General features: G+C 65.9%; 38 protein-coding genes (2 of these 38 cut by a window edge). 15 read left to right on the forward strand and 23 right to left on the reverse strand.

Features of this window, described 5'->3' with window-relative positions; genetic code table 11:
- Together ACODS4_RS19960 and ACODS4_RS19965 are read right to left on the reverse strand one after the other, a co-directional pair.
- Positions 1 to 756, reverse strand: the 5' end (the start) of a protein-coding gene (locus tag ACODS4_RS19960) for an amino acid adenylation domain-containing protein (protein ID WP_488866763.1). 16,251 nt of this gene lie to the left of the window's left edge; the window shows 756 of its 17,007 coding nt (coding positions 1-756); its start codon is at positions 754 to 756; its stop codon lies beyond the left edge, outside the window.
- Positions 753 to 5,624, reverse strand: coding sequence for an amino acid adenylation domain-containing protein (locus ACODS4_RS19965; RefSeq protein WP_488866765.1), 4,872 nt, complete (start codon positions 5,622 to 5,624; stop codon positions 753 to 755). Before ACODS4_RS19965 ends, ACODS4_RS19960 begins: the two co-directional genes overlap by 4 nt.
- A 468-nt stretch (positions 5,625 to 6,092) precedes the next feature.
- On the opposite strand from ACODS4_RS19965, the gene ACODS4_RS19970 reads away from it, so the two are divergent.
- Positions 6,093 to 8,336 carry a SulP family inorganic anion transporter gene (locus ACODS4_RS19970; protein ID WP_488866767.1) on the forward strand — a complete coding sequence of 748 codons (2,244 nt, stop codon included), beginning with the start codon at positions 6,093 to 6,095 and terminating at the stop codon, positions 8,334 to 8,336.
- 12 nt (positions 8,337 to 8,348) lie between these two features.
- Here the strand turns inward: ACODS4_RS19970 and ACODS4_RS19975 are convergent, their stop codons facing one another.
- The 5 genes from ACODS4_RS19975 to ACODS4_RS19995 form a co-directional block, all read right to left on the reverse strand.
- Positions 8,349 to 9,950 (reverse strand): hypothetical protein, encoded by a 1,602-nt coding sequence (locus ACODS4_RS19975; protein WP_488866769.1) that lies wholly within the window; start codon positions 9,948 to 9,950, stop codon positions 8,349 to 8,351.
- A gap of 41 nt (positions 9,951 to 9,991) precedes the next feature.
- Positions 9,992 to 12,142 carry a methyl-accepting chemotaxis protein gene (locus ACODS4_RS19980; protein ID WP_488866771.1) on the reverse strand — a complete coding sequence of 717 codons (2,151 nt, stop codon included), beginning with the start codon at positions 12,140 to 12,142 and terminating at the stop codon, positions 9,992 to 9,994.
- A 47-nt stretch (positions 12,143 to 12,189) separates the two neighbouring features.
- The gene (gene dctP, locus ACODS4_RS19985; RefSeq protein ID WP_488866773.1) at positions 12,190 to 13,131 is read right to left on the reverse strand and encodes a TRAP transporter substrate-binding protein DctP; all 942 of its coding nucleotides are present in this window, start codon (positions 13,129 to 13,131) and stop codon (positions 12,190 to 12,192) included.
- Between the two features lie 453 nt (positions 13,132 to 13,584).
- Positions 13,585 to 15,870 (reverse strand): tetratricopeptide repeat protein, encoded by a 2,286-nt coding sequence (locus ACODS4_RS19990; RefSeq protein ID WP_488866775.1) that lies wholly within the window; start codon positions 15,868 to 15,870, stop codon positions 13,585 to 13,587.
- Between the two features lie 88 nt (positions 15,871 to 15,958).
- Positions 15,959 to 16,363 (reverse strand): tautomerase family protein, encoded by a 405-nt coding sequence (locus ACODS4_RS19995; RefSeq protein ID WP_488866777.1) that lies wholly within the window; start codon positions 16,361 to 16,363, stop codon positions 15,959 to 15,961.
- 104 nt (positions 16,364 to 16,467) lie between these two features.
- Between ACODS4_RS19995 and ACODS4_RS20000 the strand changes: the two genes are divergently transcribed.
- Both ACODS4_RS20000 and ACODS4_RS20005 read left to right on the forward strand, forming a co-directional pair.
- A complete protein-coding gene (locus ACODS4_RS20000; RefSeq protein ID WP_488866779.1) occupies positions 16,468 to 17,331 on the forward strand; it encodes a LysR substrate-binding domain-containing protein in 864 nt (287 codons plus the stop codon).
- A 64-nt stretch (positions 17,332 to 17,395) separates the two neighbouring features.
- Positions 17,396 to 18,322, forward strand: coding sequence for a LysR family transcriptional regulator (locus tag ACODS4_RS20005; RefSeq protein ID WP_488866781.1), 927 nt, complete (start codon positions 17,396 to 17,398; stop codon positions 18,320 to 18,322).
- On the opposite strand, the gene ACODS4_RS20010 is transcribed toward ACODS4_RS20005, so the two are convergent.
- On the reverse strand, positions 18,319 to 18,465 hold the full coding sequence (locus tag ACODS4_RS20010; RefSeq protein WP_488866783.1) for a hypothetical protein: 147 nt from the start codon (positions 18,463 to 18,465) through the stop codon (positions 18,319 to 18,321). The genes ACODS4_RS20005 and ACODS4_RS20010 overlap by 4 nt on opposite strands.
- Positions 18,466 to 18,654: 189 nt before the next feature.
- Between ACODS4_RS20010 and ACODS4_RS20015 the strand changes: the two genes are divergently transcribed.
- Together ACODS4_RS20015 and ACODS4_RS20020 are read left to right on the forward strand one after the other, a co-directional pair.
- A complete protein-coding gene (locus ACODS4_RS20015; protein WP_488866785.1) occupies positions 18,655 to 22,638 on the forward strand; it encodes a response regulator in 3,984 nt (1,327 codons plus the stop codon).
- Between the two features lie 142 nt (positions 22,639 to 22,780).
- The gene (locus ACODS4_RS20020; RefSeq protein ID WP_488866787.1) at positions 22,781 to 25,348 is read left to right on the forward strand and encodes a response regulator; all 2,568 of its coding nucleotides are present in this window, start codon (positions 22,781 to 22,783) and stop codon (positions 25,346 to 25,348) included.
- A 1-nt stretch (position 25,349) separates the two neighbouring features.
- Here ACODS4_RS20020 and ACODS4_RS20025 read toward each other — a convergent pair whose 3' ends face one another.
- From ACODS4_RS20025 to ACODS4_RS20035, 3 genes are all read right to left on the reverse strand, one after another.
- Entirely contained in the window at positions 25,350 to 25,625 is a 276-nt protein-coding gene (locus ACODS4_RS20025; RefSeq protein ID WP_488866789.1) for a hypothetical protein, read from the reverse strand.
- 110 nt (positions 25,626 to 25,735) lie between these two features.
- Positions 25,736 to 26,749, reverse strand: coding sequence for an inorganic phosphate transporter (locus ACODS4_RS20030; RefSeq protein ID WP_488866791.1), 1,014 nt, complete (start codon positions 26,747 to 26,749; stop codon positions 25,736 to 25,738).
- Between the two features lie 10 nt (positions 26,750 to 26,759).
- Positions 26,760 to 27,404, reverse strand: a complete 645-nt coding sequence (locus ACODS4_RS20035) for a DUF47 domain-containing protein (protein ID WP_488866793.1) — start codon at positions 27,402 to 27,404, stop codon at positions 26,760 to 26,762.
- Positions 27,405 to 27,603: 199 nt separating this feature from the next.
- On the opposite strand from ACODS4_RS20035, the gene ACODS4_RS20040 reads away from it, so the two are divergent.
- The 3 genes from ACODS4_RS20040 (at position 27,604) to ACODS4_RS20050 (ending at position 28,997) form a co-directional block, all read left to right on the forward strand.
- Positions 27,604 to 28,155: a hypothetical protein gene (locus tag ACODS4_RS20040; RefSeq protein ID WP_488866795.1), complete on the forward strand. Its 552-nt coding sequence runs from the start codon at positions 27,604 to 27,606 to the stop codon at positions 28,153 to 28,155.
- 261 nt (positions 28,156 to 28,416) lie between these two features.
- Entirely contained in the window at positions 28,417 to 28,644 is a 228-nt protein-coding gene (locus tag ACODS4_RS20045; protein ID WP_488866797.1) for a hypothetical protein, read from the forward strand.
- Positions 28,645 to 28,721: 77 nt separating this feature from the next.
- Positions 28,722 to 28,997 (forward strand): hypothetical protein, encoded by a 276-nt coding sequence (locus ACODS4_RS20050; protein WP_488866799.1) that lies wholly within the window; start codon positions 28,722 to 28,724, stop codon positions 28,995 to 28,997.
- Between the two features lie 87 nt (positions 28,998 to 29,084).
- Here the strand turns inward: ACODS4_RS20050 and ACODS4_RS20055 are convergent, their stop codons facing one another.
- The 4 genes from ACODS4_RS20055 to ACODS4_RS20070 form a co-directional block, all read right to left on the reverse strand.
- Complete coding sequence (locus ACODS4_RS20055) at positions 29,085 to 31,421, reverse strand: Orn/Lys/Arg family decarboxylase (protein ID WP_488866801.1); 2,337 nt, start codon at positions 31,419 to 31,421, stop codon at positions 29,085 to 29,087.
- 62 nt (positions 31,422 to 31,483) lie between these two features.
- Positions 31,484 to 32,053, reverse strand: a complete 570-nt coding sequence (locus ACODS4_RS20060; RefSeq protein WP_488866803.1) for a GNAT family N-acetyltransferase — start codon at positions 32,051 to 32,053, stop codon at positions 31,484 to 31,486.
- Between the two features lie 124 nt (positions 32,054 to 32,177).
- On the reverse strand, positions 32,178 to 32,567 hold the full coding sequence (locus tag ACODS4_RS20065; protein ID WP_488866805.1) for a hypothetical protein: 390 nt from the start codon (positions 32,565 to 32,567) through the stop codon (positions 32,178 to 32,180).
- A gap of 210 nt (positions 32,568 to 32,777) precedes the next feature.
- On the reverse strand, positions 32,778 to 33,656 hold the full coding sequence (locus tag ACODS4_RS20070; RefSeq protein WP_488866807.1) for a 3-hydroxybutyryl-CoA dehydrogenase: 879 nt from the start codon (positions 33,654 to 33,656) through the stop codon (positions 32,778 to 32,780).
- Positions 33,657 to 33,949: 293 nt separating this feature from the next.
- Here ACODS4_RS20070 and ACODS4_RS20075 point away from each other — a divergent pair, with 293 nt between their 5' ends.
- From ACODS4_RS20075 to ACODS4_RS20085, 3 genes are read left to right on the forward strand one after another with little or no spacing between them, the layout of a single operon-like run.
- Positions 33,950 to 34,927: an ABC transporter substrate-binding protein gene (locus ACODS4_RS20075; protein WP_488866809.1), complete on the forward strand. Its 978-nt coding sequence runs from the start codon at positions 33,950 to 33,952 to the stop codon at positions 34,925 to 34,927.
- Between the two features lie 30 nt (positions 34,928 to 34,957).
- The gene (locus tag ACODS4_RS20080; protein ID WP_488866811.1) at positions 34,958 to 35,791 is read left to right on the forward strand and encodes an ABC transporter permease; all 834 of its coding nucleotides are present in this window, start codon (positions 34,958 to 34,960) and stop codon (positions 35,789 to 35,791) included.
- A gap of 20 nt (positions 35,792 to 35,811) precedes the next feature.
- On the forward strand, positions 35,812 to 36,690 hold the full coding sequence (locus ACODS4_RS20085; protein WP_488866813.1) for an ABC transporter ATP-binding protein: 879 nt from the start codon (positions 35,812 to 35,814) through the stop codon (positions 36,688 to 36,690).
- Between the two features lie 155 nt (positions 36,691 to 36,845).
- Here the strand turns inward: ACODS4_RS20085 and ACODS4_RS20090 are convergent, their stop codons facing one another.
- Positions 36,846 to 38,399 carry a sigma 54-interacting transcriptional regulator gene (locus ACODS4_RS20090; RefSeq protein WP_488866815.1) on the reverse strand — a complete coding sequence of 518 codons (1,554 nt, stop codon included), beginning with the start codon at positions 38,397 to 38,399 and terminating at the stop codon, positions 36,846 to 36,848.
- 377 nt (positions 38,400 to 38,776) lie between these two features.
- On the opposite strand from ACODS4_RS20090, the gene ACODS4_RS20095 reads away from it, so the two are divergent.
- Positions 38,777 to 40,084, forward strand: a complete 1,308-nt coding sequence (locus tag ACODS4_RS20095; RefSeq protein WP_488866817.1) for a D-amino acid dehydrogenase — start codon at positions 38,777 to 38,779, stop codon at positions 40,082 to 40,084.
- 74 nt (positions 40,085 to 40,158) lie between these two features.
- On the opposite strand, the gene ACODS4_RS20100 is transcribed toward ACODS4_RS20095, so the two are convergent.
- From ACODS4_RS20100 to lldP, 7 genes are all read right to left on the reverse strand, one after another.
- On the reverse strand, positions 40,159 to 40,368 hold the full coding sequence (locus tag ACODS4_RS20100; RefSeq protein ID WP_488866819.1) for a hypothetical protein: 210 nt from the start codon (positions 40,366 to 40,368) through the stop codon (positions 40,159 to 40,161).
- 14 nt (positions 40,369 to 40,382) lie between these two features.
- A complete protein-coding gene (locus ACODS4_RS20105) occupies positions 40,383 to 43,829 on the reverse strand; it encodes a pyruvate carboxylase (protein WP_488866821.1) in 3,447 nt (1,148 codons plus the stop codon).
- Positions 43,830 to 43,950: 121 nt separating this feature from the next.
- Positions 43,951 to 44,757: a LutC/YkgG family protein gene (locus ACODS4_RS20110; protein WP_488866823.1), complete on the reverse strand. Its 807-nt coding sequence runs from the start codon at positions 44,755 to 44,757 to the stop codon at positions 43,951 to 43,953.
- Positions 44,750 to 46,177: a LutB/LldF family L-lactate oxidation iron-sulfur protein gene (locus tag ACODS4_RS20115; protein WP_488866825.1), complete on the reverse strand. Its 1,428-nt coding sequence runs from the start codon at positions 46,175 to 46,177 to the stop codon at positions 44,750 to 44,752. The genes ACODS4_RS20110 and ACODS4_RS20115 overlap by 8 nt, the downstream gene beginning before the upstream one ends.
- Positions 46,170 to 46,925, reverse strand: coding sequence for a (Fe-S)-binding protein (locus tag ACODS4_RS20120; RefSeq protein WP_488866827.1), 756 nt, complete (start codon positions 46,923 to 46,925; stop codon positions 46,170 to 46,172). The genes ACODS4_RS20115 and ACODS4_RS20120 overlap by 8 nt, the downstream gene beginning before the upstream one ends.
- A gap of 158 nt (positions 46,926 to 47,083) precedes the next feature.
- The gene (locus ACODS4_RS20125; protein ID WP_488866829.1) at positions 47,084 to 49,939 is read right to left on the reverse strand and encodes an FAD-binding and (Fe-S)-binding domain-containing protein; all 2,856 of its coding nucleotides are present in this window, start codon (positions 49,937 to 49,939) and stop codon (positions 47,084 to 47,086) included.
- A 98-nt stretch (positions 49,940 to 50,037) separates the two neighbouring features.
- A complete protein-coding gene (gene lldP, locus ACODS4_RS20130) occupies positions 50,038 to 51,687 on the reverse strand; it encodes an L-lactate permease (protein WP_488866831.1) in 1,650 nt (549 codons plus the stop codon).
- 504 nt (positions 51,688 to 52,191) lie between these two features.
- Here lldP and ACODS4_RS20135 point away from each other — a divergent pair.
- The 3 genes from ACODS4_RS20135 to ACODS4_RS20145 all read left to right on the forward strand — a co-directional run.
- Positions 52,192 to 52,962, forward strand: a complete 771-nt coding sequence (locus ACODS4_RS20135; protein ID WP_488866833.1) for an FCD domain-containing protein — start codon at positions 52,192 to 52,194, stop codon at positions 52,960 to 52,962.
- Between the two features lie 83 nt (positions 52,963 to 53,045).
- A complete protein-coding gene (locus ACODS4_RS20140) occupies positions 53,046 to 54,446 on the forward strand; it encodes a sigma-54-dependent transcriptional regulator (protein WP_488866835.1) in 1,401 nt (466 codons plus the stop codon).
- Positions 54,443 to 57,671, forward strand: partial view of a response regulator gene (locus ACODS4_RS20145; protein ID WP_488866837.1) — the 5' portion only. The gene runs 518 nt beyond the window's last position; the window shows 3,229 of its 3,747 coding nt (coding positions 1-3,229); it begins with the start codon at positions 54,443 to 54,445; its stop codon lies off the right edge, out of view. The genes ACODS4_RS20140 and ACODS4_RS20145 overlap by 4 nt, the downstream gene beginning before the upstream one ends.

Raw genomic sequence — 57,671 nt, forward strand, 5'->3', positions numbered from 1 at the left:
CAGATTGGCCATGTCGCGGGCCAGCGGCGGCAGGGCGGCGGGGCGTCCGGCGCGGGCGTTGTTGTAGGCGGCGGCGAGGTCGGCGCTGAACAGGCCGTTGGACCAGCCGTCCCACGCCGCGTGGTGGGCCGACACCGACAGAACATGATGGTCGTCGGCCACAATGAACAGGGTGACGAGGACGTGCGGATCGACCGCCAGATCGACGGGCCGATGGGCGGCCTTCTCAAGCTCACGGTCCAGCCGTTCGGGCGCGGCGCGCAAATCGACGACGCGCGCGCTCAGCGAATCGTCCGTCGGCGGGGCGATGCTTTGCGCCGGGCCGTCGGGGCCGTCGTGAAAGCGCGTGCGGAACGCGCCGTGGCGGGCGGCGACCGCCGACAGGGCGCGGTCCAACGCGGCGCGGTCCAGCGGGCCGGTCAGCGCGAAGGCCAGATGCTCGGTGTAGCCGCCGTTCGGCCCGCCGGGCTGCCCGATCTCCAGCCGGTTGAGGAACCACATGCGCTCTTGGCCCGAAGACAGAGGCGCGGTGACGGGAGCCGCAGCGCTGGATTGTTGCGCGAGGTGGGCGAGCAGGGTCGGGCGCAGCGCCCGCACGCGCTCTTTCAGCGCGTCGTCGAAAGCGCCGGGCGGGGCGTCGTAGCCCAGCTTGCCGTCCTGGGTCTTCAACCGGATGTCGCGCGCCGCCAGATCGGCGAGCAAGGCGTCAAGGCTGTCCATGCTCACGTCGCCGTTCGTCTTGATGTCGCCCGTCACAACCAACTCTCCTCACGACCCGAGTTTTCGTCGGCGCTCTGTTTTTTGGAATCCGGTTCCGGCGGCGTTTCCACCGCCAGCAGTCGGGCCAGCCCGGCCACGGTGCCAGCCCGGAACAGCGCGCTGGCCGCCACTTCGCAGCCCAGCCGGGTCCGCAGCCGGGTGGCGATGCGCACGGCGATCAGGGAATCGCCGCCCAGCGCCAGAAAATCATCGTCCGGCCCAACCTGCGGCACGCCCAAAACATCGCGCCACAGGGCGGCGATCACCGCCTCCGTCGCGCTGACCCCGACCACGGGCGCGTCTGGCCTGGTCGACAGGGCGGCGTCCGTCGCAAGGGACGTTCCGGCCCCCGGCTCGATCCACAGCCGCACCGGTGCGAAGGGGTAGCCCGGCAGGGTCGCCCGCCGTTGCGAGCCGCCCGCCGCCGCCCGCCGGTCGATGCTTCCGCCCGCCACCCAGACGCGGCCCACGGCGGTCAGCAAGGCGGCGTGGCCGTCGCCGCCGTCCAACGGTTGGACGGGGATGGCGCGGCTTTCCGGCGCGCCCGCGCCGCGCGCCAAGCGGCTCAGCGTCACGCCGGGACCTGCTTCGATCAGCAGGCGGGACGGGTCGGCGTCGATCAACCGGCGCAGTCCGTCGGCGAAGCGCACGGTCCCGCGCAGATGGCGCGCCCAATAGGCCGGGTCGGTCGCCTCGTCCGCCCGCAGCCAATCGCCGCTGACGTTCGACAGGATCGGAATGGTCGGGGCCGACAGCGGCGCGCGCGCCAACTCCTCGGCGAAGGCGTCGAGGATCGGCTCCATCAGCGCGGAATGGAAGGCGTGCGACACGGCCAGCCGCCGCGCCGGTTTGCCGAGCGCCGCGACCATCTGGGCCAAGGCCGTGATTTGCGCCTCACTGCCCGCCGCGACGCATTGACGGGGGGCGTTGACCGCCGCCAGATCGGCCCCGCATTGGGCGAGCAGCGGCAGAACCTCGGCCTCCGGCAGCGAAATCGCCAGCATCGCCCCGCGCGGGGCCGACGCCATCAGCCGCGCGCGCGCCGCCACCAGCCGCAGCGCGTCCTCAAACCCCATCACCCCGCTCAAACACGCGGCGACATACTCGCCCACGCTGTGGCCGATCAGGGCGCTTGGCCGGATTCCGAGGGATTCCAGCGCCTTGGCCGTCGCGTATTCGGTCACGAACAGGGCCGGTTGGGTCAGCAGCGTTTCCGACAGCGCCGCCGTGGCCCGCCCGTCGGCGGGATCGGCCAGCAGCAGGGCGCGCAAGCCCTCCGCCGGGCCGCCGCGCAAAATCCGGTCGGCCTCGTCGATCACGGCGCGGAAGGCGGGAAGGGCGCGGTGAAGGTCGCGGGCCATCCCCGCCTGTTGCGCCCCTTGGCCGGGGAAGAGAAAGGCGGCGGCGACGCCGCCAGCGGCTTCGCCGCTCAGCAGCCCATCCGCTTCGCCGCCCGCGCGCAGCGCCTCGGCGGCTTCGGCGGGGTTGGACGCGACGACGGCGCGGCGGCGGCGCAGCGGACGGCGGCGGGCCAGCGTGGCGGCGGCGTCGGCCAGCGGGACGTCGTGCGCGGTCAGGTGATCGGCCAGACGGTCGGCCAACTGGTCGCGGGCCTCGGGCGTGGCGGCGGACAGGGTCAACAGCACAGGGCCGGGGGCGGGAACCTCCGCTGGCGGTTGGACCGGCGGCGCGGCGGCGAGGATGGCGTGGATGTTGGTGCCGCCCATGCCAAAGCCGCTGACCCCCGCCAGACGCGGGCGATCCGCCGGGCCGGGGAAGGGTTCCGCGTGCGCGTTGACGCGGAACGGCCCCTCGGCGAAGGGGATGCGCGGGTTGGCCGTCTGGAAGCGCGCGGTGGGCGGGACCACGCCATGCTCCAGCGCCAGTGCCGCCTTAATCAACCCGGCCATGCCGGATGCTGCGTCGAGATGGCCTATGTTGCCTTTGACCGACCCCAGCAGCGCGCTGCCCGGCGCGCCGCCGCGATAGACGAGATTCAAGGCGGCGACCTCGATGGGATCGCCCAGCAGGGTGGCGGTGCCATGCCCCTCGACAAAGCCGATCTGGTCGGGCGTGACGCCCGCATCCTCCAGCGCCGCCGCGATGGCGCTCGCCTGCCCATCGACGGAGGGGGCGGAGAAGGCGGCCTTGCCCGCGCCATCGTTGGCGACGCCGATTCCCTTGATGACGGCGTGGATGTGGTCGCCGTCCTCCAGGGCGTCGTCCAGCCGCTTCAGGACCAGAACGGCGGCCCCGGCCCCGGCCACCACGCCGTCGGCCCCGGCGTCGAAGGGACGGCACTCCCCAACGCGGGACGCGATGCCGCCGTCGGCGTGGATGTGACCAAGGGGGGAGAACATGCCCAGCGACGCCGCCCCGGCCAGCGCCACCCGGCAGCGCCCGGCGCGCAGGGAATCCACCGCCGTCACCGTCGCCGACAAGGCGGTGGAGCACGCGCTGTTCACCGTCATCGCCGGGCCGGTCAGCCCCAGCTTGTAGGCGATGCGGGTCGCCGCGAAATCCTTGTCGGCCCCAACCACGGTGGAAAAGCGGTCGGTTCCACCGGCGAAGCCGATGCGGTCGCGCAGATTGTCCACCAGATAGCTGTTGAACCCGACCCCGGCGAAGACCCCGACCGGCCCGTCGCTGTCCGGTTCGCAGGCGGCGTCTTCCAGCGCGCGCCATGCCAATTCCAACAGGATGCGTTGCTGCGGGTCGATCTCCGCCGCCTCGCCATGGCTGTAGCCGAAGGGTTGCGGGTCGAAACAGTCGGTTCCGTCGATGGCGGCGTGGGCCGGAACGAAATCCGGGTGATCGACCAGGGCGGCGGGCGCGCCGGTCTGGCGCAAGGTCGCGGGATCGAAGCGGCGGACGCAGTCGGTTCCCGCCATCAGCAGGTCCCAAAAGGCGGCGCGGTCGGACGCGCCGGGGAAGCGGAAGGCCATGCCGACGATGGCGATGGAGCCGTTCTCGGCGGCGGCCCGGCGGCGGGGCTTGCGGCGCGGCGCGGTCGTCGTGGCGTCATCGCCCGACAGATGGCGGGCCAGCGCGGCGACGCTGGGAAAGCGGAACAGATCGACGGCGCCCAGCCGATGCCCGGTGGCGTCCTCGATGGCGATCAAGGCGCGGGGGACGTGCAGGGAATGCGCGCCCATCTCGAACAGATTGGCTCCGACATCCACCGTCGGGCGGCCCAGCAGATCGGCCCAGACGGCGGCGATGCGACGCTCCAGCGCGGCGGCGTCCAAAGCGTGAGGCGGTGGAGCCGTTGGCGGGATGGTTGCCGAAAGGGCGGGCATGGGCAGCGATTTGCGGTCAATCTTGCCCGAGGGCAAAGTCGGCAGGCTGTCCAGGGTCAGAATGTGGGCGGGGACGGCGGCGGCGGGCAAACGTGTGTCCAGCCAGCGGCGCAAGCCTTCGACATCCGGCGCGCCGGTGATGTGGGCGACCAGCGCCGCGCCGCCCGGCGCGTCCTCCCATTTGCCGACGCTGGCGGCGGTGACGCTGGGGAAGGCGCGCAGGGCGGTTTCGACCTCGCCCAACTCGATCCGCTGGCCGCGAATCTTCACTTGATCGTCCTGTCGGCCTAGGAAAGCGATCTGGCCGTCGGGCAGCCAGCGCGCCTGATCGCCGGTGCGGTAGAGCCGTTCGCCGGGCGCGCCGAAGGGATCGGCGACGAAGGCCTTGGCCGTGGCCTCCTCCATCCCAAGATAGCCGAGCGCCAGACCAGCGCCGCCGATGCACAGTTCTCCCGCCTCGCCAACCGGGACGCGGCGCAACCGCTCGTCCAAAATGCGGACGCGGCAGCCGGGCAGCGGCGCGCCGATGGGAATGTCGCGGTCGGTCACAGTCGGATCGGCGCGCCAGCCGGTGGCGTCCACCGTCGCCTCCGTCGGGCCGTACATGTTGAAGACGGCGACCGGCCCCAGCGCCGCGTTGATGCGGGCGGGCAGATCGGGGGGCATCCGCTCGCCACCCAAAACGACTCGGCGTAGGCTGGGAAGACCACCTGACGGTGGACGGCGCAACAGCGCCTCGATCTGCGAAGGCACAAGATTCAGGTGAGTGACGCCAAAGCGCGCCGCCTGTTCCCAAAAAGCGGTTGGGTCGAGCTGGGTGTGACGGTCGGGCAGCCACAGGGTTCCACCGGCGCAGAGTGGAAAGAACATCTGTTGCAGGAAGGGGTCGAAGGCCAGCGTCGATCCCGCGCACGCCACCTCGTCGCCGCTGACGCCGAACCACGCCATCATCGACAGGATGCGGGCGGACAAGGCGCGGTGCGGCAACGCCACCGGCTTTGGACGTCCGGTCGAGCCAGAGGTGTGGTAGAGCACAGCCGCCCGATCCGGGTCGGCAACCCCGTCAGCCACGAGCGGCGGGTGGTCGCCCGGATCATCGTCCAGGTTCAGAACCGGAATCGCGTCGCCGAACAGGGCGCGGGTGTGGTTGGTGACGAGGATCAGGCGGCAACCAACCCCCTGCGCCATTGCGCTCAGCCGTTCGGCGGGCAGGGTCGGGTCCAGCGGCGTCACCACCCCGCCCCATTCAAGAATCGCCAGAAACCCCACAGGAATCGCCAGATCGGCCACCGCGCACAGGCCGATGGGCGCGCCGGATGGCAGCCCTGACGACGCCAGACGGGCGGCCCAGCGTCCGATCCGTTCATCAAGCGCGCGATGGCTCAGCCGTCGGGTTCCATCACGCTCCAGCACGGCGAGGGCGTCGCCCCGCGCGGCGGCGGCGCTGATGCAGACGGCGCTCAGCGGGCGTTCGCCAATTCCCGGCGGCAGGCTCGCGCCCTCTTCCCACGCCATGGGGGGGAGAGCGACGGCGGGGGGCTGTTCTGGCGATGTCGTGTCGTGCACGGAGCCGCTCTCTGATCGATTTGGCCGTCTCGACTCTCGGAATAAGGGAATTTGTCCCAAACATAAAGCGCGAAATAGTTACAAAATCCATACAATACGGATATTATCGACCCAGAAAATAAAAATGAAATTCATATTTCTTATGTAAAATATGCCTAAGAGCCGCTACGGATACAGCCAAAAACCATAGATGGACGCCTATCGATCATGCCTGTTGGGCCAATAACCTACGAGTGAATGCCAGAACGGCTGGGGTACTGACCGCTATAATCATATTCAGGCAATTGAAATTTACCGGCAACCATGCGGAGTGAATTTCATTTCACTGATATCATATCGAGTAAAAAGCGATGAACGAATTCGTTTTAAGTGTGCCGTTGTCGGCGCTGCGGTATGATCGTTCGCTCCCTGCCCGGCGCCAAAATCCGATGGGGGCGCTGGCAAGACGTTGGGAAACGAAAGCGAATCATGAGAAAACCCAGGGATGCGGCGTTGTCCACCGGGCGGGATCGCTGGCGTGACGAGCTGTTTGGCGGTCTGGTCGGCGCGCTGTTCGTCATGCCGGCGGTGTTGGGTTGCGGCATCGTCGTGTTCCAGCCATTGGGCGGGGGCTTTCAGTCGCTGGGCATCGAAGCGGCCTTTGGGGCCACCATCGTCGCCGCGCTGCTGCGTGGTTTGATCGGTGGGCGTGGCTTGCAAATCAACGCGCCCCGCGCCACCCAGGCGGCCTTGTTGGGCGGATTGCTGGTCCAGGCCGGTCAGGCGGCGGCGGCTGGCGGCTACAGCGTTCCGCCAGCCCCGATGATCGCCATCACGTTTTTGGCTTTGGCGGTGGCCGGGTTGTCGCAAATGGCGCTGGGGCTGTTGCGGCTGGGCGACGTGCTGAAATTCATTCCCCAGCCGGTCATCGCCGGATTCGTCAACGGCTTCGCCCTGGTCATCCTGTTTCAGCAATTGCCCTATCTTCTAGGCTTGCCGGACGGGGCCGGGTTGCTGGCGTTGCTGAAAGGAAGCGCGGCGATCACGCCGGGGGCCTTGGCGTTGGGCGGGCTGGCGGCGGTTGGCGTCTGGCGGTTGGGGGAACGGCGTTCGGTCGTGCCGGGGCCGTTGATCGGGCTGGTGGGCGGAACGCTGGTCTACCAACTGCTGACTCATCTGTCGGACGGCGCGCTGCCGCTGGGGGCGACGGTGACGGCGCCGCCGGCCGGCCTGCCGCTGTCCTGGACGCTTCCCAGCGTCGGCGAACTGGTCGGCCATCCGGTGTTCGCCGCCATGGCGCCGTCCATTCTCATCACTGGCCTCACTCTGGGCATGGTGTCGTCCATCCAGTCGCTGTTGAGCGCGGCGGCGGCGGACGCCCTGCTGCGGTCGCGCCACGACAGCAGCCGCGAGTTGCTGACTCAGGGCGGGGCCAATCTGTTGTCGGCGGCGTTCGGCGGGACGGTGACGGGCGGCTCGCCACTTTACACCCGCGTGGCCATCCACAATGGCGCGCGCACGGAACGGGCGAACCTGTTCGTTGGGTTGGCGTTGCTGGCGGCGGCGCTGGGGCTGGCGCCTCTGTTGGAGCTGGTTCCGGTGTCGGTGATGGCGGGCATGGTGATCGTCACCGTGCTGCGGCCCGACGATTGGACCATGCAGCTTGTCACTCTGTTGCGGCGGCGGCAGGTTCCGCAGGCGCGGGCCGAGTTGATCCAGAATCTCGCCATCGTGGTGATTGTCGCCGGGTTGGTGGCGACGGTCGATGTTCTGGTCGCGTTGACCGTCGGCATGGGGGCGAGCGTGATCGTCTATCTGCGCCGGGCGGCGGTGTCGGTGGTGCGGCGCGCTTACCGGGGGGATCGGGTTCATTCGCAAACCGGACGGTCGGACGCCGACATGGAGCGGTTGGAGCGGCATGGCGCGGCCATCGCCGTGATGGAGTTGCACGGTCCGGTGTTTTTTGGGTCGGCGGAGAATCTGGCGCGTCAGGCCGAAGAGCTGGCCGAAGGCGGTGAAACGCTGATTCTCGACCTGTCGCGGGTCAACGATGTGGAGAGCACCGGCGTTCTGGTGTTGCGCCGCCTGGACGAGCGGTTGACGCGGGCCGGGATCACCCTGTTGCTGGCGGGCATGTGGAAGGGGCGGGGGCTGCGCGTCCTGCTGCGCGACATGGGCTATTCCATGCCGGAGCAGGAAGGGCGGGTTTACGGCGATTTGGAAACCGCGTTGGCGGCGGCGGAAGACCAACTTCTCAAACGGTTGGCGGGCGGCGACGAGGAGGAGTGCGAGTTGCCGCTGTCCGAGCATCCCAGCCTGTTGGGGTTGACGCGGGCGCAGTTTGATTTGCTGTCCTTGACCACCCGACGTCTGGTCTTTGGGCCTGACGAGCGCATTTTGACCGAAGGGTCGATTGACGACAGTCAGTTCTTCTTGGTCAAAGGACGGGTGCGGGTTGAACGGCGCCAGCCAGGGGAGGAGCGCAGCGTGCGCATCGGCAGCATCCGGTCGGGCGCCATCTTCGGGGAAATGGCTTTGTTGACCGGCGAGCCGCGCTCCGCCGATGTGGTGGCCGACAGCGAGGTGGTGTGCCACGAACTGACCGCCGAGGACATCGCCATGCTGGACAATCTGGATCCGGCGATTTCCTTCATCCTGCTGCGCAACGTCGCCATCGAGGTGACGCTGAAGGTTCGGCGCATGTCGCGCGCCGTTTCTTTCAGCGACGCCTGACGGGCGGCGTCGTCACACCAGTTCCGCCGCCGCGCTCTGCTCCACTTGCGGGTGGTCGCTTTGTCGGCGGGCATGCGCGCCGCCGCTGCCGGTGGACGAACGGCGCCGTTCCTGGCGCGCCCAATCAACCTCGTTCTTCGCGGTCAGCACATAGGCCAGCAGATCGCGGCCAAACTCCGACGCCACTTTGATGTCGTCCTGGTTGATCGCCGCGCCGTTGAGATATTGGAGCCGCAGCGCGTCGCAGCCATCCACCTCGAACAGCAGACCGGCGAAGAAGAAGCCGAACGCCTCGAACCCCTTGCACAGCACCGCCGTCATCGGATCGGACAGCGGCAATTCCAAATAGACGCAGGCGTAACCGTGGCGGCACAGCGTCCGCAACTCTTCCTGAACCCGCTTCAGCACGTCCGATCCGTAGGTGCGGACGGTCAAAAAGGCGCGTCCGACATCCTGCCGGGCGGCGACGTCCAGCGCGGTGGAGCGCCCCCGCAACCCATGCAGGGACAGATGCGGCGGCGGCTCGTCAATCCGTCGGTTCATGCCGCCGCGCCGAACGATGGCGTCCATGATGGCGCGGTGGTGCGGCGGCGCGTGGATGCCGCGATGGGGTTCGTCGTTGGTCCGCAGATAGAAAAGGACCGCTGACCGCCGGTCGGCGACCGGGCCATCGCTGATTTTGCGGAAAATCTGGGTGGCCGGGGTGAAGGCCAGCAAAAAGCCGGTCTCAAAACCGCCCAGCGCGAGATTGCCCTTTTGCGTGAAGGTGTGGACGGCGACCGCCTCGCTGTAGAGGCCGAAATAGCGGCGGCTCTGGGCCAGATCGCGCATCGCGTCCTTCATCCGCTCGAACAGCCGCCGCCCGCGATAACGGGGATCGACCGCCGCCATCGCGGTTTCTCCGGTGGTCGAGTCCGGTCCATGCAGCAGCATGGCGAGATGGCCGACCACCTCGTCGGCCTCGTTCACCGCGATCAGCGAGACCAGCGTGCCGCTGGCCAGCATGGCGACGATTCTCTCGGGGTAATAGACAAACTCCGACCCATAGGTGTAGCCGTAGGAGCGGTACATCAGCCGCGACAGCGACGCGGCGTCCGCCGGTTCCAGTGGACGCAACGTCACCGAATCCAAGGCGCGCGGCGGCTCGTCCGCTTCCGGGCTGGCGTCGTCCAGCGCCCCCGCGCCGGGTGAACGGCTGAGCGCGCGCGCCACCTCCAGCCGCTTGCCGCCCCGTCCCAAATTGCGGAAGGCGACGCGATGGGCCAGGTTGGTGGGCAAAAAGGGTTGAAAACCGGCGCGCTCGCCGTGCTCCTCGCCATGAACGCCTCTGGATGGGCTGTTGAAGGCGGCGGGCAGCCCCTTGTCCTCAATGGCGAAGACCACCTGATCGGGGCGCTTGGTCAATTCAGCGGTGTATTCGCCGGTTTCGCCGGGGTCGAAGGCGGTGCGGATGACGTGGAGCGCCACCTCCTCCACCAACTGGCCGAGCGGCGGCAGGTCTTCGGGGCAATCGACGCAGCCGCTGGCCGCCTGCATCATGAAGCGCTGCAAGGCCGGGACCGCCGCCGGATCGGCGGGCAGGGTCACGCGGGCGAGAAGGCGATCATTGCTCACGGCGTTTAACCTTAGAAGGAAGCAGGTGGACGGCGGATGCGTCAGGCCGCCCGAATGTTGCGGATGAAGGTCGCGACCTCCGTTTGCAACTGGTCGGCTTGGGCGTGCAGGCTGGTGGCGGTGTCGAGCGCGGTGTGGGCGATGGAGCCGGTTTCGGTCGCCGCCTGCGACACGTCGCCGATGGTCTGCGACACCGAACGGGTGCCGTCGGCGGCGTCCTGGGCGTGGCGGGCGATGTCCTGGGTGGCGGCGTGCTGCTGATCGACCGCGCTGGCGATGGTGGCGGTGATCTGGCTCATCCGGTCGATGGTTCCGGCGATGGCGCGGATCGACGCGACGGCGCGGCCCGTCACCGCCTGCATCTGGCTGACCTGCGCCTGAATGTCCTCCGTCGCTTTGGCCGTCTGGTTGGCCAGCGCCTTGACCTCGCTCGCCACCACGGCGAATCCCTTGCCCGCCTCGCCCGCGCGGGCGGCTTCGATGGTGGCGTTCAACGCCAACAAATTGGTCTGTCCGGCGATGGAGTTGATGAGTTCGACCACCTGATCGATGCGGCTGGCGGCGTCCGACAGGCCGGAAATCGCGTCGTTGGTGGCGTCGGCCTCGCGCACCGCCGTTCCGGCGATCTGCGAGGATTCGCTGATGTGGCGACCGATCTCTTCGATGGACGCGGACATTTCCTCCGCCGCCGAGGCGACCGAGGACACCCGCTCCGACGCCGTGGCCGACGCCCCGGCGACGCTGACCGTTTGCCGTTTGGTCTGTTCAGCGTTGGCCGAGAGGGTTTGCGCGTCGTCGCGCATGCGGGCCGACGCGTTCAAAAGCGAGCCGATGACCGAATTGACGGCGCTTTCCAATTGGTTGGCCAAATCCTGTTGGGCGGCGCGTTTGGCCGCTTCGGCCCGGCGTTGGGCGGCCTCCTGCTCGGCGGTCAGGCGACGAACCTCATGGGCGTTGGCGCGGAACACCTCCAGCGAGCGGGCCATGGCGCCGATTTCGTCGCCACGCCGTTGGCCGGGAACGTCCATGTCGATCTTGCCCGCCGCCAGCGATTCCATCGTCGCCCGCAGCTTGTCGAGCAGGCGGATGTTGCGGTTGACCAGCAGCAACCCGGACACCACCCCCAACAGCATGGCCAAGCCCACCAGCGTGGCGGTGACGGTCAGACCGCTGGAAATCGCGTCGTTCACTTGATCGGCGGCCTCGTTGGCGCTGCGCTCGTTCGCGCTGGCCAGGGCGCCCGCCTGTTTGCCCAAGGCTTCGACCAGGGCGAACAGGTTTTCCTCGGCCTTGGTTCCCGCCTCGCGCGCGGCGATCTCGGCCTTGCGCAGCGCGAACATTCCTTCGCCGTCGCGCCCGAAGGCCAGAATCGCCTGGGAAAGCGCGCGCGGGGTTTCGTCCGACAGGATGTTCGCCAGGAAATCGGCGGAAAATTCCACCCGCTTGGCGGCGGCGGCGAATTGCTTCTCCTGCTCGGCGACTTGGGCGGCGGTGGCGGCGCCCTCGGCCTTGCCCAGCAGGGTCACGGCCAGATTGATGTCGCTGATGATTTCGGACAGGGCTTGACGCACCGGCAGATCCTTGGAGACCAGCGTCAGAACCAGCATGGTCAGGCCGTTGGCGTCGGTCGGCAGATCCATGGTGACGCCCTGGATGCTGAGGCTCAGATTGCGCACCATCGGTTGGTAGCGGTCGAGAAAGGCGGCGTGCGCGACCGCCAAGGCCTGCGTCCGTGTGGCGCGGCGGGCGGCGGCGTCCAGGCGACGGCGCACTTCCCCCTCCAGCACGGCGACGGCGTTGGCGGCGTCGCCCAACAGACCGCCCAACGCTTTCCCATCCTTGGCCCCGCTGGCCGCGCCCTCCAGCGCCGCCAGCGCGTCAAGTTTGGTCCGCAAGGCGGCGCTGCGTCGTTGGAACTGCTCCACCGCCGCAGCGCGGGCGCGATCGTCAGCGGCCATGGCCAGCGAGCGGGCCGCTTCTTCCAACCCGCCGCTTTCATCCGCCGCCTTCAAGGCGCCGACGGCCAGCGGGAAATCCCGTTCGTGAACCTGGGCGAACAGGTTGGCGATGCGCAGTTGGAACAGCCCGGCGCCGCCGCCGATGGCGGCTGCGGCGACAAACATCGCCGTAAAGGCGCCGAACAGTTTGGCCTTCAGGCTCAACCCTTTCGGGGAACGGCGCGCGCTGTCCATGGCGGGATTTCCTTGGGCAAAGTGTCTGTTGGGCGACAGGGGGGAGGTTACGGCTTCTCGTTGGCGGCGATGGCCTTGCGCGCGGCGTCGAGCAGGCGCCGCCCGTCGACGCCCTGTTCGGACATTCCCGCCGCCCAATCGGCGTAGACCTCTTCCAACTCGTCACGGATGTCGCGCATTTGCGACGGGCTGAAGCGCTTGACCTTATGAACGCCGTCTTCGGCCAGCTTGCGTTTCATGCCCTCTTCGATCTCGTCGCGCTCTTCGGCGATGGCGATCGAGATCCGCTTGCCCAGATGCTTGTCGAAAGCGGTCTTGATCGGGTCGGGCAGCGCGTCGAAGGTCGTGCGCTTCATCGCCAGCATCACCACCGGACCGGAAAAATTGATGTCCAGCAGGTGGGTCAACTGGTTCATCAAGGGTTGGCCGTCGGCCCCGCCGGTGGTGGTGGAGGAGTACCAACCATAGGAAATGCCGTCGATCAGGTTGCTTTTCATGCCCGCCGCCATGCTGTTCAACGGCAGGGCGACGGGGACGATTCCCAGCTTGGCCAGGGCGCGGCCCACGGTTTTGCTGGGGTTGCGGATGCGCAGGCCGCGCAGATCGCGCGGCGAGTCCATCGGGCGGGTCGCCGTGAAGATGCCATAGGTGGGCAAGGCCCACAGCCCGACCACCTTCAACCCCTCATAGTCGCGGTTCAACGCGCCGGATTCATACAGATCCCACAGCGCTTTGGTCCCGCCGACGGCCGTGCGGCGGATCAGCGGCAATTCGATGACCGAACTGGCGACGAACCGGGTCGGGCTGTAGCCCTGAACGGTGTAGGCGATTTCAATGCCGCCGCTGTCCACCAGCTTCATCAGTTCGGTGGGTTTGCCGTATTCCCCAGTGGTGCGGATGTCGATGGCGACGGCGCCGTCGCTCTCCGCCTCAATCTTGCGACAGGCGTCGACCAGCATCCGATAAGTTGACGTCGTGGGCGTGAACACCGTGCCGAATCGCAGGGTGATTTCAGCAAGGGCTGATTCGGAAAATAAGACTATGAACAGAGAAAAACATACCAGAGTATTCGCCAAACGCCGGTATGCACGCATGCCGCTCTCCCTTGCGATACTTGTCTGTCTTATCGCACAGTGTGTGCCATACGCGCTACAGGGAATGAAGAGGAAAAAATTTCAACCAACCAACACATTGCGGCGTCTTGTCTCATCTCTGACATGTGGATAAACCGAGAAAATATTGTGTTTTAGTTGTTTTGTTTGCTTCGCGCGTGCGTGTGTTGATTGGATGGCGCGCTTAAGATCGGCGAATGCCGATCACGCTTGCGGCAAGAGGCTGAATTGCCCACGCTGATTTCGGTGAGCGGTCGCGCTTTTTCTTTCCCAAAAGCAGATGGAAAGCTCGTTTTGGTTGAAAAGAAGGCGGGGTTTGCGGTTCGCCCATCAATCTCTGTTGGTTTCAGAACGACCACAAACAGACGCGTCGTCGCCCAAGGCGTCGGCCCCGATGGGGCTGGGAGGCAGTCCCGCGCACCAGCGCCGCCAGACCAGCCGATAGGCGCGCTCCAGATGATGGAGGTAGCGTGGCGCGTCCATCAGGGGCGAGTTGGCCACCCGTTCGCGCAGGCCCAGGCGCAAACGGGCGATCCGCGCCGGATCGCCAGCCAGGGCGACGCCCAGCGCCACATAGTCATCGACCGTGTGGGTGATGAGTTCGGGCAGGCCGATGTTTTCCAGATAGCATTGACCGACGCAGGAGAACATCCGCCGTCCGGCGCAGGTCAGCACCGGAACGCCCATCCACAGCGCCTCGCAACTGGTGGTGCCGCCATTGGCGATCAACGGATCCAGGGCGACGTCGATGGCGCGGTAGGTTTCGTGCGGGTCGGCGACCCAGCCCAGCGTCTCGATCCGTTTGGCCTCGACGCCCAGCGCGGTGAAGCGGGCGCGGGTGGCGGCGGCGAAGGCCGGATCGTTCAGGCTGCGCCATTTCAACAGCAACCGCGCCGTCGGCGCGCCGCGCAGGATAGCGGCCCAGGCGGCGACGGTCTGGTCGCCCAGCTTGGACAGATTGTTGAAGCTGCCAAAGGTGACATGGCCGCGCGCCAGGGCGGGCGGCGTCGGGTCGGGCGCGACGTCGCTGGGGCGCGGCTTGAACACCACATAGGTGTCGGGCAGCCGGATCAACGCTTCCGCATGCCAGGAATCGGAGCCGGGCGGGGCGAAATAACGGTCCATGATCCGGTAATCCATCGCCGACAGGCCGGTCGTGTCGGGATAGAGCGGGTAGCTGATTTGGATCGGCGCCGGTTTGCGGGCGAAGGCGAACAGCCGGTGCCCGGTGAGGTGGCCGGAGCAATCGACGAGAATGTCGATCCCGTCGGCGCGGATCCGCTGGGCCAGGGCGTCGTCGTCCAGGTCATGGCACAGAACGAAACGGTCGGCGGCCCGCTCGAACGCCTCGGTCAGCGCGTCGCGCACCGGGCTGGTGGCGTAGCAGGTCACGCTGAAGCGCTCGCGGTCGGCGTTCTCCACCAGCGGCAACACAAAATTGCCGCAGGGATGGCCGTAGAAATTGGGCGACACATAGCCGATCCGCAGCCGCCGGTCCGGGTCGCGGTCGTTGCCGTGCGGGGCGGGCGTCAGATTGAGCGGGGCGATGTGTCGCCGTTCAAACTCCCGATGCTCCTGATAGACCGCGTCGGGGTCGGCGCTCTCGTCGAAGCCCAAGGCGAAGAGAAGGCCGGAGCGCGCCTGCCACAAATCGGGCCGCAGCGCCAAGGCCCGGCGCAGCGCGGCGATGGCGGCGGGCAAATCGCCCTGCTCGAAACAGGCGCCGCCCAACGCCATCTGCGCCTTGGCGATGTGCGGGGCGATGGTCAACACACGGTCATAGGCGGCGCGGGCGGCGCCGTAACGGTGGGAGCGGGCGTTCAGGCCGCCCAGCGCGTAATGCGCCCGCACGTCGTCGGGTCGCAGAGCCACAGCGCGCCGCTGCCATTCCGCCGCCGCGTCCAGCCGCCCGAGATCCTCCAGAATGTTGCCCAGCAGATGCGGCGCGCCGTCCGCCGCCAAGGCGTTGCGGCAGAGGATCAGGGCGTCGTCCAACCGCCCCTCCTCATGCAGGCGGTTGGCCTGCTCCAACGTCCGTTCGGCGCGTTGCCGGTCGCGCAGGGGGCGCAACCGCTCTTGCGCCTGGCGCAGGGGGGCGAAGTCCGGGCAGCGGGCGAGGGCTTCGTCGAGCACGGCCCCGACCTCCTCCACCGGCGCCGTTCCGTCCAGCGTGGCGGCGAGGTTGAACCAGGCTTGCGCGAAGGTTGGGTGATCGGCCACCGCTTGCCGGAATTCCGCCGCCGCGTCGTCCGCCCGGCCCGCGTCGCGCAGCAGCAGGCCGAGATTGTTGCGGGCCGACGGGTGGGACGGGACCAGCGCCAGGGCGCGGCGGTAGTGGGCTTCGGCCTCCTCCCGCCGTCCCAGCCGGGCCAGCGTCATGGCGAGGTTGACGTGGACGTCGGCGTTGCCGTCGTCCTGCTCCAGTGAGCGGGTCAGCAGACCGGCGGCGCGCTCGTCCTCCCCCCGGTCGGCGGCGATGGCGCCCAGCAGTTGCAGGGCGGCGGCGTTGGTCGGGTCGGCGTCGAGGATGCGGCCATAGAGCGTTTCCGCCTCGACCAGCCGCCCGGCGCGATGGTGGTCGAAGGCGACGGACAAGGCCTCCACAATCGTCGCCATGACCGCGCCACCACCTGAGTTTCACAACGCGCCGGATCAGACCAGCGCCGTCCGCCGCTGTCAACGGCGGTGGATCGAGCTTGAGAGATCAGGCCGCCAGCTTCGCCGCGACGTAGCGGTGTTCCTGCGTCCGCCCGCCATAGCCGTAGGCGTCCGCCGGAACTTCGTGGATCAACCCATAGCTGGTTTCGTGGAGCGGGCCGAGGACCGAGGCGAGGAAAGCGAAGATCTCCTCAAGATAGGCCGCTTTCTCGTCCTTGCTGTTGGTGCTGGCGGTGATCGTGATGTCGAGCCAAGCGCTGGCTTTGCCCAGATCGGCCAGGGATTGGCCGCCGATGAACCAATGGTCGGTCGGGGCGTAATGGACGGTCACGGCGGTGACGCCCGGTTGTTTGTGCAGAACCCGCCCGGTGATGGCGGTGACTCCCTGGGCGACGGTGGCCGACAGGGCGGGCGAGGCGGCGGCGGACAGCGTGACGGCGATGTAGGGCATGACAGGCTCCGTGGTGGTTCGGTTGAGGTCCGTCGCACCGTAGCGCCGCGTCATTGTTCCGAAAAACTCGTTTATATATATTATTAATGCAGATAAACTAAACCATGCTCCGCACGCTCGATCTTGCCGTGCTGCGCTCCTTCCTGCTGATCGCGCAGGGGCGCAGCTTTGTTGAAACCGCCGATCTGGTGGGGCGCTCCCCCTCGGCGGTCAGTTTGCACATTCAGAAGCTGGAGGAGGAGTTGGGCGCCGTCGTCTTGCGCCGCAACGCGCGCGGGGTGGAATTGACCCCGGCGGGGGAGCGGCTGTTGGGCTTCGCCCGACGGCTCTTGTCGCTGAACGACGAGACCATCGCCGCCTTCCGCGTCGCCGCCCGCCGCCCCTTGCGGGTTGGGACGACGCAGGATATGGCCGAAGCGGTGTTGCCCGACCTGCTGCGCCGTTTCGCCTTGGCTCATCCCGAGGTGGAGTTGACGCTGCGCATCGACCGTTCGCAAACGGTGATCAAGGGGGTGCGCGGCGGCGCGCTGGACGTCGCCATCGCGCTCCACCGCGACGACCCGACTCTGGTCGGGGTGCTGGCGGAGGAGCGAATGCTGTGGATCGGCGCGCGCGGCCTGGATTGTCCGCCGGACCGTCCGCTGCCCTTGGCTTTGTTCGAGCCGCCATGCAGCTTTCGCGCGGCGGCGCTCGACGCGCTGACGCAGGCCGGACGAGCGGCGCGCATGGCCGTGACCAGCCCCAGCTTGGCCGGGCTGCGCGCGGCGGTCGAGGCTGGGGTGGGGGTGACGGCGCGGACCCGGCACAGCCTGACCGGGCCGGTTCTGGCCGACGTCGGCGCGGAGCTGGGGTTGCCGCCGTTGCCGACGGCGGTGTTTTGCCTCTACGCCCATCCCGGCGAAAGCTGGACCGAGCGGGAGGATTTTCTGGCGCTCTGCCGCCATGTGGTTTGCCGCCGCTTGGTCTGATGAGGTTTGATCTGGCGGCGGCGGCGTCCTTGCGGATCGCCGTCGGGTTGCGCACAGTGGCGCCATGCATGTGGACACCACCGACCTGCGCCTGCTGCGCATCTTCCTGACCATCGCCGAGTCCGGCGGCTTCGCCGCCGCGCAGGGCGAACTGAATCTGTCCCTGCCGACGATCTCCAGCCACATGGCGGCGCTGGAAAGCCGGTTGGGGCTGACGCTGTGCCGACGCGGGCGCGGCGGCTTCGCCCTGACCACCGAGGGCAACGCGATCTATGAGGAGGCCCGCCATCTGTTCCTCGCGCTCGACCGATTCGAGCAGCGCGCCCGCGCCTTGCAGAACCGCATGTCGGGAACCCTGACGCTGGGCATCGTCGACAACACGATCAGCGACCCGCATCTGCCGTTGGAAAAGGTTTTCGCCCGCTTCGCCGCCGCCGCCCCCGACGTCGTCGTCTCCATCACCACACGCCCGCCGAGCGAGTTGTTGCGCGACGTGGTGGCCCGCCAACTTCATCTGGCGATTGGCAGTTTTCCCCGCGTCGCGCTGGGGCTGACCTACTCCGACCTCTACACCGAACAGCAAAATCTCTATTGCGGGCGCGATCACCCGCTGTTCGCCAGCGAAGACCCGGCCATCAGCATTGAATTGGTCCGCCAACACCGCATCGTCGCCCGCAGCTATTGGGGGATGCGCGACATGAAGCTGTTCGCCATCGCCGCACCGCGCGCCGTGGTCAGCGACATGGAATCGACGGCGCGTCTGATCCTGTCCGGGGCTTATCTGGGCTATTTGCCCGACCATTACGCCGCGCCAGACGTCGCGACGGGACGGCTGCGGCCAATCCGTCCCGACCTTTTCGGGACCAAGGCTCTGTTTCAGGCGGCGACGGTGTCGGAATCCAAGGCCGAACCGATGGTGGCCCTGTTTCTCGATCTGTTGGCGGCGGAGATGGAGGCGGCGAAGACGGCCACAGAGGCAAAACCGGGTTAGAGTCTCAGCGCCGCCGCGCCCAGCGCGATGACGAACCCCGACAGGGCGCGCGTCCATCGGATTGATTCCTTCAGGACCAGCGCGGCGAACGGCATGCCGAACAGAATGGAGCTTTCGCGCAAAGCGGCGACGTGGCGACTCACAAAATTTTGCGACCCATTGAGCATGAGACTTTTGAGAATCCGCAGCGACTCTTGGGATGGCGCTGATCGAAGCAGCGTGTCTATGGTATTCTGACGGCTAAGGAATCAACTGTCTGGTCGCCGCCAATGTCACCTTCAGCATCGCCCCCTCCCCAATCACGGCGTCTTTTGGGGATCTCCGGCGCGCTGATGATCGCTTTGCTCATGGCGGTGGGCGGCGTTGAAATCGCTCTCGATTATCAAAAGACGATGGACGCGGCGTTCGAGCGCCTCGAAAACCTCGCGCGCATCGCCGACGAAAGCGTTTCGGGCCGGATTCGGGCCATTGACGTGATGCTGCAAGACATCAAGCATGAGGCGCAGGACGCCATATCTCAATCTGAACGCGCCGATCTTTTGGCCTATATGAAGGCGCGCGCCGCGTCGTTGGAAGGCGTTCAGAGCATCAGCGTCTTCAACGCCGACGGCAAGGCGGCGCTGACCACGCTGCCCAATCTTCAGGGCTTCGATGGAAGCCGACGCCCCTACTTCACCGCGCCGAAGGCGTCGCCTGAGCAGAATCGGCTCTTCATCCATGGTCCTCTGTTGGCGAACACCGGTTCGGTTGTTCTCTTTGCGTCTCGCGCGAGGCTGTCGATGGACGGAGCGTGGGATGGGGTGGTTCTGGCCTCTCTGCCGCCCGCATATTTCGCGTCAATTCTGGATACGATCGCCCCCCAGAACGGTGGTTTCGCATCATTGTTGGGGCGTGACGGCACGATCGCGGCGCGCTCCCCGGATCAAGACAAGCTGCTGGGCCAATCCGTTGCAAAAGGCACGGCCTTTGGGATTTTTCAAGCATCGGGGCAACGGGTGATTCGCGCGCTGGCTCCGACAGTCACCGAAGACAAGCGCAGCTTGATTGTGATCCGGACCACCGCCTATCCAGAACTGCTTGTCATGCTTGGACTGTCTCAGGAGCAGGTTGTCGCCGAATGGCGCGACAAGGCTTTGCTCAAGGTCGGTGTTTTGGGGCTGCTGGCGTTGGTCGCTTGGGTGATGCTGCGCCGCTTCTCTCAGCACGAGGATGAACTGGTCGCCCAGCGCAACTTTGAACGGCAGTTGGTTCAGACGGCCAATGTGATGGTGGTCGGTTTGGACCGTAACGGCGTCGTGCGGATGGTCAACGAGACGGCCGAGGCGATCACGGGGTTCGCCCAGTCAGAGATCCTTGGGCAAAATTGGTTCGACGCCGTCGCCGTTGGTGAGGGCATGGCTGAGATCGTCAAAAATTTTCGTGATGGCGGAGCGTTGCCCGACCAGTTCGATGGGCCGATTCGCGCCAAGAACGGAACGAATCGAGTCATTTCCTGGCAAAACAGCACGGTGACTGGGCAAGACATCGTGTCGATGTCTTTCGGCATCGACATCACCGAGCGCCTGCAAGCGGAAGCGCGGGTGGTCGCCAGCCAACGCTTTGTTCAGGCGATCACTGACAATTTGCCGGGCATGGTCGGTTATTGGGACGCCGATCTGCGCTGCCGCTTCGCCAACAAATCGTATCTCGACTGGTTCGGCAAACGGCCCGAGCAGATCATTGGCCGGACCATGCTGGATTTGTTGGGCGCCCGCCTCTATGCGATGAACGAGCCTTACATTCGCCAAGCCTTGCAAGGAAAGGCTCAGCACTTTGAGCGAACCTTGACCAAAACCAACGGGGAAACTGGCTTCACCTGGGCGCATTATATTCCCGATATTGATGTCAGCGGCGCCGTTGTTGGTTTTTTTGTTTTGGTGAGCGACATCACCCCGTTGAAAAACGCAGAGAGCGCCTTGCGGGTGGCGTCAAATCGGTTGGCTCTGGCGACCAAGGCCGGTGGAATCGGCGTGTGGGATTTGGAGATCGAGAGCCGGACGATGCGGTGGGACGAACGCATGTTCCAGATCTACGGTCGTGACGCGGCTTCGATGACGTTGGATTACGTGACCTGGTGTTCCTGGTGCGTCGCGGATGATTTGCCGCGCGTCGAACGCGAATTGGCGACGGCCATTCGGGATCGGACGGATTTCAACAGCGAATTCCGCATCGTCACCCCAAACGGCGGCCTTCGCCACATCAAGGCCTCTGGAATCGCGGAGTATGACGAGCATGGGCAAGCCCGGCACGTCATCGGCGTCAACTGGGACATCACGAGCATCCGCGAAAAAGAAGAGGCGCTGCAAGCGGCTCAGACAGCGGCGGAAAAGGCCAGTCGCGCCAAAAGCGAATTCCTGGCCAACATGAGCCATGAGATCCGCACGCCGATGAACGCCATCCTTGGCCTGTCGCATTTGTTGGGGCGGACCAGGTTGACCGCCGAGCAGCAGGATTTCGTTGGCAAGATCACGCAATCCGGGCGTGGGTTGTTGACCATCATCAACGACATTCTTGATTTCTCACGGGTCGAGGCCGGTCGGCTGGAACTGGACGTCGCCGCGTTCGATTTGTCGGCGGTGCTGGACGCCGTGTCCACCATCATGTCGATCAACGCCAGCGACAAGGATCTGGAGTTGCTGATCGACGTGGCGCCCGGCACGCCGATGGGCTTGATCGGCGATGGCCTGAGACTGCAACAGGTGCTCGTCAATCTGACCAGCAACGCCATAAAATTCACCAAAACGGGGATGGTCGCCTTGCGGGTCGAGCGGCTTGGCGGCGAGGGAAATGAGGCGCTGTTGCGGTTCTCCGTTCAGGACAGCGGCATCGGCATCGCCGCCGAGGTTGTTCCGATGCTGTTCTCGGCGTTCAGCCAAGCCGATTCGTCGACCACCCGCCGTTTCGGCGGGTCGGGGTTGGGGTTGGCGATTTGCAAGCAACTGGTCGGTTTGATGGGGGGGGAGATCGGGGTGGACAGCCAACCCGGTCATGGCAGTTGTTTTTGGTTCACGGCGCCGCTGGCGCTTTCTTCGGAGACAATGGCGGCGCCGGGTGAGCGGCCGTCGCTGGAGGTGTTGATCGTCGACGACCACGAAACGGCGCGCCACGCCATTGCCCGCACCGCCGAATCCTTGGGATGGAGCGCCGACATCGCCAAAACCGGGCGTGAGGCGGTGGAGCGGGCGCAGGATCGCGTGCGGCGTGGCCAGCCGTTTGACGCGTTGATTCTGGATTGGAAAATGCCGGAACTGGATGGCCTTGCGGTCAGCCGCCAAATCCTGGGGCTATCTGAAAAGGGCGCCCGACCGATTGTCGTCGTTATGGTCGCGGGCTACAGCCGCGACATTCTGCTTCACGCGCCGGGGGCGGATCTTGTCGACGCGGTTCTGGTCAAACCCGTGACCATGTCGGCGTTGCGCAACGCGGTTATGGAGGCGCGCGATCGTCGGAAGGGGGTGACGCCACCCCTTGGGATGGAGGAAGCGGTCGCGGCGGTTGAAAAAGACCGTTTGGCCGCTGTGCGACTGCTGGTGGTCGAAGACAACCACATCAATCAGGCGGTCGCCCAGCGCGTTTTGGAATTGGAGGGCGCGACCGTCACGCTTGTTGGCGATGGACGGCAGGCCGTTGATCGTTTGCGCGCCGATCCTGAGGCGTTCGACGCCGTCCTGATGGATGTCCATATGCCGGTTATGGATGGTTATGAGGCCACCAAGCGAATCCGTCAGGATTTGGGACTGACGACGTTGCCGATCATTGCTCTGACGGCGGGCGCCTTGGCCGAGGAGCGCGCGCACGCCAAGCAGGTCGGCATGAATGATTTCATCACCAAGCCTTTTGATGTCAACGAGGCGGTGCGATGCATCCGTCGCCATGCGCCGACGGCGTCGGCGAAGTCTCGCGTGGCTGTCAGAGAGGAGAGGCCGGCGGCCATTCCCGGCATCGACATGGCGCAAGCCGCCCGGCGCCTTGGCGGCGATGGCGTGTTGCTGGCGCAGTTGCTGCCACGCTTTGTTGAAGAGTTTGCTCAAGCGGCGGCGCAGATCCGCGAAAAGCTTCGGGATGGGGACAGCGAAGGGGCGACCAGCGCCTTGCACGCCCTCAAAGGGGCGGCGGGCAATTTGGCGGCGGTCGATATCGCTGTTTTGGCGCAAGCGGCGGAAAGCGCCATTCATGCCGGGCGGCATGGCGAACTCCCGTCCCTGCTGAAACGCTTGGACAGAGAATTTTCTGTTTTGAATCAATATATTGATCGGTCATCAGCTTTGCCGCCCTGAAAAAGAAGGCGTGCCCCTGTTCGCTGAAAAAACACTGGCGATTGGTCGGATCGTGTTACTTTGATGCTGAAGTTCTTTTTGAACGCGAGAGAGCAAGCTGTTGCTGGGGGGCGCGGTGGGCCGCGTTGGACGAAGCGTTGTCATGGTGGCGATCGTTCTGTCCGCGATGGCGGGGAACGCGGCTCATGTTGTTTACCGTGATTATGAAGACACCTTGCAACGCCGGTACGCTCTGGTCCGTGACATGGCCAAGGTGGTGGAGGAGCATGTCCACCGTGTGATCGCCACGGCGACGGTGTCGCTCGATCATGTGGCTGCAATGGTCAGCGAATCCGGCGGCCTTGACTCGGCGCGCAGCATCGACAACTGGAAGCGCTTGCGCGAATACGCCGCTCACCTTGAAGGCGGTGAATCGCTGTGGGTGATCTCGGCGGACGGCAAAACCATTCTGGAATCGGCGAGCTATCCTGGCCGTCAGGCGCCAAACCGGGATTACGCGCAGGCTCTTGAGGATGGCGGCCCCCTGTTCGTTGGCCCGGCGACCGCAGACCGGGGCGAAGGCGGGCATTTCGTCTTCACGTTGGCCCGCCCGTTGCGCGACGACGCCGGACAACCGCTCGGCGTTGTTCTTGCGGTGATGAGCGTGGCCCATCTCACCGATTTTTATGATCTCCTGGGTTTTGACTACAACCCTTTGATCGGCGTTTACCGCAACACGGGCGACGTCGTGTCCCGGCGTCCCAACATGCAGGATGTGGTGGGGAAGAGCATCGCCAACGGGGTGCTGCTCCAAGAAAAACTCAAGGAAGCCCCGGAGGGGCTGTTCTTGTCCGCGTCGCCTTTGGATGGCATGACGCGGATCGCCGCCTACCGTACGGCGCGCGATTACGGCCTGATCGTTTTGACGGGGATTGATCGGGATCGTGGGCTGGCGGATTGGCGCACGCGCAGCCTGCACACGCTGTTGGAAACCGTGATTGGGACGTTGGCGGTTCTGCTGACCATGGCTTGGGGGTTCCGGTATCTTGACCGCGAGCGGCGAACCCAACTGCAATTGACCGAAGCCCGCGCGTCCGCCGCCCGCGCCAGCGCCGAGCGGGATGAAATCTCCCGTCTGGCCAAGGCGTTGCGAGAGGCCAAAGAATCCGCCGACGCCGCCCGCCAGATCGCCGAGGCCGCCAACCGCAGCAAGGGGCAGTTCCTGGCGGGTCTCAGCCACGAATTGCGCACGCCGTTGAACGCCATCATCGGCTTTTCCGATCTGATCGCGCGGGAGTCCGAGGGGCCAGTCGGTTCGCCGCAATACCGCCGATTCGCTGTCAATGTCCGCGATTCCGGTCAACATCTTCTGGAACTCATCAACGAAATCCTCGATCACGCCAAGTCTGAGGTTGGCGCCTTGCGGCTTGAGGAAAGCATTGTCGATCTTGAGGCGTCGGTCAGCTTCGCCACACGCCTGTTGGCTCCCCGCGCGGAGCGGGCAGGGGTTGCTCTTGCCGTTCATGTGGCCCCCGAGGTGCGTTTCCTGCGCGCTGATGAACGGCGCCTGCGGCAGATCATCCTCAATCTGGTCAGCAACGCGGTGAAATACACGCCGTCCGGCGGGACGGTCACGGTCTCCGCCGCCCTTGAGGATGGGGCGTTGGCGATCCGCGTCACGGACACCGGAATGGGCATCGCCACAGAGGATTTGGGCCGGGTGATGGAACCGTTCGCGCGGGCGGAAACCAGCGTCAATCAGCGGATCGAAGGGACAGGCTTGGGCCTGCCTCTGACCAAACGGCTGGTCGAACTGCATGGCGGCAGCCTGTCGTTGAGCAGCGCCTTGAACAAAGGAACCACGGCCCTGATCCAACTGCCCGGCATTCGCGTTTTGCTGCCCGGTCAGGCCCTGCCCCCGCCCGCCGAAGGCGGACGGCGCAACCTGTCCATCGCGTTGGTCGAGGATGATCCGACCATTCGTCGCGGGGTCGCCGCTCTGCTGCGCGAATGGGGGCATCATGTGGTCGAAGCCGCCAACGCCAACGAGGCCTTGGTGATTTTGCAAGGACCGGACGCGCTGGATCTTTTGTTCAGCGACATCGTCATGCCGCCGGGCATGTCGGGGGCGGAACTGGCCCAGCATGCCCGGCGTCTGCGCCCGACCATGCCCATTCTGTTGGCTTCGGGGTCGCCCCCCCACGCCATTGCGGCGGATGAGGCGCGGATTCCCGGCGCCGCCATCATCGTCAAGCCTTATGACATCGGAGAACTGAAAAGCCAGATCGCTCATTTGTGTGGATGGCGTCCAGCCGAGGCGACGGTTTCACCGACGGAGAGGCGCGCGCCGCGTCTGCTGGTCGCGGAAGATCTGGAGATCAATCGGGAATTGCTGTCCGCCATCTTCCGCGACAGTGGCTATCATTTGGATCTGGTTGCCGATGGCGCGGCGGCGGTGCGGGCGATGATGGACGCCGATTATGATTTGGTGTTGATGGACGTGTCGATGCCGGGGATGGATGGATTGGAAGCGACGCGGCTGATTCGCGCCATGCCGCCGCCGCGCGGCCAAGTGCCGATTCTGGCTTTGACCGCTGGCAATCTGCCAAGCGAAATTGCGCTGTGCCAGGAAGCCGGAATGAACGGAGCCATCGGCAAGCCGTATGACCGCAACCTGTTGCTACAGGACGTGGCGCGGGTGATCGCCGACGCGTGCGCCGAAACGGTGTGATTCAGGCCGGATCGAAGGCGTGCGGGAAATGGGCCAGACGACGCCCGAACAGCCCGCTGGCTCGTTTGCCGTCATCTTTGCTGGGCGCGCGGTCAGTCGCCGCCGGAGGGGAGCCGCTGGGGCGTACGCGGCGCTCATCCTCGCCGGGTGGAGCGTAAAAGGGCAAAGTCAATTGGCCGTCCGGCTCCGCAGCGTAAGGCAAACCGGGAACCGTCCGGCGCTCGGTGCCCGGAAGAACATACTGCTCGCCTTGGTCGGTGTGCTCGATCTGCGGCATAAACATTTGTCCTGTCTCGACCGGGCCGATTCTGCCGTCCCCTTTCGTTCCGGTCAAGGCCGACGGTATGGCGAACGGCCCAACCCGTTCGCCATACGCGCTTTTTTCGCTTACGGCGTCAACGCCGCCGCCGCCAAAAGATAAGATGCGTAAGCAACGGCCCCGGACGCGGGGATTGTCAGCACCCAGGCCCAGACGATTCGACCCGCCAACCCCCAGCGCACCGCCGAGGTTCGGCGGGCGGAGCCGACTCCGACGATGGCCCCGGTGATGGTGTGGGTGGTGGACACCGGAATGCCCAGCCACGTCGCGCCGAACAGGGTGATGGCTCCGGCGGTTTCGGCGCAAAAGCCCTGATACGGCTTCAGATCGGTGATGCGGGATCCCATGGTGCGGACGATTCGCCAGCCGCCCATCAGGGTTCCCAACCCCATCGCCAACTGACAGGACAGGATGACCCAGAAGGGAACATGGAAGGTCTCGCCCAGCATTCCCTGGCTGAACAGCAGCACGGCGATGATCCCCATCGTCTTCTGCGCGTCGTTGCCGCCATGGCCCAGGCTGTAGAGCGCCGCCGACACCAATTGCCAATGGCGGAACTGCCGGTCCACGGCAAAGGGCGGGACTTTGCGCAACGCCCAGGACAGGATCAGCATCATCAGCAACGCCAGAAGAAGCCCGATGGTTGGGGACAGCACGATGGCGATGGTGGTTTTGGTGAAGCCGCTGGCGACGATGGCCCCGAATCCGGCCTTGGCGATGCCGGCTCCTGCCAACCCGCCAACCAGCGCGTGCGAACTGGACGAGGGCAAACCCAGCCACCAGGTGAACAGGTTCCAGCCGATGGCCCCGCACAGCGCTCCCAAAATCACCGCCGGGTCGATCACCGAAGGTTCGACCAGTCCGGTGCCGATGGTGGTGGCGACGTGCAGGCCAAAGAACAGGAAGGCGATGAAGTTGAAGAAGGCCGCCCAGGCGACCGCCAGTTTCGGGGACAACACGCGGGTGGAGACGACGGTGGCGATGGAGTTCGCCGCGTCGTGCAGCCCATTGATGAAGTCAAAGGCCAACGCGACCAGGATGATGACGATCAGCGCGGGCAGGCCAAGATGAAGGGCGTCCATCGCCGCCGCCTTAGACTTGATCGAGCATGATGCCCGCGACAAGGTCGCCGACGTCGTCGCAACGGTCGGTGACGGCCTCAAGCTTTTCATACAGCTCGCGCCGCCCCAGGAAGGCGATCATGTCTGGCCGCTCGTTGATGAGCGATTGCAGGGCGCCGCGCAGAACATCGTCGGCCTGATCCTCCAAATCCGACAGGCGACCGCACAAGTGGCCGATGCGTTCGGCGTTGCGGGCGATGGCCCCCAACAAGGGCATCAGTTCGACCAGGACATTGGCCTGCTGGTGGATCAAGGCGACGAACTGGCGCATTGGATCGTCAACACGCTCCACCCCATACAGGGTGGCGTGGCGCGGCACCTCGTCCATCAGGTCGATGGCGTCGTCCAGCGCGTTGATGAGCGCCAGAATGTCGGATCGGTCGAACGGCGTGATGAAGGCCCGGTGCAGATCGCGCACGGCGTCCTTGGCGATGTGGTCGGCGTCTTTTTCAACGCGCTTCAAGGCGGCGATGCGTTGGGGGCGTTCGTCAGGGGTGGCGTCCATCACCGCTTCCAGCGCGACGGCGGCGGCCACGATGTGGCGAGCCTGCGCGACGAACTGGTCGATGAAGCGTTCCTCCTTCGGCATCAGCGAACGGAATGCGCGGAGCAGCATGGGACAAGGTCTCGTGTCTTTGGCGTGAGCGGTTGGGCTGCTCATAGCATGGTTCGGGCGCGTGCGCAGCGTTGACCGTCATGAATTTGTCATAATGCGCTCCTGTTGCGTCGTTCCGTCGCCAGTCATGCGGCGGCTTATGGACAGGGCGCGCGCGCCCACCTACATGTCGGGGACATCCGAACGAGGGACGCCGATCATGACACGCCTCACCGCCCGGTCCATGGCAGTCCGGTCCGCCACCATTGCCGGGACCGTCGCCAGCTTGCTTGCCCTGTCTCCGCTGGCCGCGCAGGCGCAAGGCGCGGCGAACGACCCAGCCGCCCCATGCAGCCCAACCGTTTCGGCGGCGCTGGGGGCGTGGGATTCCGGGATGGCCGCCGCCGAACTGTTCGGCGACAAGGCCCTGGCCTTGGCGCGCGAGAAGGGGCGGGACTATCTGTTGCCGCTGCTGGGCATTGATCCGAAAGCGGTTCCCCCCGCCTCCAGCGCGACGCCGGAGGGCGACACCGATGATGTGGCCCGCGCCATCGAGGCCAGCCGCAACGATCCCAAGCGCCGAGCGGAGCTGTGCGTCGCCATCACCCGCACGGTGAACGAGGCGCGCGACAACGCGGGGGCTAAGCTGGACGCGTTGAAACGGGCGGTCGAGGGCTGGCGTTTGCCGCCTTTGCCCACGCCCTCGCCATCGGTCCCGCCCGCCGCTCCGGTCACGCCCTCAACGGCGCTCGACGGCACCATCAAGACCTGAAGTGCGTCGTTTTCGCCGGACCCGCCGCCCAAAAAAATCACGAGCGGAATAAAGCCGTCGCCCGCATGTTCTCTTCCACAAAGCCTCGCAGGAGCGTAGGAGAGGGACGGGCAGGGCGGCGGCGGTCCGGTGTGGCCAATTGGCCATGGCCAGGGAATTGTCACAGTCCATGGTCATAGGGTCCGTTGCCGAACTCGGCCCAAAGGACTAGTTTGTTAGCGTAACCAACAATCGTAACTCGCGCGTGGGAAGGTGCCATCCATGGTTCTGAAAAATCTGGCCTGCGGCACGGCGTCAGCCGCCCTGGCCTGTGAAGCGACGCCGCCCAGACGGGTGGACGTTCATTGTGCGTTTCTCTCCCAACCAGCAACCAGACGCGCGGACGGCCCGGATCGGGATCTGCGCACGCGCGGCGAACAGCGCGTGATCGGCCTGTTGGGCGGCCTTATCAGCCAGATTGTTCTGACGAAGCTTCCGAAATACGACTGAGTTTCTCGATCCCAGGGGCCGGAAGACATCCGGGGTTCTCAACTCCCTCATCCACATCTGTCTTTTGTGGTGCCGCCATGGCGATCGTTTTGCATTCCTTTACCGTCACACTGGCTGTCGCGGACCCGTCGGGTTGCGCCAGCGCCGCCGAACACCGCGCCCGCGTGTGGAAAGCCGTGTCCGAATTGTCGGAAGCGGTCCGCACCGCCGGCATGGCGCGCGAGGCGCGCGTGCGTGGCCAAGACCGTTGCGGTCATGTCTTGATTGAGGCGACCGACACCGGGGCCGACTTCCTGCGCGGCCTGCCCGCCATCGCCCGGATCGACACCGGACGGATGGCCGTCCGGCATTGAGCCGCAAGGCAAGGGTCTGAAACGACGAAGGCCCGCCGCGTTTCCCGTTTGAATGGGACGCGCGGCGGGCCTTTTGCGTGTCAGTGCTTATTCGCGAACAACATAGGTGTAGAAGCGGATCCGGCCATCCTCGCCGGTTTCGCGGTACAGGCCCTGGATCTCGTTGTCGAAGCCGGGGAAGCGGTTGGCGCCTTCCTGGAACATCTTCAAATACTCGATCATCGGGCGGGCGCGCTCGTCCAGCCGCTCGCCGGGAACCACGGTGGCGATGCCCGGCGGGTAGACGACGAACAGCGTGGTGGCGACGCGCCCCACCGCCTCCTCAATCGGCACATAATCGACGTTGTTGCGCACCAGATGGCGCGTCGCCTCGCGCGGCGGCATCACCATGTCGGGCAGATGGTTGGGGCGGAACATGTTGCGCTGCAACTGGCTGGTGCCCGCCTCGCGGTAATAGGCGTGCATGGCGCCGCACAGGTCGCGCAGCCGGGTTCCGGTGTAGCGCTTGGCCCGCTTGGCGACGAATTCCGGGATCACGTCTTCCAACAGGGCGTTGTCGTCGTGCAGCCGCTTGAAGGCGACCAGCCCGCTGAGCAACGTCCCCGCCTTGCTCGATTCGACGCCCGGCGTCAGCAGGAACAGGATGGAGTTCAGATCGTTCTTTTCCGGGACGATGCGGTTTTCACGCAGATACTGCGCCAGAACCGGGGCGGGGATGCCGTGATCCTCATAGGCTCCGGTCTTGCGGTTGAAACCGGGGGTCAACAGGGTCAGCTTGTTCGGATCGGTCATCGCGTAACCGGGGGCGACATGCTTGAAGCCGTGCCAATCCGCGCCGGGGGCGAATTCCCAATGATGGACGTTCGCCGCCAGCTCGTCGGTCGGCACATCCTCCCACGCCATCTCGACGCCGTTCACCACCGTCCGGTCCGGGACGAAGGGATCGAAGAACCAGCGGCGGGCCGGGTCGCTCTCGCGCCCCTCGAACTCGTGATGGATCGCGCGGATCTTTTTGCGCAGCTCAATGCCCAAGCGGATGGTGTCGTCCCACAGCACTTCGCCGGAGCGGCCCTTCATCATCTGCGCCCCGACGTCCAACGAGGCGAAGAGCGGGTAGAAGGGCGAGGTCGAGGCGTGCAGCAGGAAGGTTTCGTTGAACCGGCGATGCTCCACCCGGCGGCGTTGCTTGCCGAGATGGCTGTCCTTCACATGGATTTGCGAGGCTTGCGAGAAGCTGGCCAACTGCTTGTGCGTCGATTGGGTGGCGATGATGCCGGGATGCCCCTCGCCCAACTGGTCCAGCCCCATGGCGAAGCGGCCCTTGAACAGCGGGTGGAATTTCAGGAAGCCCGCCCACGCCTCGTCAAACAGGATGTAGTCGCAGAGATGGCCGATCTTCGCCAAAATGGTTTCGGCGCTGTAGATGGTGCCGTCGTAGCTGCATTGCTGAATCACCGCCGCGCGGAAGGGGCGTTCGCGCTTCCAGGCGTCCGGGTCTTTGACCAGCGGGTTTTTGCGGATCTTCTCGCGGATGCGCTCCTCGTCCAGCGCCTCATGGTCGATGGGGCCGATCAGGCCATAGGCGTTGCGGTCGGTTTCCAGGAAGATCGGGATGCCGCCGCCCAGAAACAGGCCGCCATGATGGGCCGCCTTGTGGTTGTTGCGGTCGAACAGCACCAGATCATCCTCGGCCACCAGGGCCGACAGCACGATCTTGTTGGAGGCCGAGGTGCCGTTCAGCACGAAATAGGTGCGCTCCGCCCCGAAAATGACGGCGGCCTCCTTCTGCGCCTTCAACGCCGGGCCTTCGTGAATCAGCAGGTCGCCCATCTCCAACACCGAATTGTCGATGTCGTCGCGGAACACCGCTTCGCCCAGATGCTCGACGAAGATCCGCCCAATGGGGCTGCGGTTGTAGAAGATGCCGCCATTGTGGCCGGGGCAGGTCCACAATTGGTTGCCCTCTTCGGCGTAATCGACCAGCGCGCCGAAGAAGGGAGTTTTCAGCGTTTCGGCGTATTGCTTCAGACGGCTGACCAGATTCTTGGCGATGAATTCCGGGGTTTCTTCGGCCAGGAAGACATAGCCGTCCACCTGATTGAGCACGTCCACCGGGATGTTTTCCAGCCGCTGGCGGCGCACCAGCAGGATGATCGGCATTTCCAGCCCGCGCGCGCGGGCCAGCGCGATCAGCGAGGCGTTCTTGCCGTCCATTCCGCGCTTGCCCCAATCGACGATCATGCAGCCGATGGCGGCGTCGGTGCGGATGGCCAGTTCGGCGTCCTCGACCCGGCGGGTCCGCACGACCTGGAAGCCCAACCGCTCCACCTCCGACAGGATCTGTTGAAGCCGGACGCCTTCCAGCTCATCCACCTCGAAGTTCGGCGCGCAGATCAGGACATTGAAGCGGCGAAAGAATTCCATGCCGGGACTCCGGGGACTGGGTGGCGGGTGCGAAAATGCGACGGAAAACAGAAAAGGCGGGCTTATTCGCCCGCTTGGACGGTGCCGCCCAAATGATCGTCGGGCAACTGCCAATCGGCGGCGCCGAGCGCGCGTTGCAAAAACACGCTGTCGGTCCAGCGCCCGAATTTGAAGCCAACCGACCGCAGGATTCCAGCCTCGACAAAGCCGCAGGCCTCGTGCAGGCGGCGGGACGGCGTGTTGGCGCTGTCCACCACCGCGATCATCTGACGGCTGTTTGTCTTTTCCAAGGCGTCGATCAAGGCGGGCAGCAAACGCCGCCCGATGCCCATGCCGCGATAATCCTTGTGAACGTAGATCGAGTGTTCAACCGTGTAACGGTAGGCCGGACGCTTGCGAAAGGGCGCGGCGTAGGCGTAGCCGACCACCGTTCCATCAAGTTCGGCGACCAGATGCGGCAGGCGGCGTTTCAGCATCGCCTTGCGTCGGCGTTTCAACTCGTCGGGATGCAGCGGCTCGATGTCGAAAGGGCCGAGGCCATTTTGGATGTGGTAGCCGTAAATCTCCAGCATCGCCGGAACATCCCCCTCGGTGGACGGGCGGATGACGATGACAGCGGACGAATCAGGCACGGATCCAACCTCTCCTCGCGCGGCGCTGGATCGCGTCGCGGCGGCAGGGTATCCGAAGGACGTGACAGACGTGTGACAGGGGCGCGTCAGTGATTTGACCGACGCGCCCAGGTCCGTTCCAACCTCAGCGCATGCCCAGCGCGAACACCGCGCCGACGGCGGCGCCGATGGCCGCCTGGTTGGCCACCGGCTGGGCCAGGACATAGCTGGTGGCCGACGACGACACGCTCGACACGAAGGTTCCAGCGGCGACGGCGGAATCAAGCACCAGCGTGCCGACGGCCGGGGCCGCCCCCTGAACGGCGGCGCCCGCCGTGGTGAAGGCGCCGCCGACCGTCGGGGCCGCCGCCGGGAGGACGTAGGGCAGGGCGACCGCGCCGATGGCGCCGCCGACGACCACCGTGGCGATGGTTCCCATCCACGAGGAGGAGGACGCCCCCCCTTCGGCGGCGCTGACCGGGGAGGCCAAAAGGGTCAGAACCGCAAGGGCGGGGGCCAACTGCCGGATCGACATGCTGTTCTCCTGATTGTGGCGTCCCACGGACAAGGGGCGCGGATTGCGGATGGGGGAAAACGGTGTTGTGAAGACAAGCTTGTGCAGGCCACCGTTCCAACGCAAGTGGGAAAATGTCGCGAGGCCTCTGCGTCGAACAACAAAACCACAAAACAGCGCCGCCGCCGCGTCGTGGGACGCGGCGGCGGCGTGTAATCGTAAAATCGTCGGTTACTTGGCGCTGTAGTCGAAGAAGCCCTTGCCCGACTTGCGGCCCAGATGACCGGCGTCAACCATTTCCTTCAACAGCGGCGCGGCGCGGTATTTCGGATCGTTGAAGCCCTGGTAGAACACGTCCATGATGAAGAGCATGGTGTCCAGACCGATCATGTCGGCCAGCGCCAACGGACCGATCGGGTGGTTGCAGCCCAGCTTCATGCCCGCGTCGATGTCCTCGGCGGTCGCCAGACCTTCCTGAAGCGCGAAGATCGCTTCATTAATCATCGGGCAGAGGATGCGGTTGACGGCGAAGCCGGGGCTGTTCTTGGCGGTGATCGGGGCCTTGCCGACCCGCTTGGCGAACTCCATCGCCGCCGCGTGGGTGGCGTCGGAGGTCTGGAGGCCGCGAATCAGCTCCAACAGGGCCATCAGCGGCACCGGGTTGAAGAAATGCATGCCGATGAAGCGGTCGGGGCGGTCGGTCGCCGCCGCCAGCTTGGTGATGGAGATCGACGAGGTGTTGGTCGCGATCATCGCCTCCGGCTTCAGGACGGCGGCCAGATCCTTGAGGATCTTCAGCTTCAGCGCCTCGTTCTCGGTCGCCGCTTCGATCACCAGATCGCAGGCCGCCAGCGCGGCCTTGTCGGTGGTGGCGGTGATGCGGGCCAGCGCGGCGTCGCGCGCCTCGACCGTCATCTTCTCTTTCTTCACCAGACGATCCAGGCTGCCGCCGATGGTCTTCAGACCACGGGCCACCGCCTCGTCGGAAATGTCGATCATCACCACGGTCAGGCCGGCGACGGCGCTGACCTGGGCGATGCCGTTGCCCATCGTGCCAGCCCCAATGACGCCGACGGTCTGAACCACGGCGGCCGCATTACTCTCGGTCATTGTCCCTTATTCCTTGTTGGTTCGCAGGTGCAGCATCTTTACACCCTTTTGCGTTGCGTCGCGATGACTCGTCGTCGCATGGGGCCGCGCAGGGAAGGCATGACGAAGGCGTCGGCGGAAATCCGCCGATAGGCGGTTCGATCTGAGCGAAATTCCGCCGACCGCGCCGTGCGGACGAGGGATTCCCCACAGTGTTTTCAATTGTTTGCGACGCTGACAGAGAGTGGCGCGGAGTTTGCTCTTAGGTGGATCAACCGCAGCGGGGTGTTGCGGATGAACGCCTTTGGGAGAGAATGATGCTCAAGACCAGCCTGCTCGCCGCCGCCGCGATGGCCGCCGCGCTTGTCACGCAGAACGCCAGCGCCGCCGATCTGGTCCGACTCGGCAACCTGAAATTCGCCCATTACGGCGCCGTCTCCTACATGAAGGAGATCGCCGGAAAGTATGATCTGAAGATCGACGAGCGGGTCTTCCCCAAGGGCATCGACATTTTGCCCGCCATCGTCGCCGGAGAGATCGACGTCGCCGCCAGCGCGGTGGACGCGGCGATCGCCGGGCGCGCGGCGGGCGTGCCGATCTACGCGGTGGCTGGTTTCGCCAAGGGCGGCGCGCGCATCGTCGCCAAGCCCGACGCGGGCATCAAGAGCGTCGCCGATCTGAAGGGCAAGAAGGTCGCCACCCCGCGCGGCGGCGCGCAGGAGCTGGTTTTGCTGGCTGAGTTGGCCAAGCATGGTTTGAGCTGGTCGGATCGCCCCGGCAAGGACGTGCAGATCACCTACATGGCCTACGCCGACATGAATCAGGCCCTGCTGTCCGGCAACATCGACGCCATGTCGCAATCCGAACCGCAATCGAGCCAAGCCATCAACAAGGGATTCGGCGTCGAGGTCATCAAGCCCTACGACACCGAACTGGGCGAGCCGGTGCGCTCGCTGGTCGTCACCGAGGATTTCTACAAGAAAAAGCCCGAGGTGGCCGAACGGTTGATCCGCTGCTTCGTCGAAGCGACGGCGACCTTCATCGCCCAACCCGCCTTGGCGGAATCCTACGTCCGCGAAAAGGTCTTCAAGGGCCAGATCAGCAGCGAGGATTACAAGGACGCCATCGGCAATTCGCCCTTCTCGTATGATCTGTCGGTCGAACATGTCCAGACCACCACGGATCTGATGCAGAAATACGGCGTCGGGCGCATGGACACCCCGCCCAAGGCCGCCGATTGGGTCAAGCTGGACTTGCTCGCCAAGGCCAAGGCGTCGGTCAAGACCAACTGATCCTGCTCAGCGCGCCAGAAGGAGTTCCCGATGTCCAATCCTCACGCCAAACTCTCCGCCGCGTCTGTGCTGCGCGGTTCCATTGTTCCGCTGCTCGTGATCGCCTTCTGGCAAGCGCTGTCGTCGTCGGGCTTGATAAACCCGGTGGTGCTGCCGTCGCCGGTCGCCGTGGTCGTCCGCTGGTGGGCCTATTTGCTGCCCGCCGAGGCGTTCGACCCGGCGCAATCCAGTTGGTTCCTCTGGGCGCTGTCGGGCGAGATGCTGACCGACGCGTGGTCCAGCCTCTACCGCGTCGTGCTGGGCTTCGCCGTCGGGGCCGGTCTGGCCCTGCCGCTGGGGCTGACGATGGGGACCAGCGACCGGGTTTACGGGTTGATGGACCCGCTGTTGCAGGTGCTGCGGCCGATCCCGCCCATCGCCTACATCCCGCTCGCCATTCTATGGTTCGGCTTGGGCAACGCGCCCGCCATTTTCCTGATCGCCATCGGCGCCTTCTTTCCGGTTCTGATGAACACCATCGCCGGGGTGCGCCATGTCGACGGCATCTATCTGCGCGCCGCCCGCAATCTGGGGGCCGGGCGGGGCACCATGTTCCTGCGCGTCATCCTGCCCGCCGCCACGCCCTACATTCTGGCGGGCGCGCGGATCGGCATCGGCACCGCCTTCATCGTCGTCATCGTGTCGGAGATGATCGCGGTCAACGCCGGGCTGGGCTTCCGCATCCTGGAAGCGCGCGAGTTCATGTGGTCCGACAAGATCATCGCCGGGATGTTCACCATCGGAATTTTGGGGCTGGCCATCGACATCGCGATGAACCGCCTGAACAACCACCTGCTGCGTTGGCATCGCGGCCTGGACAGCTAAAGAAGCGGGGAGACGTCGCAATGGCCACCTTGTTGAAAATGACCCAGGATTACGCCGCCATGACCGCCGCCATGACCGCCGATGCCGCTGCCGTCAGCGCCTCTGCGCCGTCGCAGATCCAAGTGCGCGGCGTGGAGAAAGTCTTCACCGTCGGCGCGCAAAAGATCGTCGCCCTTCAAGGCATTGATCTGGACATCCGCAAGGGGGAGTTCGTCTGCCTCCTCGGCCCGTCGGGTTGCGGCAAATCCACCTTGTTGAACGCGGTCGCCGGGTTCCAGCCGCCGACGCGCGGCACGGTGACGGCGGACGGCAAGCCGGTGACGGGGCCGGGGCCGGATCGCGGCATGGTCTTTCAGGAATACGCCCTGTTCCCCTGGATGACCGTCGCCGAAAACGTCGCCTTCGGTTTGCAGATCAAGAAGATGGGCAAGGCCGACATCGCCGCGCGGGTCGAGGCGCTGCTGGAGAAGCTGCATCTTCAGGATTTCCGCAACCGCTACCCCAAGGATCTGTCGGGCGGCATGCGCCAGCGCGTCGCCATCGCCCGCGTTCTGGCGCTCGACAGCCCGATCCTGCTGATGGACGAGCCGTTCGGCGCGCTCGACGCCCTGACCCGCCGGACCTTGCAGGACGAGCTGCTGCGGATTTGGGAGGAGGTCGGCAAGACCATTCTGTTCGTCACCCATTCCATCGAGGAAAGCATCTATCTGGCCGACCGCATCATCGTGATGACCTACCGGCCCGGCACCATCAAGCAGGACGTCCGCGTGGACATGCCGCGCCCGCGCGACGGCGCGTCGGCGGAGTTCAACCGCCTGAAACGCGACCTGTCGCAGATGGTGATGGAGGAGCAGCAGCGCTTCAGCGCCGACGAAATCCGCTCGGTGACGGCGGATTGAGGGGGGCGCGCACTGCGTTGCCCCCTCCCTAGCCCTCCCCCGCCTTTGGCGGGAGAGGGAACTCCGCTGAACGCCGACAAGGATCAAGCCTCCCTCTCCCGCAACGCGGGGGAGGGCCGGGGAGGGGGCAAGCGCGGCCTATTTTTGCGCGGGCCTTACCGCTCCGGGATTCCATATTTGCGCAGCTTGTTGGCGATCATGGTGTGGGAGGTTTGCAGGCGGGCCGCCAGTTTGCGGCTTGAGGGAAAGCGGGGGTAGAGCCGACGCAGCAAGCCGCGCTCGAAGCTTTCCACCGCCGTTTCCCACGCCTCGGCGTCTTCCGCGACGTCCACGGCGGCGGCCATATGGGCGCCCGCCAGTTCCAGATCGGCGGCGTCGAGAAAGGCTCCGTCGCTCATCGTCACCGCGCGGAAGATGACGTTTTCCAGTTGCCGGACGTTGCCCGGCCAACGGTTGGCCAGCAGCGCCGCCCCCGCCGCATTGGTCAAACGGCAGGGCGGGCGGCGGGCCTGGGCGCAGGCGCGCGCGATGAAGTGGCGGGCGAGCGACAGGATGTCGTCGCCCCGCTCGCGCAACGGCGGCGCGTGCAGGGTCAGCACGTTCAGCCGGTAGAACAGATCCTCGCGAAAGCTGTGGTCGGCGACCATCGTTTCCAGCGCCCGGTGGGTGGCGCTGATGACGCGGACGTCCACCTTCTGCTCCCGCTCGGCGCCAACCCGGCGGAAGCTGCCGTCGTTGAGGAAGCGCAGCAGCTTGGCCTGGAGATAGGCCGACATTTCGCCGATTTCGTCCAGAAACACGGTGCCGCCATGGGCAAGCTCCAACAGCCCCGGCTTGCCGCCGCGCTGCGCCCCGGTGAAGGAGCCGGGGGCGTAGCCGAACAGCTCGCTTTCCGCCAGATTTTCCGGCACGGCGGCGCAGTTCAGCGCCAGAAAGGGTTTGTCGGCGCGCGGGCTGGCGCGGTGGCAGGCGTGGGCGATCAACTCCTTGCCGGTGCCGGTCTCGCCCAAAATCAGCAAGGGCGCCTCCACCGCCGCGACGCGGGCGGCGCGCGCCTTCAACCCACGCATCGGCGGGGAATCGCCGAGGATTTTGTCGAAACCGCCCTCGTCAAAATTCTGCAAAGCGTCCAACCGTTCGCCCAGCCGGGCCGGGGCGAACAGGGTGATGACCGCCCCCTCCGGCCCGGTCGCTGTTCCGCCTGCCGCCGTGACGTCGATGATCGGCGTGACGTCGATCAGAAAGGGCTGGCCGTTCAGCGTCGCCTCGCGGTTGGCGATGCGGAAGCCCCCGGCGATCAGATCGGCGGTCAGGCCGGGATCGCCGAACAGCGCGCCGAGATCGACGCCCGACAGCGCGCTTTCCGAAACGCCGGCCACGCGCGCGGCGGCGGCGTTGGCCACCACCAGCCGCCCGCCGCGATCCACCGCCAGCACCGGATCGGGCAGGGCCGCCAGCAGCGCGTCCAGATGCAAACGCCGCCGGGTTCCCGGCATCATGTCGATGGCGGCCACCCGCCGCACCCCGGCGACCGCGCGCAAGGCGTCGTCGAGCGCGGGCAGGGCGGCGGGGTCCAGGCCGGGCGCGTCGATGTGGATGTGCGGCGGATCAACCTCCACCCCGACGACGTTCAAGCGCCGCGCCGCCAGCACCGCGAGAATCTCGTGCGCGATGCCGACGCGGTCGGTGAAGAGGACTTCGATGCGCATGGACGGCTCCGGCGTTGAGGGGCGTAGACCGGCTTCCCCCTCCCCAACCCTCCCCCGCTTCGCGGGAGAGGGGGCCTTGCGGACCAGCGGCGGCAGTCCCCTCTCCCGCCAAAGGCGGGGGAGGGTTAGGGAGGGGGCAAGTCACGCGACCACTGTAACAAAATACATACACCGTATCAAAATCTTTACACTGCGCTCAACCACATGATTTTCAACAAAACATCCCTCAGACAACCCCCACCCCGTAAACATTTCGATACAGAGCGCCCCTCGCGAAACCGGACAGACTCCAACCATCCCGCCATGTTCGGCACTTGGCATCCCGTTTGCTAACTCTTGTGTCCAAGATGAATTTTCCAGCTTCGGGGGCCAGTCCTATGCGCGTGATCGTTCTTGGCAGCGGCGTCATCGGTGTCAGCACGGCCTATTATCTGGCCCGCGCCGGTCACGAGGTGACGGTGATCGACCGCCAGAACGGCCCGGCGCTGGAAACCAGCTACGCCAACGCGGGCGAGGTGTCGCCGGGCTATTCCGCCCCGTGGGCGGCGCCGGGCCTGATGCTGAAGGCCGTCAAGTGGCTGACGATGAAGCATTCGCCGCTGGTCATCCGTCCGAAGCTGGATCCGGCCCTGTGGTCCTGGTGCCTCAAGCTGCTGATGAACGCCAACGAGACCAGCTATCAGCTCAACAAGACCCGCATGGTCCGCATCGCCGAATACAGCCGCGATTGCCTGAAGGCCCTGCGCGCCGAAACCGGCATCACTTATGACGAGCGGACCAAGGGCACGTTCCAGGTCTTCCGCACGCAAAAGCAGATGGATGCCGCTGGTTACGACATGGCGGTTCTGGAGCGCTTCGGCGTTCCCTTCAGCCTGCACGACCGCAACGGTCTGTCGTCGGTCGAACCGGCGCTGGGCATGGTCAAGGACAAGCTGGTCGGCGGGCTGCTGCTGCCGGGCGACGAGACCGGCGATTGCTTCATGTTCACCAACCGCCTGGCCGATTTCGCCGCCAAGCGCGGGGTCACGTTCCGCTACGGCGTGACCATTCGCGGGTTGGAGGGCGACGGGGCCAAGGTGACGGGCGTCGTCACCGATCAGGGCACGTTGACCGCCGACGCCTACGTCGTCGCCATGGGCAGCTATTCGCCCAAGCTGGTCAAGGGCTTCGGCCTGAAGCTGCCGGTCTATCCGGTCAAGGGCTATTCGCTGACCCTGCCGATCACCGACCCGTCGGGCGCGCCGGAATCAACCGTGATGGACGAAACCCACAAGATCGCCGTGACCCGTCTGGGCGACCGCATCCGCGTCGGCGGCACGGCGGAGCTGACCGGCTTCGACCTGACGCTGCGCCAAAGACGTCGCGGCCCGCTCGACCATGTGGTCAGCGACCTGTTCCCGCGCGGCGGCGATCTGTCGAAGGCGGAGTTCTGGACCGGCCTGCGCCCCAACACGCCGGACGGCACCCCCATCGTCGGCCCGACCCCGGTCAAGAACCTGTTCCTGAACACCGGCCACGGCACGCTGGGTTGGACGATGGCCGCCGGTTCGGGCCGCCTGCTCGCCGACACCATCAGCGGCTTGCCGACCGACATCGACCTGGATGGCCTGACGGTCCACCGCTACACCGGCGAACCGCTGCCCGCCACCCACACCCAACGCCCGGCAGCGATGCGCGCGGCGTGATCGAAGGCGGGTGTTTGCCCTCCACCGCCAGAGGCGGGGGAGGGTTGGGGAGGGGGCGGCGCACGCCCCCTTTTTTATTGCTCCCGCGTCCGGCCCCGCGCCGCCCGACGAAACCGCGTCATGGCGATTTCCAGCAGGGCGGCGTCGCTGACCTCCGCCCCGTCCAACACATGGCGACGGCGGCCATGGTCGGCGCGGCGGACGTCGTGGCCCAGCTTGCGCAGGTGCAAGATCGCCTCATAGAGTCGCTGCGGCGGCTCCCCGGTCGCGCCGCGCGTCGTCATGGCCGCGCCCTCCTTCACGCCAGAACCAAGAGCAGGTCTTTGGTTTCGACGCTGCGGCCCTGGATGGCGACGATGCGCTCCACCACCCCGGCGCGTTCGGCCCGCACGGTGGTTTCCATCTTCATCGCCTCCAGCGACACCAGCGCGTCGCCCGCCTCCACCGCTTGGCCCGCCTGAACCAGAATGCCGGTGACGAGGCCGGGCATCGGCGCCCCGACATGGGACGCGTTGCCGTCTTCGGCCTTCGGGTGCGCGGCGCGGGCGGGGGCGACCTTGCGGTCGGCCACCTTGATGGTGCGCGGCTGGCCGTTCAACTCGAAGAACACCGCGCGGCGGCCCTCCTCGTCGGCCTCGCCGGTCGCCAGATAGCGGATCAACAGCGCCTTGCCGGGTTCCAGCTCGACCCCGGTTTCCTCGCCCTGCAACAGGCCGTGGAAGAAGACTGGGGTCGAGAGGACGCTGACGTCGCCGTAGGTCTTGCGGTGTTGGGCGTAGTCGGTGAAGACCTTCGGGTACATCAGGTAGGAGGCGAGCTGCCGGTCGTCGATGGGCTGGCCGGTCTTGGCGGCGGCGGCGGCGCGTTCGGCTTCCAGATCGGCGGGCGGCATGGTGGCGCCGGGCCGCGCGGTCAGCGGCGCGCCGCCCTTCAGAACCTTGCGCTGCAAGGCTTCGGGGAAGCCGCCCGGCGGCTGGCCCAACTCGCCCCGGAACAGCGACACCACTGAGTCCGGGAAGGCGATCTCCTTGGCCGGGTTCAGCACGTCGGCCTCGGTCAAGCCGCCCGTCACCATCATCAACGCCATGTCGCCGACGACCTTCGAGGTCGGCGTCACTTTCACGATGTCGCCGAACATGCGGTTGACCGTGGCGTAGGCCTGCACCACGTCGTCCCAGTGATGCTCTTCAATCCCCAGCGAGCGGGCCTGTTCGCGCAGGTTGGTGTATTGCCCGCCCGGCATTTCGTGACGGTAGACCTCCGACGATCCCGACCGGATCGTGCTTTCAAAGGGCGCGTAGGCGGCGCGCACCTCTTCCCAATAATGGGCGATGCGGCGGATGGCTTCGGGGTCGAGGCCGCTGTCGCGCGGGGTGTGGCGCAAGGCCGCCGCGATGGATCCCAGCGGCGGTTGCGAGGTCAGGCCGGACAGGCTGTCCATCGCCGCGTCCACCGCGTCCACCCCGGCGTCCACGGCGGCCAGCACGCTGGCGGCGCTGGCGCCGGAGGTGTCGTGGGTGTGGAAATGGATCGGCAGGCCGACTTCCTGCTTCAAGGTGCGGATCAGCAACGACGCGGCGGCGGGCTTGCACAGCCCGGCCATGTCCTTGATGCCCAGAACATGCGCGCCCGCCGCCTCCAACTCCTTGGCCAGCGCGACGTAATAGGCCAGATCATATTTCGGGCGCGACGGGTCGAGCAGATCGCCGGTGTAGCAGATCGCCGCCTCGCAAATCGCGCCGGTCTCGCGCACCGCGTCGATGGCGACGCGCATGTTGTCCACCCAATTCAGGCTGTCGAAGACGCGGAACACGTCCACGCCGTTGCCCGCCGCCTGTTGAACGAACTGGCGCACCACATTGTCGGGGTAATTGGCGTAGCCGACGGCGTTGGACGCGCGCAGCAGCATTTGCAGCAGCAGATTCGGCATGGCCGACCGCAGCCCGTCCAGCCGCTCCCACGGATCTTCCTTCAGGAAGCGCATGGCGACGTCGAAGGTTGCCCCGCCCCAGCATTCAACCGAGAAGAGATCGGGCAGCAGCCGGGCGTACGCCGGGGCGACGGCCAGCAGATCGTGCGAGCGGACGCGGGTCGCCAACAGCGATTGATGCGCGTCGCGAAAGCTGGTGTCGGTGATGAGCGTCTTGGTCTGGTCGCGCATCCAGCGGGCGACGGATTCGGCCCCATGCGCCTGCAAAATCTGCTTCAGACCGGGCGGCGGGGCGTCGTGATGGACGGTCGGGATCTTCGGTTCCGCCGGGCGCGGGTGGGCGCCCGCCTTCAGTTCCGGGTTGCCGTTGACCATCACGTCGGCCAGGAAGGTCAGCAGACGGGTGGCGCGGTCGCGGCGCGGCTCGCGCTGGAACAGCTCCGGCGTGGTGTCGATGAAGCGGGTGGTGTAGCTGCCGTTGCGGAATTGCGGGTGGTCGATCAGCGCCTCAAGAAAGGCGAGGTTGGTGGCGACGCCGCGAATGCGGAACTCGCGCAGGGCGCGGTCCATGCGGGCGATGGCCTCCTCGGCGGTCGGCGCCCAGGAGACGACCTTTTCCAGCAAACTGTCGTAATGGCGGGTGATGAGCGCGCCGGAAAAGGCGGTGCCGCCGTCCAGCCGGATGCCGAAGCCGTTCGCCCCGCGATAGGCGGTGATCCGCCCGTAATCGGGGATGAAGCTGTTGTCCGGGTCTTCCGTGGTGATGCGGCATTGGATGGCGTGGCCGGTCAACCGGATGTTGGGCTGGTTCGGCACGCCGCTGGCTTCATCGCCGATGGCGGCTCCGGCGGCGATGCGGATCTGCGCCTTGACGATGTCAATGCCGGTCACGACCTCGGTGATCGTGTGCTCGACCTGGACGCGGGGGTTGACCTCGATGAAATAGAAAGCGCCGGTGTCGGCGTCCATCAGGAATTCGACGGTTCCGGCGTTGCGGTATCCGGCGGCGCGCGCCAGCTTCAGGGCGGCGTCGCACAGGCCCAACCGCTCGTCATTGGTCAGATAGACGGCGGGCGCGCGTTCGACGACCTTCTGGTTGCGGCGCTGCACCGTGCAATCGCGCTCGAACAGATGGACGAGGTTGCCGTGGCCGTCGCCCAGGATCTGCACCTCGACATGGCGGGCGCGGCGGACCAGCTTTTCCAGATAGACTTCGCCGTTGCCAAAGGCGGCCAGCGCCTCGCGCTTCGCGGCGGCGACCAGATCGGGCAGCTCCTTGGCGGTTTCGATGACGCGCATGCCACGCCCGCCGCCGCCCCAACTGGCCTTGAGCATCAACGGGTAGCCGACCTCTTCGGCCAGCCGCGCGGTTTCATCGGGATCGTCGGGCAGCGCGCCGGTGGCGGGCATGACCGGCACCCCCGCCGACACCGCCAGATTGCGCGCCGCGACCTTGTTGCCCAGCAACCGCATGGTGTCGGACGACGGGCCGACGAAGGTGATGCCGTTGGCGGCGCAGGCGTCGGCGAAGGCCGGATTTTCCGACAGGAAGCCGTAACCGGGATGGATGGCGTCGGCCCCGGTCTGCTTGGCGACGTCGATGATGGCGTCGATGTCGAGATAGGCCTCGATCGGCCCCTTGCCCTCGCCGATGCGGTAGCTCTCATCCGCCTTGAAGCGGTGCAGGGCGAAACGATCCTCCGTCGAATAGACGGCGACGGTGGGAATCCCCAACTCGGTCGCGGCGCGCAGCACGCGGATGGCGATCTCGCCGCGATTGGCGACCAGAAGTTTGCGGAAGACGGGCGTCGTCATGGCGCGGGTTCCTCAAAATATGGGGCGAGACACAGGCGGTACAGGCACGAACGGACAAGGTCGCCGGCGCGGTTATGGCGCCGGCGGGCCAGCCTTGGAAACGTGACCCTTCGTAGGGGGGTCAGCGAACAATCACGACGACCAGCCGTTTCGGCCCATGCACGCCATAGGCCAGCGTCTGTTCGATGTCCGCCGTCTTGCTGGGACCGGAGATCAACAGGGCGTTGGTCGGCATGGCGTTGGCCCAACGCTGATCGCGCATCGCCTGCCAAAAGCTGTCGTAAAGAGCATCCGCCCGCAAAAGCGCCACATGGATGTGCGGAACCAGCGACAACAGGCGGGGTTCGTCGGCGCTGGGCCACAGGATCAGGCTGCCGGTGTCGGCGATGGCCCCCAGCGTGCCGGTCAGACCGGCGTCGATGCCCTCGAACATCTGCTGTTTGAAGTCTTCGATGGGCCGGTCATAGGGGATGAGTTGCAGGCCGCCCGCGACATCCCCCCTCTCCCCCCCGGGGAGAGGGTTGGGGTGAGGGGGAGACGCTGCGTCCGTGTTCGGGATGGCGGAGAGTTCTAGCTGGTCGGTCCGTGGCTGCGGCGCATCCCCCTCACCCCGTCCCTCTCCCCGGGGGGGAGAGGGGGAATGGGCGCTCGCCAGCTTCGCGCCGTCGGCGGTTCCGGGGGCGTAGAGCAGGTTGGCGGCGCCTTCGCGGGTCAGGAAATCCGTCACCACGGCGGGCCAATCGGCCTCGGTGGCCTCCAGAAACTCGGTGTGGACCGCCTCCATCATCCGGCGGATGCGCGGCAAGCGTTCGTCGGGCGGCCATTGCTTCTCGGCCAGCGGGGTGAAGTCCGACGGGGGCGGGGTCAGCGGGTGGGCGTCGCGGGTGCGGCGGAGCGTTCCCAAAATCGCGGCGCGGGCGTCAGACATCGGGGATCCCCTTTTTGCGGGCCAGATCATGCAGGGTGCGGGGGGCGAAGCGCGGTTTGCTGCGCACGCTGGTCCATTCCTTCAGCAAGGGCAGGTTGCCGGGCGCGGCGTTGCCGACCGCGCTCATCGCCGTGGTGGCGATCTTGTACGCCAGCGGCGACGTGTTCATCGCCGCCCAGCCTTTCCACACCAGAGCTTCGGTCTTGCTGGCGCGCGCGCCCGAATCCTTCACGCTGGCGCTGGGATGGACGGCCTCGACGCGCAAACGGCCCATGATCTCGACGATGGGGATCTGCACCGGGCAAATCTCCACGCAGGCGTTGCACATGGTGCAGGCGTGGGGCATCTCGCCACGCTTGGCCAGCCCCTCCATCTGCGGCACCAGGATCTTGCCGATGGGGCCGGGATAGGGCGCCTCATAGGCGTGGCCGCCCACCTTGGTGTAGACCGGGCAGTGATTCATGCAGGCGCCGCAGCGGATGCAGCGCAGCGTGTCGCGCAATTCCGGGTCGGCGTAAACCGAGGAGCGGCCGTTGTCGAGGATGACGACGTGGATTTCGCGCGGCCCGTCCTTTTCCCCCTCCTTGCGCGGGGAGGAGATCATGTTGACGTAGGTGGTGATCGGTTGGCCGGTGGCCGAACGCGGCAGCAGGCTGATGACCGGCGGCACGTCCTCCAGCTTTTCCACCACCTTTTCCAGCCCCATGAAGGCGATGTGGACCGGCGGCACGGTGGTGCACATCCGCCCGTTGCCCTCATTCTCGATCAGGCAGAGCGTGCCGGTTTCGGCCACCGCCGCGTTGACGCCGGACATGCCGACTCCGGCGTTCATGAATTTCTGCCGCAGGATGCGGCGGGCCAGATCGGTCAGGGCGGCGGCGTCCTCGCCGGTGGACGCCGCGTCCTTGATCTTTTGCTTGAACAGATGGGCGATCTGTTTGGTGTTCAGGTGGATGGCGGGCATGATGATGTGCGACGGCATGGTGCCGTCCAACTGCACGATGTATTCGCCCAGATCGCTTTCCAGCACCTCGACGCCATGCTCTTCCAGGAAGGCGTTGAGGTGCATTTCCTCCGTCACCATCGACTTGCCCTTGACCGCCAGCGTGGCGTTGGCCTTGCGCATGATGGCGAGGGTGATGGCGTTCGCCTCCGCCGTGGTGGACGCCCAATGAACCTGAATGCCGTTGCGGGTCAGGTTGGTTTCAAGCTGTTCCAGCAATTCGGGCAGCTTGGCCAGCGCCCGCAGCCGCACCGACGCGGCCAGTTCCCGCATCGTGCGCCATTCCTTGGCGTCGGCGAACTGGACGGCGCGCTTGCTCATCAGCCCGTCCATGGCGCGGCGGAAGTTGCCGCGCAATTGGCTGTCCTGCAAGGCGGCCTTGGACGCGGCGGCGAAGTTGACGGCATGCTCAGCCATGGGTGCGCTCCTTCAGGAACTGGGCGATGTGCTGGCCCTGGACCGGCTTGCCTCCGGCCTCCAGCGCGCCGTTGATGTTCATCAGACAACCGCAATCGCCCGACACCACGCGCTTGGCCCCGGTGCTTTCGATGTCGGCCACCTTGTCGCCGACCATCGCGGCGGAAATCTCGGCGTGACGCACGGCGAAGGTGCCGCCGAAGCCGCAGCATTCCTTTTCCCGCGTCAGTTCCACCAACTCGACGTTGGCCAGTTGGCGCAGCAGCGCCTTGGGTTCATCGACCACGCCCATCTCCCGCTGCGCGTGGCAGGAGGCGTGCCAGGTGACGCGCAGCGGCTCGCCCTTGTCGGTCAGCTTCACGGCGAGAACCTGCACCAGGAACTGGGTCAGCTCCCAAACGCGGGACGACACCTGCAACGCCTTGGCCTCGTCCGGTTCGCCGTGGAACAAATGGGGCCAGTGCTTTTTCATCATGCCCGCGCAGGATCCCGACGGAACCACGATGGGCAAATCGCCGGGAAACAGATCCAGTTGCGCGCGGGCCACCTTCAGGGCGTCGGCGCGGTAGCCGGAATTGTAGGCGGGCTGGCCGCAGCAGCTTTGCCCCTGCGGGAAAACCACCGTCAGCCCCTGGGCTTGCAACAGCTCCATCCCGGCCATCCCGGCGTCGGGATAGAACAGGTCAACCAGACAGGTGCCGAAGAAATAAACCTTGGTTGGTTTGGTCGGCGGGATGGGGCGGTCCATGGCGGTGGTCCTGTGGCGGCAGGTGGTTGGTGATGATCGCTTTTCCCCCTCCCCAACCCTCCCCCGCTGACGCGGGAGAGGGGGCCTTGCGGAAGGGCGGCGGCAGTCCCCTCTCCCGCCAGCGGCGGGGGAGGGTTGGGGAGGGGGCCAGCGCCCCCTTAAAATGCAGACTCCGCCGCTTTCGCGCGCGAACAGGAATCCACCAGATAGACGATGGAACGGTACGGCACGCCCGCGTGATGCGACAGCCCGATTTCGCAGGTTCGACTGGTCGAATAGCCGGATTTGGCCCCCACCGGAATGTCCTTGGCCAGATGGCGCAGGGCGTGGGCGTTCAGCTCCGGCGTTGAGAAGCCCTTGTCGCCCGCGAAGCCGCAGCATCCGACGTCTTCCGGGATCACGACGTTGCTGGAGCAGGCCCGCGCCACAGCGGTGAGCGCGCCGTCCAACCCCATGCGGCGGGTGGAGCAGGTCAGATGCAGGACCACCGGCTCGTCGGTTTGGGTGATGGTCAAACGGGGCAGGGCGTAGGCGTGTAGGAACTCGGCGACGTCGAGAATCTTCAGACCATCGTCGGTCAGCCGCTTTTTCAGGCGCAGGGCGCAGGGGCTGGTGTCCATGACGATGGGAAGCAGACCGTTCTGGCTGACCTTGCGCAGGGCGGCGAGCATCGCGTCGGCCTTGGCGTCGGCTTGGGTCGCCAAGCCCTTGCTTTCCAGCGGCATGCCGCAGCATTGCCCGGCCAGATCGTCCGGGTAGAGCACGCGGAAGCCCGCCTTGCGCATCAGCCCTTCGACCTTTTGCGGCAGCGGTGTCTGTTCCGGGTCGCTGGCCGTCGGCCCCATCGAACGGCTGACACAGCTTGGGATGTAGACCACCGACGGCGTCGCGGCGGTCGAGCTGTGGCCAGCGTGGGAGACGTCGGGCAGCGGCGTGAAGCTGGTCGCCGTCGGCAGGGCGCGCGGCAGGCTGGGGATGTGGCCGCCGGTCAGCGCGCGGGCCGTCCGCTCCACCACAGCCGGGCCGACCGTGCGGCGGGCCAGATCGGCCAGACGCAAACCGACGCGGGCGACGTCCAACACGCCCGCCGTGTGGTCGGCGACGAAATCGCCGACCCGTTGGGCGACCGCGCCGCGCCGTTGGCCGCGCAGGGCCTTGACCAGCAGGCCCGTCTCGATGCCGACCGGGCAGGCGGTGGAGCAGAGGCCGCAAGCGGCGCAGGTGTCGATGCCCTGGTAATCATAGGCGGCGCTCAGCGCGTCCAGCCGCGCCGGGTCGGCGCCGTCGCGGGTCAGGCGGGAGATCTCCCGCCAGCCGACGATGCGTTGACGCGGCGACAGGGTGAGCTTGTGGGACGGGCACGTCGGTTCGCAGAAGCCGCATTCGATGCAGGTGTCCACCAGCCCATGGGCGGCGGGCATCGCCTTCAGATTTTTCAGATGGGCGTCGGGATCGCCGTTCAGAATGACGCCGGGGTTGAGCAGCCCCTGCGGATCGAACAGATCCTTGATCTCCTTCATCAAGCCATAGGCCTGCGGTCCCCACTCCAGCTCGACGAAGGGGGCCATGTTGCGGCCCGTGCCGTGTTCGGCCTTCAAGGAGCCGTCGTAGCGCTGCACCACCATGGCGCAAACCTCGTCCATGAAGCGGCGGTAGCGGTCGATCTCCGCGTCGGTGTCGAAGGCCTGGGTGAAGACGAAATGCAGATTTCCTTCCAGCGCGTGGCCGAAGATGATCGCCTCGTCATAGCCATGCTTGGCGCACAGGCCCTGCAACTCCACCGTCGCTTCGGCCAGACGGTCGAGCGGGAAGGCGACGTCTTCGATAATGACGGTGGTGCCGGTTTCGCGCACCGCGCCGACCGCCGGGAACAGCCCCTTGCGGATTTTCCAGAAGCCTTCGCAGGCCTTGGGATCGGTGGTGAAGGCCCCGTCGCCGATGGTGGTGGTTTGCGCCAGAACCGCGCCGATCTGATCGACTTGGGCGGCCAGCGCCTCGGCGCTCTCCGCGCGGGTTTCGATCAGCAGGGCGGCGGCCTCCGGCCCGAAGCCCTTGATCTGCGGCGGCATGCCCGGCTTGTTTTCGATGGAGCGCAGACCGGCGCGGTCCATCAGTTCGACCGCCGAGACCGGGGTCGGCTTCAGCAGGGCCACGGCCCGGCAGGCTTCGGCGATGTCGGGGAAGAACAGCAGGGCGCTCGCCTTGTGGGCGTGCTCCGGCACCGTGCGCAGGGTGATGGTGGAGATGAAGCCCAGCGTCCCTTCCGACCCGATCAGCAGATGCTGGAGAATGTCGATGGGGTCGCTGTAATCGACCAGCGCGTTCAGGCTGTAGCCGGTGGTGTTCTTGATGCGGAACTTGTTGCGGATGCGCTCGGCCAGCGCGGCGTTGGCGCGGGTGCGGGTTCCCAGCGCGGCCAGCGCGGCGAGGAAGGGGGCGTGGCTGCGCTGGAAAGCGGCGCGGCTTTCCGCGTCGCCGGTGTCCAGCGCCGCGCCGTCGGCCAGCACCAGCCGCATCGACTCCAGCGTCCGATAGCTGTTCTGCGCGGTGCCGCAGCACATGCCGCTGGCGTTGTTGGCGGCGATGCCGCCGATCTTGGCGGTGTTGATGGAGGCCGGATCGGGGCCGATCTTGCGCCCGAGCGGGGCCAGCTTGCGGTTGGCGTCGGCGCCGATGACGCCGGGTTGCAGCGTCACCGTTTCGGCGTCGGGGGAAATCCGGCAGCCGCGCCAGCCGTCGCCCAGCAGGACGAGCACGCTGTCGCTGACCGCCTGCCCCGACAGGCTGGTTCCGGCGGCGCGGAAGGTGACGGGCGTGGCGTGGGCGCGGGTGACGCGCAGCAGGCCGACGACCTCCTCCTCGCTTTCGACGATGGCGACGATCTTGGGGGTCAGGCGGTAGAAACTGGCGTCAGTGCCATAGGCCAGCGTCCGCAACGGATCGGTGATAAGACGGGCGTCCGGCAACAGGCTGCGAAGCTCGGTCAACACGCGATCATAGGGGGCGGGCAGCATCGGTCCAGTTCCTTCGGATCAAGGAGTGACGACGGTTTGAAGGGCAAGGCCGGTCGAACGGCGCGGCTGGCGCCATCCGACCGGCGTTCAGAGCAGGCTTACGGGATCATCCAGGGAACAAGATAGGCCTGGATCGTGGTGATGACGCCGATGATCGCGACAAAAAACAGGCTGTGCTTGACCGTGAAGCGGAACAGATCGGCTTCGCGACCAACCAGCCCGACGGCGGCGCAGGCGACCGCGATGGATTGCGGCGAGATCATCTTGCCGGTGACGCCGCCGGTGGTGTTGGCCGTCACCATCAGAATGTCCGACAGGCTGAGCTGCTGCGCGGTGGTGGCCTGCAAGGCGCAGAAGAGCGCGTTGGACGAGGTGTCCGACCCGGTCAGGAACACGCCCAGCCAGCCCAAGACCGGCGAGAAGAACGGGAAGGCTTTTCCCGTGCCCGCCAACAACAGCGCCAAGGTGGAGGACAAGCCCGAGTAATTGGCGATGAAGGCGAAGGACAGCACCATGCCGATGGAATAAATCGGGCGGCGCAGCTCCAGGATGGTTTCGCTGAAGGTGGCGACGGCGGCGGCGGGCTTCATGCGCAGGAAGACCACCGTGACCAGCGCCGTCAGCAGGATGGCGGTGCCGGTGGCCGACAGCAGATCCAGCTTGTAAACCGCGTCATAGCCCTTGGGCGACGGCACGATGGGGGCGACCCGCATGACGAGCTGGTGAAGGCCGTCGATGGGGAAATAGAGCACGGTGGAGGCCAACGCGCCGGTCTTGGCGAACAACGCCTTGAAGGGCGCGAGGCTCCACACCGTGACGATGGCGGTCAGGACCAGGAAGGGCGACCACGCCTTGACGATCTGGGCCGTGCTGTAAACCGGGGCGTTCTGGGTCGTCGCCGTCGAAGCTTCGTTGTCGAACCGGAAGATCCGCTTGGGCTTCCACACCTTCAGGAACAGCGTCAGGCTGACGAGGCTGATGAGCGCCGAGGTGATGTCCGGCAGTTCCGGCCCGATGAAGTTCGAGGTGAAGAAGACGCCGATGGCGAAGGTGCTGCCCGCCACAAGAATCGCCGGCCACGTCTCGCGGACGCCGCGCACGCCGTCCATGATGAAGACGATCCAGAAGGGCACGAACAGCGCCAGCAGCGGCAATTGACGCCCGGCCATCTGGCCGATCTTGAAGGGATCCAGCCCCGTCACCTGCCCGGCGACGATCATCGGGATGCCCATCGCGCCAAAGGCGACCGGCGCGGTGTTGGCGATCAGGCACAAACCAGCGGCGTAGAGCGGATTGAACCCCAGCCCGACCAGCAGCGCGGCGGTGATGGCGACCGGCGCGCCGAACCCGGCGGCCCCCTCCAGAAACGCGCCAAAGGAGAAGCCGACCAGCAGCATTTGCAAGCGCTGATCCTCGGTGATCGACAGAACCGACGAGCGGATGATGTCGAACTGCCCGGTCTTGACCGTGATCTTGTAGAGGAACACCGCCCCGACGATGATCCAGGCGATGGGCCACAGACCATAGAGGAAGCCGTACACGGCGGACGCGAAGCCCATGCCCAGCGGCATCTTGTAGAACAGGATGGCGACGGCCAACGCGATGGCGACCGTGATGGTGGCGGCGACATGCCCCTTCATCCGCAGGACGGCCAGCGCCACAAAGAAGAAGATGATCGGCAACGCCGCGATCAGCGACGATATCCAGAGGTTCCCCGCCGGATCATAGGCTTGCATCCAAGGTTGCATCGTTTCTTCCATTCATGTGTGACCGCGACGGGCGACCCGGCATGGCGCGCGCGACGCGCCGAGAGCCGCCCGTCGCGGCAAACGGGGGAGTTCCTGACCTAGCGACGTTGGGGAAAAGGCTGATGGCCCGGCGTCCGCGTCGATCCGCCCGCAAAGGCGTTGACCGGCGACAGACAAGCGTTCGCCGCAACGCGAATGGCTGCGACGCGGAGCGCCCTTCGGCGGGTCCGTCCTTATCCCCAGACAACCCGGATGTCCTTGACCAACCGCCGGATCAGGACAACTTCCTTCACCATGTGACGGTTGATTGGACATCTCTTATCCAAAACATGACAGTTGGATAAAAGATTTTACCAATCTGCGCAACGGTAAAACCATTCGCGGAACGATGCACTTTCGTAGGGGGGTGGGGCGGCCGCCCGCTTCGGCCAGACAGCGCAGTGGACGCCGTTGAAATCCATGAGTATTGAAAACCCAACACGCGTGAGGAGGACCGCCAACCCAATGCCAGGGACGATCAAACCGGCCAAGCTGGCCGACGCCATTGCCGAGCATCTGGAAAAGCTGATCCTGGAAGGCGCGCTGCGTCCGGGGGAAAAGCTGCTGGCCGAACGCGAATTGGCGTTGAAGCTGGACGTGTCCCGCCCCTCCTTGCGCGACGCCATCGCGAAGCTGGAGGAGCGCGGCCTGCTGGTGTCGGGGCGCAACGGCACCCACATCGCGCGGTTCCTGTCGCGCATCGGCGACCCGCTGGTGTCCTTGCTGCAAAACAACCCGCAAACAAGCTTTGACTATCTGGAATTTCGCTGCGCCATCGAGGCCCAGGCCGCCGCGCTGGCGGCCCGTCGGGCGACCGATCTGGATCGCGAGGGAATCCGGGGCATCGTCGCCCGCATGAAGGCCGCGCACGGCAAGGACGACAGTTCCGAAGAGGCTGATTCCGACGCCGAACTGCATCTGGCCATCTATGAGGCGGCGCACAACGTCGTGATGCTGCACATCATGCGGACCCTGTCCGACATGCTGCGCAACGACGTCTTTTACAACCGCGCCGACCTTTATTCCCGGCCCGGCGTGCGCGACCTGCTGCTGGACCAGCATCTGGCCATCGCCGACGCCGTTCTGGCCGGGGACGCCGACCGCGCTTACAAGGCGGCGGAGGCGCACATCGCCTTCACCCTGAAGACCCTGCGTGAGATTCGCGAGAATGACGCCCGACTGGAGGTGTCGTTGCGGCGCATTGGGCGGACAGACCTGATTGACAGCTCGGGTTAACCCCCACAAGGTGCAGGTCCATCTGGTGGGAACCCCTCGCACAGGTTACAATTCCGACATCGCAGACGACGAACGAACCGGCCATGTCCGCATTGTCCAAGACTCGAGTGCTGCTGATTGAGGACACGGTTCCGCTTGCGAAACTGTATGTTGAATTCCTCCGTGGCGAGCCGTTCGACGTCGTTCATGTGACCCGTGGCCAAGAGGCCTTGACGCAGGCCGAGGAACGAGCGCCCGACGCGGTGATTCTCGATCTGAAACTGCCGGACATGGACGGGTTGGACGTTTTGCGCCGGTTGCGGGAGCGTGATCCCGGCGTCTCCATCGTCATCATCACCGCGCACGGTTCCATCGACATCGCGGTTGAGGCGATGCGGCTTGGCGCCTTTGATTTTATCGTCAAACCCTTCAACGCCGACCGACTCAATCTGACCTTGCGGAACGCGCTGGAGCGGCGGACCCTGACCCGCATGGTCGAGGGGTATCGCAAGGATCTTGACCGCGACCGCTTTTACGGCTTCATCGGCAGCTCGCCCGAGATGCAGGCGGTTTACCGCACCATCGAATGTGTGGCGGCCAGCCGCGCCAACGTCTTCATCACTGGGGAAAGCGGCACTGGGAAAGAGGTGGCGGCCCAGGCGATCCACCGCGCCAGCCCACGCCGCTCCCAGCCCTTCATCGCCTTGAATTGCGCGGCGATCCCCAAAGATTTGCTGGAAAGCGAGATTTTCGGCCATGTGAAGGGCGCCTTCACCGGGGCCAGCGGCGACCGGCCGGGCGCCGCCCTGTTGGCCAACGGCGGCACGCTGTTTCTTGACGAAATTTGCGAAATGCCGATCGAGCTGCAAAGCAAGCTCTTGCGCTTTGTCCAGACCGGCGCCGTGGTCCCCGTTGGCAGCGGGCAAGAGGAGCGGGTGGATGTCCGATTCGTCGCCGCCAGCAACCGCGATCCTTTGAGCGAAGTCCAGGCCGGACGATTCCGCGAGGATCTTTATTACCGCCTGCACGTCATTCCGTTGGCTCTGCCGCCGTTGCGCGACCGGGGCGAGGACGTGATCGAAATCGCCCGCATCTTCCTGACCGACTACGCTCAGGAAGAAGGAAAATCCCTGATCCGCTTCGCGCCCGAGGTCGAGGCGCGGTTGCGCGCGTATGATTGGCCCGGAAACATCCGACAGTTGCAAAACGTCGTGCGCAACATCGTGGTGCTTCAGGACGGGCCGGAAGTGACGCTGAACATGCTCCCTCCCCAGGTGACGGGGCCGACGGCGCTGGTGATTCGCCCCGTGCTGACGCGGGCGGATCCAGATTTGGCCGACGACGCCGTCATGCCCCTGTGGCGGATGGAAAAGGACATGATCCAGCGCGCTTTGCGGCTTTGTGACGATGACGTGCCGCGCGCCGCCCTGATGCTGGAAATCAGCCCGTCCACGGTTTACCGCAAGCTCCAGCAATGGCGCAGCTCTGGGGGGAGTTTGGCGTGAGCGCGGTCCCCGCCCCCTTTCCCAGCGATGAGGCGGAGCGTCAACGAACGCTCGATTCCTATTGCGTGACGGACACGGCCCCTGAAGGCCGGTTTGACAACATCACCAGACTGGCGGCGCATTTTTTTGGCACATCCATCGCCTTGGTGTCGTTGATCGATCATGATCGTCAATGGTTCAAAAGCCGGGTTGGGCTGGACGCCACGGAGACGCCGCGCGATTTCGCCTTTTGCGCCCACGCGATCCTCAGCGACGCGGTGCTGGTGGTGCGCGACGCCACGCAGGATCCCCGTTTTTCCGGCAATCCGCTGGTGACGGACGCGCCGCACATCCGTTTCTACGCCGGAGCGCCGTTGCTGGCCGACGGGCGTCGGCTGGGCACCCTCTGCGTCATCGACGACATTCCGCACATGAGCTTCAGCCCACGCGACGCGGAAACCCTGACCCAGCTTGCCCGGCTGGTGGTGGACGAACTGGATCTGCGGCGGGAGATTTTGCGCCGGGAACAAGCCGAAGCCGATCTGCGCGAGCGCAGCCGCTTGCTGAACATGGCCGAGGAGGTCGGAGAGTTCGGCCACTGGTACACCAATTTCAGCACCGGCGAACGGCGTTGGTCGGACGAGGTTTTCCGCATCATCGGCTTGGAGCCGGGCAGCGTGACGCCTTCCGGCGAACTGGCCATGAGCGTGACGCATCCAGATGACCAGGCGCGCATGGGAGCGGCGCTGAAACGGGCGCAGGAGACGGGAGAGGGCTTTGACATCGCGATCCGCTTGCTGCGTCCCGACGGCTCCGCCCGGGACGCGACGGTTCGCTGCACGGTTGATCTTGACGCGGGGGGCAACGCCATTGGCCTGTTCGGCGTCATGCAGGACGTCACCGACCGCAGGCGTGAGGAGGAGGAGCTGCGGTCCAGCCGTGAGTTGCTGGCGCTGACCTGCCAAGCGACGCGAGACGGCATCTGGGATTGGGATCTGCGCGCCGACTCCATCTGGTTCTCGCCGACGTGGAAGGAGCAGCTTGGCTATCGCGACGACGAGCTGGAAAGCTCGCTCGACGCCTGGACCGATCTGATTTTGCCGGAAGACCGGCTCGCCGCCCTGGCGATGGCGGATGATTACAACACCGGGCGCATTCCGGTGTTCGAGATGGTTCAGCGTTTCCGCCACAAGAGCGGTCATGTCGTCCACATCCTCAGCCGCGCCATTCATGTGTTGGACGAGCATGGCAAGGCTATCCGCATGGTCGGCGCCCACACCGACATCACGCGTGAGAAGCAGACCGAAGAGGCGCTGCGTCTGGCCAAGCAAACCTTGAGCGACGCCATCGAGGCGATCCCGGAAGGCTTCGTCTATTACGACGCCGATGATCGGCTGATCCTATGCAACAGCCAATATCTCGACGCCCACCCTCGCACGGCGCCGATCATCCGCCCCGGCACGCCGTTTGAGACCATTTTGCGGACGGCCATCGCCAATGGCGAGTTTGGCGGCGCGCCATCCGACGATATTGAGCTGGAAGACTGGATCAAAAGCGAACTGGAGCGTCACCGCAATCCAACCTTGTCGTTCGAGCGTCAATTGGCCGATGGACGCTGGATCCTGGTGGCGGAAAACAAGACCGCCAGCGGCGCGCTGGTCGGCACGCGCACCGACATCACCGAACGCAAACGCTTTGAAGCCGAGTTGCAGCGTCAAGCCGCCGACATGTGCGCGCTGGCCGAAGGATTGGACTCCGCCCGTGAGGAGGCCGACGAGCAGCGGTTGCGCGCGGAAGAAGCGACCCGCGCCAAATCCGATTTCCTGGCGACGATGAGCCACGAAATCCGCACGCCGATGAATGGCATCATGGGCATGACCGAACTGTTGTTCGACACGCCCCTGAACGAGGAGCAGCGGCAGTTCGCGCAGGCCGTGCGGGGGTCCGCCAACGCCCTCTTGACCATCATCAACGACATTCTGGATTTCTCCAAGCTGGAGGCTGGCAAGGTCGCCATCGAGGCGCTGCCCTTCGACCCCGCCGACGTGGTGGAGGGGGTGGTCGAACTGCTGGCTCCCCGCGCGCGGGAACGGGACATCGAGATCGGCTTTTTCGTCGATCCGCATTTGCGCCGGACCTTGATCGGCGACCCCACCCGCATCCGGCAAATCCTGATAAATCTGGTCGGCAACGCCATCAAATTCACCGACCACGGCACCATCGCCATCGAATTGGAGGCGCTGAACGTCGCCTCCGACCATTTGGTCATGCGCCTGTCGGTGACGGACAGCGGCATCGGCATCCCCGAAGACGCGCTGCCCGCCTTGTTCAACAAATTCCAGCAGGTTGACGGCTCCATCACCCGCAAATACGGCGGCACCGGCCTCGGCTTGGCGATCTGTCGACAATTGTCGGAGGTGATGGGAGGGAGCATTTCCGTCGAAAGCACGCTTGGGCAGGGCAGCCGGTTCCAAGTCGATGTGCCGTTGACGTTGAGCGGAGAAGAGGTCGCCCCATCAATCCGTCCGCTGGCGGGACGCCGCGCGTTGGTTGTCGACGATTTGGCGATCAATCGACGCGTTCTCGCCTCGATGCTGGACGGGTTGGGCGCGACGGTGACGGTGGTGGACAGCGCGATGGCGGCCTTGGACGCCCTCGACCGGGTGACGATGACCGGGCAACCTTTCGACATCGCCTTGATCGACCAGACCATGCCGGTGATGGACGGCGGCGCCTTGCTGGCGGCGATGGCCGGGCAACCGGCTTTGATCCACACAAAACGGGTGCTGGTCACGTCCCTGGGGCTGGGCGGGCGCGTTGATCGGGGATTGGCCGACGCGGTGCTGACCAAACCCTTGCGGCAGGCGGCGGTTTTGTCCTGCCTGATCGGGCTGTTTGACCCGTCAACGGTGGTCGCGGCGGCGGGCTTGACGCGGGAAAGCTCGGCAAGCGACGCTGTGGCTCCGCGCGCTGGCCACATCCTGCTCGCCGAAGACAACCGCACCAATCAGCTCTTCGCCTCCACCCTACTGGAGCGGCTGGGCTACTCGGTCGAGGTGGCCGAAGATGGGGAACAGGCCTTGGCCATCGCGTCGGCGGGCGGCCTTGACTTGATCCTGATGGACGTCCAGATGCCGGTTATGGATGGGTTGGACGCCGCGCAGGCGATTCGTCAATTGGACGGACCACGCGCCCGCGTTCCAATCATCGCCTTGACCGCCGACGCCATGTCCGGCGCCCGCGAGG

Source organism: Azospirillum sp. FG154 (assembly GCF_057809575.1).

Bases quoted from the DNA above. Each gene is read 5' to 3' on its own strand.
- ACODS4_RS19970 (WP_488866767.1), top strand. From the start codon at position 6,093: ATGAGAAAACCCAGGGATGCGGCGTTGTCCACCGGGCGGGATCGCTGG.
- ACODS4_RS19980 (WP_488866771.1), bottom strand. From the start codon at position 12,142: ATGGACAGCGCGCGCCGTTCCCCGAAAGGGTTGAGCCTGAAGGCCAAA.
- ACODS4_RS19990 (WP_488866775.1), bottom strand. From the start codon at position 15,870: ATGGCGACGATTGTGGAGGCCTTGTCCGTCGCCTTCGACCACCATCGC.
- ACODS4_RS19995 (WP_488866777.1), bottom strand. From the start codon at position 16,363: ATGCCCTACATCGCCGTCACGCTGTCCGCCGCCGCCTCGCCCGCCCTG.
- ACODS4_RS20000 (WP_488866779.1), top strand. From the start codon at position 16,468: ATGCTCCGCACGCTCGATCTTGCCGTGCTGCGCTCCTTCCTGCTGATC.
- ACODS4_RS20005 (WP_488866781.1), top strand. From the start codon at position 17,396: ATGCATGTGGACACCACCGACCTGCGCCTGCTGCGCATCTTCCTGACC.
- ACODS4_RS20015 (WP_488866785.1), top strand. From the start codon at position 18,655: ATGATCGCTTTGCTCATGGCGGTGGGCGGCGTTGAAATCGCTCTCGAT.
- ACODS4_RS20020 (WP_488866787.1), top strand. From the start codon at position 22,781: ATGGTGGCGATCGTTCTGTCCGCGATGGCGGGGAACGCGGCTCATGTT.
- ACODS4_RS20025 (WP_488866789.1), bottom strand. From the start codon at position 25,625: ATGCCGCAGATCGAGCACACCGACCAAGGCGAGCAGTATGTTCTTCCG.
- ACODS4_RS20030 (WP_488866791.1), bottom strand. From the start codon at position 26,749: ATGGACGCCCTTCATCTTGGCCTGCCCGCGCTGATCGTCATCATCCTG.
- ACODS4_RS20035 (WP_488866793.1), bottom strand. From the start codon at position 27,404: ATGCTGCTCCGCGCATTCCGTTCGCTGATGCCGAAGGAGGAACGCTTC.
- ACODS4_RS20040 (WP_488866795.1), top strand. From the start codon at position 27,604: ATGACACGCCTCACCGCCCGGTCCATGGCAGTCCGGTCCGCCACCATT.
- ACODS4_RS20045 (WP_488866797.1), top strand. From the start codon at position 28,417: ATGGTTCTGAAAAATCTGGCCTGCGGCACGGCGTCAGCCGCCCTGGCC.
- ACODS4_RS20050 (WP_488866799.1), top strand. From the start codon at position 28,722: ATGGCGATCGTTTTGCATTCCTTTACCGTCACACTGGCTGTCGCGGAC.
- ACODS4_RS20055 (WP_488866801.1), bottom strand. From the start codon at position 31,421: ATGGAATTCTTTCGCCGCTTCAATGTCCTGATCTGCGCGCCGAACTTC.
- ACODS4_RS20065 (WP_488866805.1), bottom strand. From the start codon at position 32,567: ATGTCGATCCGGCAGTTGGCCCCCGCCCTTGCGGTTCTGACCCTTTTG.
- ACODS4_RS20070 (WP_488866807.1), bottom strand. From the start codon at position 33,656: ATGACCGAGAGTAATGCGGCCGCCGTGGTTCAGACCGTCGGCGTCATT.
- ACODS4_RS20075 (WP_488866809.1), top strand. From the start codon at position 33,950: ATGATGCTCAAGACCAGCCTGCTCGCCGCCGCCGCGATGGCCGCCGCG.
- ACODS4_RS20080 (WP_488866811.1), top strand. From the start codon at position 34,958: ATGTCCAATCCTCACGCCAAACTCTCCGCCGCGTCTGTGCTGCGCGGT.
- ACODS4_RS20085 (WP_488866813.1), top strand. From the start codon at position 35,812: ATGGCCACCTTGTTGAAAATGACCCAGGATTACGCCGCCATGACCGCC.
- ACODS4_RS20090 (WP_488866815.1), bottom strand. From the start codon at position 38,399: ATGCGCATCGAAGTCCTCTTCACCGACCGCGTCGGCATCGCGCACGAG.
- ACODS4_RS20095 (WP_488866817.1), top strand. From the start codon at position 38,777: ATGCGCGTGATCGTTCTTGGCAGCGGCGTCATCGGTGTCAGCACGGCC.
- ACODS4_RS20100 (WP_488866819.1), bottom strand. From the start codon at position 40,368: ATGACGACGCGCGGCGCGACCGGGGAGCCGCCGCAGCGACTCTATGAG.
- ACODS4_RS20105 (WP_488866821.1), bottom strand. From the start codon at position 43,829: ATGACGACGCCCGTCTTCCGCAAACTTCTGGTCGCCAATCGCGGCGAG.
- ACODS4_RS20110 (WP_488866823.1), bottom strand. From the start codon at position 44,757: ATGTCTGACGCCCGCGCCGCGATTTTGGGAACGCTCCGCCGCACCCGC.
- ACODS4_RS20115 (WP_488866825.1), bottom strand. From the start codon at position 46,177: ATGGCTGAGCATGCCGTCAACTTCGCCGCCGCGTCCAAGGCCGCCTTG.
- ACODS4_RS20120 (WP_488866827.1), bottom strand. From the start codon at position 46,925: ATGGACCGCCCCATCCCGCCGACCAAACCAACCAAGGTTTATTTCTTC.
- ACODS4_RS20125 (WP_488866829.1), bottom strand. From the start codon at position 49,939: ATGCTGCCCGCCCCCTATGATCGCGTGTTGACCGAGCTTCGCAGCCTG.
- lldP (WP_488866831.1), bottom strand. From the start codon at position 51,687: ATGCAACCTTGGATGCAAGCCTATGATCCGGCGGGGAACCTCTGGATA.
- ACODS4_RS20135 (WP_488866833.1), top strand. From the start codon at position 52,192: ATGCCAGGGACGATCAAACCGGCCAAGCTGGCCGACGCCATTGCCGAG.
- ACODS4_RS20140 (WP_488866835.1), top strand. From the start codon at position 53,046: ATGTCCGCATTGTCCAAGACTCGAGTGCTGCTGATTGAGGACACGGTT.